This window comes from Enterococcus dongliensis (assembly GCF_031927985.1).
Lineage (GTDB): Bacteria > Bacillota > Bacilli > Lactobacillales > Enterococcaceae > Enterococcus_A > Enterococcus_A dongliensis.
In genome coordinates this window covers 57,672-115,342 of the sequence record NZ_JARPZC010000006.1, presented here as the reverse complement: position 1 = coordinate 115,342, position 57,671 = coordinate 57,672, and the positions used below count along the sequence as shown (strand labels likewise).

53 protein-coding genes, 1 pseudogene and 2 riboswitches (2 of these 56 cut by a window edge) are annotated in these 57,671 nt (G+C 38.1%); of the genes and pseudogenes, 3 read left to right on the top strand and 51 right to left on the bottom strand.

The features are described from left to right. From mgtA to purC, 14 genes are all read right to left on the bottom strand, one after another. Positions 1-1,213 carry the 5' portion of a magnesium-translocating P-type ATPase gene (mgtA, locus tag P7D84_RS06605; RefSeq protein WP_311805660.1) on the bottom strand. 1,394 nt of this gene lie to the left of the window's left edge, so 1,213 of the gene's 2,607 nt are visible here — the first part of the coding sequence; it begins with the start codon at positions 1,211-1,213; its stop codon lies off the left edge, out of view. Between the two features lie 210 nt (positions 1,214-1,423). Continuing rightward, a riboswitch (M-box (ykoK) riboswitch) is annotated at positions 1,424-1,588 on the bottom strand. Positions 1,589-1,614: 26 nt separating this feature from the next. After that, positions 1,615-2,355, bottom strand: a complete 741-nt coding sequence (locus P7D84_RS06600; RefSeq protein ID WP_311805656.1) for a nitroreductase family protein — start codon at positions 2,353-2,355, stop codon at positions 1,615-1,617. Continuing rightward, positions 2,356-3,777, bottom strand: a complete 1,422-nt coding sequence (locus P7D84_RS06595; protein ID WP_311805655.1) for an aminotransferase-like domain-containing protein — start codon at positions 3,775-3,777, stop codon at positions 2,356-2,358. A gap of 106 nt (positions 3,778-3,883) precedes the next feature. Then, a complete protein-coding gene (gene guaC / locus P7D84_RS06590; RefSeq protein WP_311801101.1) occupies positions 3,884-4,861 on the bottom strand; it encodes a GMP reductase in 978 nt (325 codons plus the stop codon). Between the two features lie 123 nt (positions 4,862-4,984). Next, a complete protein-coding gene (locus tag P7D84_RS06585; RefSeq protein WP_311805653.1) occupies positions 4,985-5,410 on the bottom strand; it encodes a DUF3788 family protein in 426 nt (141 codons plus the stop codon). A gap of 209 nt (positions 5,411-5,619) precedes the next feature. Further along, a complete protein-coding gene (gene purD / locus P7D84_RS06580) occupies positions 5,620-6,867 on the bottom strand; it encodes a phosphoribosylamine--glycine ligase (RefSeq protein WP_311805652.1) in 1,248 nt (415 codons plus the stop codon). A gap of 15 nt (positions 6,868-6,882) precedes the next feature. Then, positions 6,883-8,415: a bifunctional phosphoribosylaminoimidazolecarboxamide formyltransferase/IMP cyclohydrolase gene (gene purH, locus P7D84_RS06575; protein ID WP_311805650.1), complete on the bottom strand. Its 1,533-nt coding sequence runs from the start codon at positions 8,413-8,415 to the stop codon at positions 6,883-6,885. Positions 8,416-8,490: 75 nt separating this feature from the next. Beyond that, on the bottom strand, positions 8,491-9,057 hold the full coding sequence (gene purN / locus P7D84_RS06570; protein ID WP_311805648.1) for a phosphoribosylglycinamide formyltransferase: 567 nt from the start codon (positions 9,055-9,057) through the stop codon (positions 8,491-8,493). Beyond that, positions 9,054-10,097 carry a phosphoribosylformylglycinamidine cyclo-ligase gene (gene purM, locus P7D84_RS06565; protein WP_311805647.1) on the bottom strand — a complete coding sequence of 348 codons (1,044 nt, stop codon included), beginning with the start codon at positions 10,095-10,097 and terminating at the stop codon, positions 9,054-9,056. Before purM ends, purN begins: the two co-directional genes overlap by 4 nt. Before the next feature lie 25 nt (positions 10,098-10,122). Beyond that, the gene (gene purF / locus P7D84_RS06560) at positions 10,123-11,562 is read right to left on the bottom strand and encodes an amidophosphoribosyltransferase (RefSeq protein WP_137603334.1); all 1,440 of its coding nucleotides are present in this window, start codon (positions 11,560-11,562) and stop codon (positions 10,123-10,125) included. Next, a complete protein-coding gene (gene purL / locus P7D84_RS06555; RefSeq protein ID WP_311805646.1) occupies positions 11,547-13,766 on the bottom strand; it encodes a phosphoribosylformylglycinamidine synthase subunit PurL in 2,220 nt (739 codons plus the stop codon). The genes purF and purL overlap by 16 nt, the downstream gene beginning before the upstream one ends. After that, positions 13,766-14,446, bottom strand: coding sequence for a phosphoribosylformylglycinamidine synthase subunit PurQ (gene purQ, locus P7D84_RS06550; protein WP_311805644.1), 681 nt, complete (start codon positions 14,444-14,446; stop codon positions 13,766-13,768). The genes purL and purQ overlap by 1 nt, the downstream gene beginning before the upstream one ends. Position 14,447: 1 nt before the next feature. Further along, positions 14,448-14,702, bottom strand: coding sequence for a phosphoribosylformylglycinamidine synthase subunit PurS (gene purS / locus P7D84_RS06545; RefSeq protein WP_311805642.1), 255 nt, complete (start codon positions 14,700-14,702; stop codon positions 14,448-14,450). A gap of 2 nt (positions 14,703-14,704) precedes the next feature. Continuing rightward, positions 14,705-15,421, bottom strand: a complete 717-nt coding sequence (purC, locus tag P7D84_RS06540) for a phosphoribosylaminoimidazolesuccinocarboxamide synthase (protein WP_311805640.1) — start codon at positions 15,419-15,421, stop codon at positions 14,705-14,707. A gap of 255 nt (positions 15,422-15,676) precedes the next feature. Here purC and P7D84_RS06535 point away from each other — a divergent pair, with 255 nt between their 5' ends. After that, positions 15,677-16,048 carry a hypothetical protein gene (locus P7D84_RS06535; protein WP_137603339.1) on the top strand — a complete coding sequence of 124 codons (372 nt, stop codon included), beginning with the start codon at positions 15,677-15,679 and terminating at the stop codon, positions 16,046-16,048. 32 nt (positions 16,049-16,080) lie between these two features. On the opposite strand, the gene purB is transcribed toward P7D84_RS06535, so the two are convergent. The 5 genes from purB to P7D84_RS06510 form a co-directional block, all read right to left on the bottom strand. Beyond that, positions 16,081-17,376 (bottom strand): adenylosuccinate lyase, encoded by a 1,296-nt coding sequence (purB, locus tag P7D84_RS06530; protein ID WP_311805638.1) that lies wholly within the window; start codon positions 17,374-17,376, stop codon positions 16,081-16,083. 133 nt (positions 17,377-17,509) lie between these two features. Then, positions 17,510-18,631, bottom strand: a complete 1,122-nt coding sequence (purK, locus tag P7D84_RS06525) for a 5-(carboxyamino)imidazole ribonucleotide synthase (RefSeq protein ID WP_311805637.1) — start codon at positions 18,629-18,631, stop codon at positions 17,510-17,512. Beyond that, a complete protein-coding gene (gene purE, locus P7D84_RS06520; protein ID WP_137603342.1) occupies positions 18,624-19,112 on the bottom strand; it encodes a 5-(carboxyamino)imidazole ribonucleotide mutase in 489 nt (162 codons plus the stop codon). The genes purK and purE overlap by 8 nt, the downstream gene beginning before the upstream one ends. A gap of 214 nt (positions 19,113-19,326) precedes the next feature. After that, positions 19,327-20,610 (bottom strand): nucleobase:cation symporter-2 family protein, encoded by a 1,284-nt coding sequence (locus P7D84_RS06515; protein ID WP_137603343.1) that lies wholly within the window; start codon positions 20,608-20,610, stop codon positions 19,327-19,329. 1 nt (position 20,611) lies between these two features. Then, positions 20,612-21,193, bottom strand: coding sequence for a xanthine phosphoribosyltransferase (locus P7D84_RS06510; protein WP_311805635.1), 582 nt, complete (start codon positions 21,191-21,193; stop codon positions 20,612-20,614). 76 nt (positions 21,194-21,269) lie between these two features. After that, positions 21,270-21,367: riboswitch (purine riboswitch) on the bottom strand. Between the two features lie 244 nt (positions 21,368-21,611). Between P7D84_RS06510 and P7D84_RS06505 the strand changes: the two genes are divergently transcribed. Next, entirely contained in the window at positions 21,612-22,529 is a 918-nt protein-coding gene (locus P7D84_RS06505; protein ID WP_311805633.1) for a magnesium transporter CorA family protein, read from the top strand. Between the two features lie 62 nt (positions 22,530-22,591). Here the strand turns inward: P7D84_RS06505 and tdcB are convergent, their stop codons facing one another. The 6 genes from tdcB to clpB form a co-directional block, all read right to left on the bottom strand. After that, on the bottom strand, positions 22,592-23,599 hold the full coding sequence (gene tdcB, locus P7D84_RS06500) for a bifunctional threonine ammonia-lyase/L-serine ammonia-lyase TdcB (RefSeq protein WP_137603346.1): 1,008 nt from the start codon (positions 23,597-23,599) through the stop codon (positions 22,592-22,594). Further along, positions 23,599-24,708 carry an alanine dehydrogenase gene (gene ald, locus P7D84_RS06495; RefSeq protein ID WP_137603347.1) on the bottom strand — a complete coding sequence of 370 codons (1,110 nt, stop codon included), beginning with the start codon at positions 24,706-24,708 and terminating at the stop codon, positions 23,599-23,601. The genes tdcB and ald overlap by 1 nt, the downstream gene beginning before the upstream one ends. Positions 24,709-25,033: 325 nt before the next feature. Then, positions 25,034-25,471 (bottom strand): Fur family transcriptional regulator, encoded by a 438-nt coding sequence (locus P7D84_RS06490; protein WP_137603348.1) that lies wholly within the window; start codon positions 25,469-25,471, stop codon positions 25,034-25,036. A gap of 92 nt (positions 25,472-25,563) precedes the next feature. Beyond that, complete coding sequence (cysK, locus tag P7D84_RS06485) at positions 25,564-26,493, bottom strand: cysteine synthase A (RefSeq protein ID WP_311805632.1); 930 nt, start codon at positions 26,491-26,493, stop codon at positions 25,564-25,566. A 169-nt stretch (positions 26,494-26,662) separates the two neighbouring features. After that, positions 26,663-27,505, bottom strand: a complete 843-nt coding sequence (locus P7D84_RS06480) for a glucosaminidase domain-containing protein (protein ID WP_137603350.1) — start codon at positions 27,503-27,505, stop codon at positions 26,663-26,665. Positions 27,506-27,724: 219 nt separating this feature from the next. After that, positions 27,725-30,328, bottom strand: coding sequence for an ATP-dependent chaperone ClpB (gene clpB, locus P7D84_RS06475; protein WP_311805630.1), 2,604 nt, complete (start codon positions 30,326-30,328; stop codon positions 27,725-27,727). A gap of 157 nt (positions 30,329-30,485) precedes the next feature. Between clpB and P7D84_RS06470 the strand changes: the two genes are divergently transcribed. Continuing rightward, positions 30,486-31,496 (top strand): zinc-binding alcohol dehydrogenase family protein, encoded by a 1,011-nt coding sequence (locus P7D84_RS06470; RefSeq protein WP_311805629.1) that lies wholly within the window; start codon positions 30,486-30,488, stop codon positions 31,494-31,496. 26 nt (positions 31,497-31,522) lie between these two features. On the opposite strand, the gene P7D84_RS06465 is transcribed toward P7D84_RS06470, so the two are convergent. From P7D84_RS06465 to P7D84_RS06340, 26 genes and pseudogenes are all read right to left on the bottom strand, one after another. Further along, the gene (locus P7D84_RS06465; RefSeq protein WP_137603353.1) at positions 31,523-32,551 is read right to left on the bottom strand and encodes a lysylphosphatidylglycerol synthase transmembrane domain-containing protein; all 1,029 of its coding nucleotides are present in this window, start codon (positions 32,549-32,551) and stop codon (positions 31,523-31,525) included. 148 nt (positions 32,552-32,699) lie between these two features. Then, a complete protein-coding gene (gene pepT / locus P7D84_RS06460; RefSeq protein WP_311805628.1) occupies positions 32,700-33,929 on the bottom strand; it encodes a peptidase T in 1,230 nt (409 codons plus the stop codon). A gap of 23 nt (positions 33,930-33,952) precedes the next feature. Continuing rightward, positions 33,953-35,074: a Nif3-like dinuclear metal center hexameric protein gene (locus P7D84_RS06455; RefSeq protein WP_376715866.1), complete on the bottom strand. Its 1,122-nt coding sequence runs from the start codon at positions 35,072-35,074 to the stop codon at positions 33,953-33,955. Continuing rightward, entirely contained in the window at positions 35,055-35,768 is a 714-nt protein-coding gene (locus tag P7D84_RS06450) for a tRNA (adenine(22)-N(1))-methyltransferase (RefSeq protein WP_311805626.1), read from the bottom strand. Before P7D84_RS06450 ends, P7D84_RS06455 begins: the two co-directional genes overlap by 20 nt. Positions 35,769-35,885: 117 nt before the next feature. Further along, on the bottom strand, positions 35,886-36,812 hold the full coding sequence (dnaI, locus tag P7D84_RS06445) for a primosomal protein DnaI (RefSeq protein ID WP_311805624.1): 927 nt from the start codon (positions 36,810-36,812) through the stop codon (positions 35,886-35,888). Continuing rightward, the gene (locus P7D84_RS06440; RefSeq protein ID WP_311805622.1) at positions 36,812-38,122 is read right to left on the bottom strand and encodes a DnaD domain protein; all 1,311 of its coding nucleotides are present in this window, start codon (positions 38,120-38,122) and stop codon (positions 36,812-36,814) included. The genes dnaI and P7D84_RS06440 overlap by 1 nt, the downstream gene beginning before the upstream one ends. A gap of 12 nt (positions 38,123-38,134) precedes the next feature. Next, a complete protein-coding gene (gene nrdR, locus P7D84_RS06435) occupies positions 38,135-38,608 on the bottom strand; it encodes a transcriptional regulator NrdR (protein WP_137603359.1) in 474 nt (157 codons plus the stop codon). Between the two features lie 183 nt (positions 38,609-38,791). After that, positions 38,792-39,391 carry a dephospho-CoA kinase gene (gene coaE / locus P7D84_RS06430; protein ID WP_311805620.1) on the bottom strand — a complete coding sequence of 200 codons (600 nt, stop codon included), beginning with the start codon at positions 39,389-39,391 and terminating at the stop codon, positions 38,792-38,794. A gap of 2 nt (positions 39,392-39,393) precedes the next feature. Further along, the gene (gene mutM / locus P7D84_RS06425) at positions 39,394-40,227 is read right to left on the bottom strand and encodes a DNA-formamidopyrimidine glycosylase (protein ID WP_311805618.1); all 834 of its coding nucleotides are present in this window, start codon (positions 40,225-40,227) and stop codon (positions 39,394-39,396) included. A gap of 108 nt (positions 40,228-40,335) precedes the next feature. Then, positions 40,336-42,975: a DNA polymerase I gene (gene polA / locus P7D84_RS06420; protein WP_311805616.1), complete on the bottom strand. Its 2,640-nt coding sequence runs from the start codon at positions 42,973-42,975 to the stop codon at positions 40,336-40,338. A gap of 260 nt (positions 42,976-43,235) precedes the next feature. After that, positions 43,236-43,919 (bottom strand): Bax inhibitor-1/YccA family protein, encoded by a 684-nt coding sequence (locus tag P7D84_RS06415; protein WP_137603363.1) that lies wholly within the window; start codon positions 43,917-43,919, stop codon positions 43,236-43,238. Next, complete coding sequence (locus tag P7D84_RS06410; RefSeq protein WP_311805615.1) at positions 43,912-44,391, bottom strand: MaoC family dehydratase; 480 nt, start codon at positions 44,389-44,391, stop codon at positions 43,912-43,914. Before P7D84_RS06410 ends, P7D84_RS06415 begins: the two co-directional genes overlap by 8 nt. 179 nt (positions 44,392-44,570) lie before the next feature. Then, positions 44,571-45,905 (bottom strand): UDP-N-acetylmuramate--L-alanine ligase, encoded by a 1,335-nt coding sequence (murC, locus tag P7D84_RS06405; RefSeq protein ID WP_311805613.1) that lies wholly within the window; start codon positions 45,903-45,905, stop codon positions 44,571-44,573. A 102-nt stretch (positions 45,906-46,007) separates the two neighbouring features. Continuing rightward, the gene (locus tag P7D84_RS06400; RefSeq protein WP_311805611.1) at positions 46,008-46,457 is read right to left on the bottom strand and encodes a SprT family protein; all 450 of its coding nucleotides are present in this window, start codon (positions 46,455-46,457) and stop codon (positions 46,008-46,010) included. Next, the gene (locus tag P7D84_RS06395; RefSeq protein ID WP_311805609.1) at positions 46,450-48,627 is read right to left on the bottom strand and encodes a Tex family protein; all 2,178 of its coding nucleotides are present in this window, start codon (positions 48,625-48,627) and stop codon (positions 46,450-46,452) included. Before P7D84_RS06395 ends, P7D84_RS06400 begins: the two co-directional genes overlap by 8 nt. Before the next feature lie 91 nt (positions 48,628-48,718). Beyond that, positions 48,719-49,633: a DMT family transporter gene (locus P7D84_RS06390; protein ID WP_311805608.1), complete on the bottom strand. Its 915-nt coding sequence runs from the start codon at positions 49,631-49,633 to the stop codon at positions 48,719-48,721. Positions 49,634-49,762: 129 nt separating this feature from the next. Beyond that, positions 49,763-50,491: a metallophosphoesterase family protein gene (locus tag P7D84_RS06385; protein WP_311805606.1), complete on the bottom strand. Its 729-nt coding sequence runs from the start codon at positions 50,489-50,491 to the stop codon at positions 49,763-49,765. A gap of 31 nt (positions 50,492-50,522) precedes the next feature. Continuing rightward, the gene (locus P7D84_RS06380) at positions 50,523-50,894 is read right to left on the bottom strand and encodes a VOC family protein (RefSeq protein WP_311805604.1); all 372 of its coding nucleotides are present in this window, start codon (positions 50,892-50,894) and stop codon (positions 50,523-50,525) included. A gap of 83 nt (positions 50,895-50,977) precedes the next feature. Then, complete coding sequence (locus P7D84_RS06375) at positions 50,978-52,369, bottom strand: L-cystine transporter (RefSeq protein WP_311800294.1); 1,392 nt, start codon at positions 52,367-52,369, stop codon at positions 50,978-50,980. A gap of 265 nt (positions 52,370-52,634) precedes the next feature. After that, positions 52,635-53,018 carry a DUF1149 family protein gene (locus P7D84_RS06370; protein WP_137603372.1) on the bottom strand — a complete coding sequence of 128 codons (384 nt, stop codon included), beginning with the start codon at positions 53,016-53,018 and terminating at the stop codon, positions 52,635-52,637. Positions 53,019-53,169: 151 nt separating this feature from the next. After that, positions 53,170-53,793, bottom strand: a pseudogene (locus P7D84_RS06365) (HAD-IA family hydrolase). 30 nt (positions 53,794-53,823) lie between these two features. Further along, a complete protein-coding gene (locus P7D84_RS06360) occupies positions 53,824-54,492 on the bottom strand; it encodes a 2,3-bisphosphoglycerate-dependent phosphoglycerate mutase (RefSeq protein WP_311805602.1) in 669 nt (222 codons plus the stop codon). Between the two features lie 50 nt (positions 54,493-54,542). After that, entirely contained in the window at positions 54,543-54,956 is a 414-nt protein-coding gene (locus tag P7D84_RS06355) for a hypothetical protein (RefSeq protein WP_311805600.1), read from the bottom strand. A 31-nt stretch (positions 54,957-54,987) separates the two neighbouring features. Continuing rightward, positions 54,988-55,116, bottom strand: a complete 129-nt coding sequence (locus tag P7D84_RS06350) for a hypothetical protein (protein ID WP_311805599.1) — start codon at positions 55,114-55,116, stop codon at positions 54,988-54,990. Between the two features lie 2 nt (positions 55,117-55,118). Beyond that, positions 55,119-56,483 (bottom strand): 23S rRNA (uracil(1939)-C(5))-methyltransferase RlmD, encoded by a 1,365-nt coding sequence (gene rlmD / locus P7D84_RS06345; protein ID WP_137603375.1) that lies wholly within the window; start codon positions 56,481-56,483, stop codon positions 55,119-55,121. A gap of 219 nt (positions 56,484-56,702) precedes the next feature. Further along, a protein-coding gene (locus P7D84_RS06340) for a diacylglycerol kinase (RefSeq protein WP_137603376.1) crosses the window boundary here: on the bottom strand, positions 56,703-57,671 show its 3' portion. Its footprint extends 39 nt past the window's final position; only the last 969 of its 1,008 coding nucleotides appear in the window; its start codon lies off the right edge, out of view; the stop codon is at positions 56,703-56,705.

The window sequence follows — 57,671 nt, the reverse complement described above, 5'->3', positions numbered from 1 at the left end:
GATAAGGCAGATGCCGTTCTTGTGCTTCAAAATAATTGATTACTGCTATGTCCATCAAGTTTTTCCAACCAGTTTGATACGTAGAATTCATAAAAGCCAGATCAAGTACTTGATCATTTTCATTTCCTAATGGGTCGAGATGTTGAACCAAAACGACCCGGTCTTCCGTAATTGTTCCCGTTTTATCGGTACAAAGCACATCCATACTGCCTAAATTCTGAATAGATGCCAGCTCTTTTACGATTACTTTATGCTTCGAAAGAGTCAATGCTCCTTTTGCTAAATTAGAACTCACAATCATCGGCAACATTTCTGGCGTCAAGCCAACTGCTACTGCAATCGCAAAGAAGAACGCGCTGCTCCAATCCCCTTTTGTCAGCCCATTGATTAGAAAGACTAACGGAAATAGCACCATAACCATTTGAAGCAACAATTTACTGACTTTTGCCAACCCTAAATCAAATGTTGTTTTCCCGCGTTTTGTCGTTGCATTTTTCGCAATGTCTCCAAAAAAAGTTTGTTGGCCGGTTTTTAAAATGATTGCTTTTCCTTGCCCACTCAATACATCCGTTCCCATGAAAACTAAATTTGTCAAATCTAACGCAGTCAAATCATCGGCTACTTCTTTTTCATTTGCTAAAAATTTTTCAACAGGCATAGATTCTCCCGTCAGTGAAGACTGATTCACAAATAGATCCTTGGTCCAGATCAAAACAGCATCAGCAGGAATCATATCGCCAGTTGCTAATGTCAAGATATCACCAGGCACCACTTCATCCATCGGAATTTCTTTTGTTTCGCCATTGCGAGTAATGGCTGCAGTATTTTCAATCATTTCTTTTAATTCGATACTTGCTTTTTGCGAGCGATATTCTTGAATAAAAGTAATCAGTACACTTGCCAAGATCATAATCGTCATGACAGCTGCCGCTTCTAGATCATTTGTAACTAATGAAACGACTGCTAACAACGCTAAAACATAAACAAATGGATCATTAAATGCCTGTAAAAGCAGCAAGAGTGCTGGTGTCGGTTTTTGTGCAGTCACTTCGTTTGGACCGTATTCTTCTAAACGACTTTGTGCATCTTCTTCAGATAATCCTTGCAACGAAGTTCGTAAATTTAAAAAAAGATCACGATCAGATAGGATCGCTAATTTTTTAAGTTCTTGGTCTTTATTTATCTTGCGAGCAAGAAGGTTCTTTCTGTTCATCATAATGGTTCCTCCTATTGTTCAAGGCCACCAGAGTCGCCCTGTTGTTTTTACTTTTGGGTCGACTATCGTCATGATCCATCTTCCTCACATCCTTTCGCTTATTAAAAGTTATTAGGTTTTTCTAAAGTCCTTTTTATCCCACTATTGTCCCTTAATAATTTCCACAAAAAAAGCACGTACTCGATAATGAGCACGTGCGAAAAGGTTCAATCATGTCCATCGTCGAGCTTTAGCACTATAGGGCGTAGACAGAATTGTCAGCTACGTTATGAATCACCTTCACGATGATTCCTGTTCTACCCATTGGCGTCTCTCGACATTTTTGGGCAGTAGCCTGTGTCCATATAGGAGCCTCACCTAACAACTATTTAATTTACCTTCTAACTATAAATTACTTATCATTGACTGTCAAACTTAAAATTGAAAAAATTTGTTTTTTTCAGAAACTCATCGACTTGTTTATTTGGCGTACTTCCAAAATAATCTGCGAACTTTTTGCTCCAACGTTTTGTCTCACGTGCCTCAGCAAATTTTTCCATCGTTGCATCATATTCTTCAATCAATGAATAATCATAGTCTTGATACGTATCATAGTGAACCACGGCTTGTTCTGGCAAACGTGGTTTAACTCGCATCTCTACTGTTGGTTTGCCGATACTCAACCCAGCGATTGGGAAAACATAATCAGGCAGATTTAACAGTTCTCCGATTTCTGAAAGATTTTTCCGAATACTTCCAACGACAACCGAGCCCAAACCTAAAGCTTCTGTGGCGATTACAGCATTTTCTAAAGCCAAAGCAGTATCCGTAACAGCAGTAATCAACGGATCAAGCCCTTCAGCGATTGGATACTCTGCTTCATAATGTTCGGCAACTTTTTGTGTTCGCTTTAGATCAGCTACAAATATTAAGAAAACTGAGCTATGTAGCATATGAGGATTTCTGGGATTCAGAGCAACCAGCTGCTCACGGATAGTCCGATCTTTTATCACAATAATGCTATACATTTGACCATTCATCCAACTCGGCGCCTGACGGCTAGCCTGTAAAATCGTCTGTAGTTCTTCCTCAGTCAATTGATAAGTCTCATCAAACTCCCGATAAGTTCGATGCTGTTTCATCACTTCTAATGCTTCCATTTACTTCCTCCTTAATTCCTTTGAGATCTTTTGTAACTTTAAAAAAAATTGCTGCCGCATGTGCGCAGTCATTCGAGTGTAATTTACCCGCATGGCCATCGTATCATTGCTGAAAAGAAAAGAAGGCGCGATCACTACTTTTTCTCGGGAAAAAATTTCCCAATCCTTACGAGTTAAGTGCTGATGACGCCAGGTCAAATAGACATAAATCCCCCCATCAATCTTTGAAATATCCCAGTCTTTTGCAATCACAGATGATTCTTCTAAAAAAGCTTGTGCGCGCTCATTCAAAGCTGTAACTAAGTCTGCTTGATTTTTTTCAAATTGCGGATCAGTTAATGCGGTATGTGCGATTACTTGCGGAAAAATACTGATTGAAAAATCCATCATTTGTTTGGCTTCAGATAAACGTTGAATCAAATCTTGATCAGCGACGATCCAGCCAATTTTGATGGACGAACCGAAAATCTTTGAAAGTGAACCTAGATGAATCACCTGATGCGGGGCAAGTTCTTTTAACGAAGGAGGCACCTTGTTAAAGGTCAATTCACTAAAAACTTCATCTTCTACGATTGGTAATTGATATTTCCGACTCAATTCAATCAATTCATTTCGACGTCGTTTAGACATAGTCGTTCCGGTCGGATTTTGAAAAGTCGGATTCAGAATAATCAATCTGATTTTTTTAGTCAAAATCAGCTGTTCTAATTTATCAATTCGCATACCTTCTTGATCCATTTCGACGCCATAAAGTTTCACTCCCGCACTGGCAAAAATCGGCAACGAATATAAAAATGAAGGATCTTCGATTGCAACACTGTCTCCACTTTGCAGCATCACTTGCAATAATAAAAACATCGCTTGTTGCGCCCCAGACGTGATTAACACTTGATTCGATGAAATATCAATCTTTTGTTCTGACTTGACTCGCTGACAAATCACTTGCTGCAGCGGCCGATACCCCAAAGGACTCTGTTTTTTTTCTTCTAGTAATAATTCCTCCCATGTATATGAAGGAAAACGAAAATCCGGAATCAATCCTAACGGCAACTCTCCAGAAAATAGATCGATCGCAGCGGGATCATTTAATAACTCTTGGACTTTTTCTAAAAACGGCTCATTAGGATGTAATTCTTGCGTAAATAGACGGCGCCAGTCAACTCGCGGCGCTGTACTTCTCCCCCAATTGCCTTCGTTGACAATCGTTCCGCTGCCTTGTCGCCGCAAGATCCAGCCGAGACTGACTAGTTCATCTAAGGCATGGACAACAGTGGAACGATTAACTTGATAATAAGTCGCTAATTTCCGCTCAGCTGGCAATCTATCACCTGGTTTTAACGTACCATCTTGAATATAGCCGATGATTTGCTCAATAATTTGCTGATAAATCGGTGTTTTTTTTTCTTCAGATAGGTGCCACATAAACTTCCCTCATTCAACATTGGATGATTCAACGCTACTCCAATTATAGTTTTCTGTCAATAAGCGACTGATTGTTAGATATAAAAAAAGAGCGATAATAATCGCTCTAAATCGTATCACCATTAAAAATCGAGTTTTTAACGATTACGTAATCTACTTTTTGCAAGGCTTCTAGATCTTTTCCGCCAGCGTAAGAAATCGACGACTGCAAATCTTGCTGCATCTCAACTAATGTATCTTTTAAAGAACCTTTATAAGGAATCCAGATTTTCTTTCCTTCAACGTTTTTCTTTTCACCTTTTTGAAATTCAGAGGCGCTGCCAAAATACTCTTTGAAAACCACGCCATCTTCTACTTTTGTTTCACCTGGTGATTCTTCATGTCCGGCAAATAATGAACCAATCATGACCATTGTTGCACCAAAACGAATAGACTTTGCGATATCACCATGAGTACGAATACCGCCATCGGCGATAATAGGTTTACGAGCTGCTTTTGCACACCAGCTCAAGGCTGCTAACTGCCAGCCTCCTGTTCCAAAACCTGTTTTGATCTTTGTAATACAAACTTTCCCCGGTCCAATTCCGACCTTAGTTGCGTCTGCTCCAGCGTTTTCTAATTCACGTACAGCCTCCGGAGTGCCAACATTTCCAGCAATGACGAACGTTTCTGGTAAATATTCTTTGATATGTTCGATCATTTGGATAACTGCTTCTGAATGACCATGGGCGATATCAATCGTGATAAAATCAGGATTTAATTTCTCCTCAGCCAATTGTTTCACAAAGTCGTATTCATACCCTTTTACCCCTACACTGATTGAGGTAACTAAACCACGAGCCTGCATTTTCTTTATGAAAGGAATCCGTTCTTCCTCATAAAAACGATGCATAATATAAAAGTAACCATTCTCTGCCAAAAATTCTGCAATCTTCTCATCAATAATCGTCTGCATATTAGCTGGCACTACTGGCATCTTAAAACTAAACTTTCCTAATTGGACGGTCGTATCACATTCTGATCGACTATTTACAATACATTTATTGGGAATCAACTGAATATCTTCATAATCAAATACTTTCATAATGGCCTCCAGTGAATAAGATAAAAAAACATAGAGCGTTATCGCCCTATGTAATTTACAATATATTCAACTAAAAAGCAAGCATGTTTTAATTTTTTTAGCAAAAAACACGAACATTAATTTTTAAACAACTAATTTCCTTAACTTTTTCGCTTGCAGACTAACTAAAAAGATAACATCTTCCATTTCTTCTTCACTTGTCACTTTCATTTCAATCTGTCGTGTATTTTTTGACACATCTTCAAATTTTTCTTTGAATTCATTTGACATCACCTGCACCATTGGCGTGAGATATTGAATACCAAAATCCGGAAATGGTATCACAACAGAAAAATACTCTTTATGGATCTTGATACGACAAAGCAAACCATTATATTGTTCAATCGCTAACTGCCACCCTGTTTGTTTTTGAAAAATATACTTGATTTTGGGATCATAATGTCGCATGATTTGAGCCAATAAAATTTTTAAATATTGGGAATTGGGCAGTTCTGATAAAATCATCTGCAATTCATGCTCTTCATCAACTTTGGACCCTTTCTTTTCCATAGTTCTCTCCTCTTTCACTATACTTTAAACAATTTTGACAAATACACTTCGCGCTTGACTATAGTAATCAAATTATTTTTTCTTTACAAGCACATCTACCTCTAATGTTTCCTTCACATTTAGTCTAACACTTTTAATTAAGCCTGTCATTTTTTAAATCTTCTTTTAAAATGACCACAAAAAAACGGCTCAACAGCCGTTTTTTAATATTATTGAGCTTTCTCACCAATATCCTGACGATAAAAATAATCTGTTGTATCAATGTTCTCTAATATTTGGTACACTTTTTTTTGAGCTGATTCAATAGTCGCTGCTTGAGCCCCTACTAATAGAACGCGACCGCCAGAAGATTGCAACGTTCCGTTTTTCTCAGTCACTCCTGCATAATAAATTTCCGCTTGATCAGCAAAATCAGGCACTTCCATTCCTGTTTGATAGTCATCAGGATACCCGTTTGCTGCCAATACTACACCGACTGATGCTTGATCGTTCCAAGTCAGTTCAGGCTCATGATCGGTTAATAGATCCTCTATTATTTGAGCCAGATCACTTGTCAATCGCGGTAAAACGACTTGCGTTTCAGGATCTCCAAAACGTGCATTAAATTCAATTACTTTCGGACCATCCTCAGTTGCAATCAGGCCTGCATATAAAACTCCGTTAAATGGCGTCCCGTTTTTCACCATTCCAGTTGCAGCCGGTTTTAGAATCTTTTCTACCGCTCGGTCAATCATTTCTGCCGGGATTTGCGGCACTGGTGAGTAGGCGCCCATTCCACCAGTATTTGGACCTTGATCATTGTCATAGGCACGTTTATGGTCTTGAGCAATCACCATCGGATAAACTTTTTCGTTTTTTACAAAAGCCAGCAATGAAAATTCTTCACCGCTTAAAAATTCTTCTATTACAACTTTCTCACCACTTTTACCAAACCGATGATCAGTCATCATTTCAGTCAGCGCTTGGACTGCATCTGCTAAAGTTAAAGCAACGGTCACACCTTTACCAGCAGCTAACCCGTCTGCTTTAATCACAATCGGCACACCTTTTTCTTCTACGTACGCACATGCGGCTTGATAATCAGTAAATACTGCATAATCAGCTGTAGGGATTGCGTTATCTTTCATAAGTTTTTTCGCAAATTCTTTTGACCCTTCAATGATTGCAGCTGCTTTAGTCGGCCCAAAAATTTTTAATCCTGCTGCTTGAAAAGCATCAACAATCCCATCAAGTAATGGTATTTCTGGTCCCACAAATGTCCAATCAATATCCTTTTCTTGAGCAAAAGAAATCAGCGCTTGATGATTATTCTCAGGGATATCTACCAAAGAAATCCCATCTTTTTTCATCCCCACATTTCCCCGAGCACAAAAAACAGTGGAAACTTTAGGGCTCTCCAATAGTTTTTTCGCAATAGCATGTTCGCGACCGCCGCTTCCAATAATTAATAGCTTCATGAAGTCCTCCTTGAATTAATGTCTGAAATGACGAACACCAGTGAATACCATTGCTATACCATATTGATCTGCCATAGCAATCGAATCTTTGTCCCGAATACTGCCTCCTGGCTGAACGATGGCTTTAATCCCATGTTGTGCCGCATATTCAACGCTGTCATCCATCGGAAAATATGCATCACTAGCTAAAACAGCTCCAGCCATTCGGCCTTTCGCTGCTTCTAAAGCAAGTTTGACCGAACCCACTCGATTCATTTGTCCAGCACCGATACCGACTGTTTGCTGTTCATTAGCAACAACGATCGCATTTGACTTCACATGCTTAACGGCTTTCCATGCAAATGCTAAAGCTTTCAATTCACTCGCAGTTGGTTGGCGCTTAGTCGCCACTTCCCACTCTTCAGGTACCTCTTCAACGATGTCTTGATCTTGGACTAATAATCCCCCTAAAACGGCGACTACTTCTGATTGTTCACTTTCTTGTTTGCTAAAGTCTAACGTCATTAACCGTAAGTTTTTCTTACTGGAGAGCATATCAAAAGCTTCCTTACTAAAACTTGGCGCGATAATGATTTCTAAAAATAGTTTATGCAGTTCTTCTGCTGTAGCAAGATCAATTTCACGATTCGCTACTATGATTCCGCCAAAAATCGAGGTGGGATCAGCTTCATAAGCAAACTGATAGGCTTCCAGAATCGTTGTACCACTGCCGATACCACACGGATTCATATGTTTTAAAGCAACTACTGTTGGCGCAGTAAATTCTCTAATGATTCGAATCGCCGCATCGGCATCTTTGATATTATTATAAGATAACTCTTTTCCATGTAATTGTTGCGCACTTGCAATTGAATAAGAAACCGGTAAAGCATTTTGGTAAAAGGCTGCGGTCTGGTGGCTGTTTTCTCCATAACGCAAAGTTTGTTTCAAATCATACGTTAAATTCAGCTTTTCCGGATTGGTTTCTGCCACACTTCGAGTGAAATACTCTGCGATCAAGGCATCATAAGCAGCTGTGTGACGGAAAACTTTTGCCGCTAAACGTTTACGAGTCGCTAAAGAGGTCGCATGGTTATTTTTTATTTCTGCTAACACAAGTGCATAGTCTTTTGGATCAACGACAACTGTTACTGAAGAAAAATTTTTAGCAGCAGAGCGCAGCATACTTGGTCCGCCGATGTCAATATTTTCAATCGCTTCTTCTTCGGTCACTTCAGGTTTTGTGATCGTTTCTTTAAATGGATATAAATTCACACATACAAAATCGATTGGTTGGATATCATGTTCCGCCATGGCATCCAGATGACTTCTTAAATCGCGGCGCGCCAGTAATCCTCCGTGTATTTTAGGATGCAATGTCTTTACTCGCCCATCCATCATTTCTGGAAAATCTGTCACTTCGTCAATACTTAAAGTCGGGATGCCTGCTTTATCTAAAATATTTTTAGTCCCGCCAGTCGAGATAATTTCAATCCCTGCTTGAACCAATCCTTTTGTAAATTCAACAATCCCAGTTTTATCTGAGACACTGATCAATGCTCTTGTCATTATGGCTCTCCTTATGTCTGTCAGTATAATTTCGTTTGCTATTCTTCAACAAAATTCAACTTAGATTTCTGCTACTTACTGCTCATTGACAATCTTTGCAAGAATTTCTGGATAAAGCTGATGTTCCAGTTGGTGAATCTTTGTCTCTAAATCAGCTAAATGATCGCTTTTTTCTATTGAGATTTTTTTTTGTGCAATGATTGGACCAGTATCCACTCCGCTATCGACGTAATGGATCGTAATTCCTGTTTCACTTACACCTGCTTCATAGGCGTCTTTAATTCCATGTAAACCGGGAAAATCAGGTAATAATGCGGGATGGATATTGATTATTCGTTTTGGATAAGCCGCAAGCAGCTCCTTACCGATAATCCGCATGTAACCGGCCAATACTACTAGATCTACTCGGTACTGATTTAGCAACTCTAGTAATGCTGTTTCATACTTTTTTTTGTTGGGAAACTCTTTTAACTCGAAACTTTCACAAGAAATTGCAAATTTTTCTCCTCGTTTCAACACATAGGCATCGCGATGGTCGGAAAATAATAACACGATCTCAGCGGCAATCTTTTTTTCTTTAACTGCTTGAGCGATTGCTTCAAAATTCGAACCATTTCCTGAGGCTAGAATCGCTATTCTCATGCTTTTTCCTCTTTGAAAATAATTGATGAGCCCTCTTTTTCAATCACTTGGCCAATAACAAAAGAAGCGATAGCTCTTTTGTTTAAGTCAGCTTGTAAATCAGCGAGTCTTTCAGGAGAGATTGCTAATACCATGCCGATTCCCATATTAAATATTTCATACATTTCTTTTTCAGGTATCTCGCCATAGGTTGCTAACGCTTTAAAGATTGGTAAGATTGGCCATGAGCCAACCTCAATCTCGCAAGCTAACTCATCTGACAACATCCGAGGAATATTTTCAACAAACCCACCGCCAGTCACATGGGCGATTCCATTGAGCCAGCCTTTTTTTACTAACGGCAACACTGCATCCACATAGATTTTTGTTGGTTTCAACAGCTCGTCGCTTAATTTTTCTGCTAGTTCAGGTAATTGTTCATCCATTGTAAAATCATGCATTTCAAAAAAAATCTTTCGCACAAGCGAATACCCATTGGAATGGATTCCCGATGAAGGTAACCCGATTAACAGATCCCCAGGCTTGATTTTCTCCCCTGTGATCATCTGACTTTTTTCAGCAATCCCAACTGCAAATCCGGCTAGATCGTAGTCATCTGTCCCATACATCCCTGGCATTTCTGCAGTCTCACCGCCAATTAATGCAGCACCTGCTTGAACACACCCTTCTGCAACGCCTGCTACTACTTGTTCTAATCGTTCGGGAATATTTTTACCAGTCGCGATATAATCTAAAAAATACAAAGGCTCTGCCCCTTGAGCGACGATATCATTCACACACATCGCAACACAATCGATTCCGATTGTATCATGTTTATCTGCTTGGATCGCAACCATCAATTTAGTTCCAACACCATCTGTTCCAGATACTAACACAGGTTCATTTAATTTAAATTGACTCAAATCAAAACAGCCGCCGAAGCCGCCAATTCCGCCCATTACGCCTAAACGTTCAGTTTTTTTCACGTGTTTTTTGATACGTTCCACAACTTCGTAACCTGCTTTTACATCAACGCCTGCTTTGGAGTATGCATTTCCCACTTGATTCTCTCCCTTTTCGATAAGTTTAAAAAAATGAAATTTTTTCTTTTAAAGTTGCTTGATAATAGGCTTCGTAATCATATAACGGTGTTGGATAGTCGCCATTGAAATACGCCATGCATAGACCTGAATAAGGAGCATCAAAATCCAATCCAATCGCATCGATCAACCCATTTTCACTTAAAAATGCTAATGAATCTGCGCCGATAACTTCACGGATCTCTTCGATAGAGTGATTTGCTGCAATCAATTCTTTACGCGTTTGGATATCGATACCATAAAAACACGGGTAACGAAGTGGCGGCGAAGCGATTCGAACATGGACCTCTTTTGCACCAGCTTCTTTCAAAAGATTGACGATCCGACGACTCGTCGTACCACGAACGATTGAATCATCCACCATAATGACACGTTTGCCTTCTACAACACCTCGGACTGCCGAAAGTTTCATTCGAACACCTTGTTCTCGTAATTCTTGTGTTGGTTGGATAAATGTTCTAGCTACATATTGATTTTTTACTAAACCCATCTCATAGGGAATGCAGGATTCTTCAGCATATCCACTAGCTGCCGATAGTGAAGAGTTAGGTACACCAACAACCATATCTGCTTCAATGCCCGCTTCTTGCGCTAAGATCCGTCCCATATTTTTTCGTGCACTATGGACATTTACTCCTGCAATATTCGAATCGGGTCGTGCAAAATAGATATATTCCATCGAACAGATCGCAGGCTGTGTGTTTTCTGTAAATTGTTCAACAGCTAGCCCGTCGTCAGTAATAGTTATTATCTCTCCTGGATTAACATCTTGGATAAATGTCGCCCCGACAACTTCTAGTGCACATGTTTCAGAAGCAACGACATAGGCACCATTGACCATTTGACCAATCGACAATGGTCGAAAACCATTGGGATCAAGTGCTGCGACCATTGAATTTTCTGTCAGCATCAGGTAAGCGAAGCCGCCTTTTACGGTATTCAATGCTTCTTTCATCCGTTCACATAGTTGTTCTTTTTGACTACGTCGAATCAAGTGCATCAAGATTTCTGTATCAGAATTCGAGTGAAAGATTGCTCCATTTTTTTCTAATTCCTTGCGTAAACTTTTTGCGTTGGTTAGATTGCCATTATGAGCCAATGCAAAATCGCCATCGTAAAAATTAAAGAGAAAAGGTTGGATGTTATCCACGCTACCTGTGCCTGCAGTCGCATAACGGACGTGACCGATCGCTGCTTGTCCAGTTAATTGTTCTAAATGGCGTTCATCTTTGAAAACTTCAGACAACAATCCTAAACCGCGCGTATTCATCAATTTACCATGATCGTTACTGACGATCCCTGCCCCTTCTTGTCCACGATGTTGTAAACTGTGTAAACCAAAATAAGTGACGCGCGCAGCATCTGGATGTCCCCAGATGCCAAAAACGCCACATTCTTCATTTAAACTTTTTACTTCATTAGACACGGAATGGCTTCCTCCCATAATTCTTTTGCCTGTTTCACAACTACTTCAATCATTCCATCAGCAGCTGTCAGTCTAAGTTTGCCACTATCTGTAACTTTGCCGATTTTTAGTGCTTTTTCTTGTGCTAAAGTTTCAAATGCTGCTTGATTTTCTGGTTTTATCGATAGAACAAAGCGAGATTGCGTCTCTGCAAATAGATTCTCAACGGGCATCTCAACAGCTACTTCGACCCCTAAAAGATTAACAAAGGCAGATTCCGCAATAGCTACCGCTAGTCCACCTTCTGCGCAATCATGAGCACTTTCAATCAGGCCCGCTTTAATGGCTGAAAGAACGAGATCTTGATGGTCTTTTTCAATCGTTAAATCAAAATCCATCAACGTTCCTTCAATCAGTCCTTTTTGCATTTTTTGAATCTCAGTGCCATTGAAATCCGCGTTTGTTTTTCCGACAACATAAATCAAATCGCCAGCCTGTTTAAATTCTTGTGTAGTTATATGTGTTAAATCTTCAATGAGACCAACCATTCCAATTACCGGCGTTGGATAAATCGCTTTGCCATTTGTTTCGTTGTACATCGAGACATTTCCGGAAATAACCGGTGTGTTCAATGTGCGACAGGCTTTTGAAATACCATCGGCAGATGTCCATAACTCCCAGAAGCATTCAGGTTTTTCTGGCGAGCCATAGTTCAAACAATCTGTGATTGCTAAAGGTTGGCCGCCAGAAGCAACAATATTGCGAGCTGCTTCAGCAACAGCAATTTGCCCACCAATTTCAGGATTTAAATACAGATAACGCGCATTACAATCTGTAGTCATCGCTAACGCTTTAGTCGTTCCACGCACCCGTAAAACCGCCGCATCGCTTCCTGGATGAACAACAGTATTGGTACGAACTTGCGAATCATATGTTTCATAGATCATTTTTTTAGAAGCAATTGTTGGTTGTTGCAGCAAGGACAATAATGTTTCAGAAGCATCCTTTATTTCAGGTTTGAAATCAGCCATTTTAGCAAACGCTTGGATCCGAGCAGGTTCTTGTTTTTCATTTTGATAAACAGGAGCATCTTCTGCCAATGCATCTACTGGCAAGTTCGCAACTTCTTTTTCTTGATGATACAGACGATACATGCCATCATCTGTTACTTCACCAATCGTCACAGCATCTAATTCATACCGTTTGAATAATTCAACAACTTCATCTTCATGTCCTTGTTTTACACAGATCAGCATACGTTCTTGAGATTCCGATAACATCATTTCGTAAGGTGTCATATTGGTTTCACGTTGCGGAACATCATCTAAATACAATTTCAAACCAGAACCTGCTTTTGAGGCCATTTCAGCACTTGATGAGACCAACCCTGCAGCTCCCATATCTTGGATTCCAACTAAAATATCCGAATGTTCCAAGATCAATTCCAAACAAGCTTCTAACAATAATTTTTCCATAAATGGATCGCCGACTTGAACGGCTGAACGCTGTTGCTCTTCTCCTTCAACAAATTCTTCAGAGGCAAAAGTCGCACCGTGGATGCCATCGCGTCCTGTTTTCGCTCCCACATACATAATGGAATTTCCAACACCTTTGGCTTGACCTTTTTGGATATCTTTATGTTCTATCAAACCGACACACATCGCATTGACTAAAGGATTGCCTTCATAACAAGAATCAAAAGCAACTTCGCCGCCAACTGTAGGGATTCCGATACAATTACCATAACCACTGATTCCGGCAACAATCTCTTCTAGTAAGTATTTGGTACGAGCTGTATCCAATTCACCAAAACGCAATGAATCTAAAATAGCAATCGGTCGCGCACCCATACTAAAGATATCTCGGATAATACCGCCGACTCCAGTTGCTGCTCCTTCATAAGGTTCCACCGCTGATGGATGATTATGACTCTCTGCTTTAAAAACAACTGCTTGACCATCACCGATATCAACGATTCCCGCACCTTCACCGGGGCCTTGTAAAACCTGTGGACCAGTTGTTGGAAATTTTTGTAAAACAGGTTTAGAATTTTTATACGAACAATGTTCACTCCACATGACTGAAAAAAGTCCCGTTTCAGTATAGTTTGGCAGACGACCTAAAATATCGTCTGAAATCAAACGGTACTCTTCATCCGTCAATCCCCATTCAGCATAAATGCGCTGGTCTTTGATCTCTTGAGCGGTTGGTTCTATTTTCATCATTAGTTTGCCGTCACCTTTCCAAAATTCTTTAAAATAGCAGCAAAGAATTTCTTGCCATCATCTGAACCCAACAGTTTTTCCATTGCTCGTTCAGGATGCGGCATCATTCCTAACACATTTCCTGCTTTGTTCGTGATCCCCGCAATATTTTCTACGCTTCCGTTGATATTTTCCCCTTCATAAGTGAAGACGATTTGATTATTTGCTTTTAATTCTGCTAATGTCTCTTCATCGCAATAATAATTCCCTTCACCATGAGCCACTGGAATTTGAATGATCTCCTCGTTTTCATATTCAGAAGTAAATTTTGTTTGATTATTGCTAACTTTTAACGGTGTAATCTTGCTGATGAATTTTAATGAATCATTGCGTCGCAAAGCTCCCGGCAATAGACCGGCCTCAGTCAAAATCTGAAATCCATTACACGTTCCAAAGACTGGTTTTCCTTCTTCGGCAAAACGAACGACTTCAGACATGATATTTGCAAAACGAGCGATAGCACCACACCGCAGATAATCTCCATAAGAAAAGCCGCCAGGAAGCAGCACACCATCAAAGCCTTCCAGATTGTTTGCATCATAGCGAACATATTCACATTCAGCACCCATTATCTCTTTGATCGCCCAATACATATCCAGATCACAATTGGATCCTGGAAATACAATGACTGCAAATTTCATGTTAGATTTCCTCCGCTGTTAAAATCTCGTAACGATAGGTTTCCATATTTACATTGGCTAATAATTTGTCACAAACTTCTTCAATCATTTCTTCTACTGGTCGTTCACTTTTAGCAACTTTGATTTCAAAATATTTTCCAATCCGAATATCTTCAATCTCAGCATAACCTAAACGATGAACAGCACCTTTTACTGCTTCTCCTTGTGGATCCAACACAGAATCTTTATAGGTCACATAAACTTTTACAAAATACATTGTTATTCTCCTCGCTTTTCTAATCGATTTAATACTTCTTGATATACTGGGACAATATCTCCTAAATCACGCCGATAGATGTCTTTATCTAGGTGTTCTTTCGTTTTTTTATCCCACAAACGGCAAGTATCTGGAGAAATTTCGTCTGCTAATAATAGTGAACCGTCTTTTCGCCGTCCAAATTCCAATTTAAAATCGATCAATTGGATATCGATTGAATCAAATAATCCAGCCAAGGCTTGATCAACCGCTAGAGCCATTTGTCGTAATTGGATCAGTTCATCCGTCGTTGCAAGTTTCAAAAACTGGATATGATCCTCATTGGCCATTGGATCATCTAATTCATCATTTTTATAATAAAATTCAACGATTGGTGCTTTCAAAGGTGTCCCTTCCGAAACGGCCAGACGTTTAGAAAAACTTCCGGCTGCAACATTTCGAACAACTACCTCCAAAGGGATGATTTCAACACTTTGAATCAGTTGTTCCTTAGCTGACAGGTGTTTGATAAAATGATTCTTAATTCCTTTCTTTCTTAGAAAATCAAAGATTATCCCAGTAATTCGATTATTAAGTTCGCCTTTTCCATTAATTTGATCTTTTTTAGCTCCATTTAAAGCTGTTGCTTGATTTAAGTATTCGACCCAAATAATTTCAGGATCATCCGTTTCAAACAATTGTTTTGCTTTTCCCTCATAGAGTAACTTCCCTTTTTCCACGATGTTCCGCCCCTTTTTACTGAACATTATAAAACACTTTACAACAAATCATTCGTTTATTTTTCATCTTCAGTGTACCAATCAAAAAGAGGTATTTCAATATTTTATCGTATATTTTAATGATATAACTATAATATAGTTCGTGTTTTAGCGTTTGAGCTCACTACTAATTAGACTCATTTCAATAGATAGCGTTTACATCTGATAAAAATAATGCTATATTTAGTTTGAATAAATGATATGGAGGACTCACTTATGTTAGATGCATCTGCAGCAGCCCATAATTTTCTCGCTTCAATGAATGAACTAGATAAACAGCATTTATTAAATGCATTATTAGGGCTAGATACTACTCATAACCTTAATCAAAATACTAGCTTCTATTCTTGTCGTAATTTAAAGAAATTATTCCACCCAAAACGCTCTCAAGCGATGCAGTCTCTACATTTTTCCAATCAAACACAAGATCGTTTGGTTATTAGGCAATTAAAAGATTATCTGTTTTTAAAAAATACTTACCGAATTGAAATTTTATTAAATTCTCAACTATATGATTATCATTTGATCAATTGTTTACTAGAACAACTTCACGAAAGTTGCTTTATGGATGTCTATTCTTACGCGTAAATAAAAAATCTTGCCCTCAGGCAAGATTTTTTTTATTTGATACCAACACGTTCAAAGATTTTATCTACGTTTTTCAAATGGTAATTATAGTCAAAAGCATCGTCAAGATCTTCAGAAGATAAAACTTTGGTAATTTTTTCGTCTGCTTCTAATAATGGACGAAATTGTGTTTGATTATCCCAAGCATATGCTGTTTTTGGCTGTACCAAGTCATAGGCTTCTTCACGAGTCATTCCTTTATCAATTAATTTCAACATGACACGTTGGCTATAAATCAAACCAAATGTCGCTTGCATATTACGTTTCATATTTTCTGGAAAAACTGTCAGATTCTTAACAAGGTTTCCGAAACGATGCAGCATGTAATCAACTAGGATTGTTGTATCTGGTGTAATGATTCGTTCGGCAGATGAATGAGAAATATCGCGTTCATGCCATAAAGCAACATCTTCAAAGGCGGTGATCAAATGCCCTCGCACAACACGTGCTAACCCGGTCATGTTTTCAGAACCGATTGGATTACGTTTATGAGGCATCGCGGACGAACCCTTTTGACCCTTGGCAAAAAACTCTTCTACTTCACGCGTTTCAGATTTTTGCAGTCCGCGAATCTCTGTTGCAAAGCGTTCGATCGATGTTGCAATCAAAGCGAGACTTGAAAAATATTCAGCATGCAAATCTCTAGGTAAAACTTGGGTCGAAACTTCTTGTGGTCGAATCCCTAGTTTTTCGCAGACGAATTCTTCAACAAATGGTGGAATGTTCGCAAATGTACCAACTGCTCCAGAGATTTTTCCTGCTTCTACGCCTTTAGCTGCGTGTTCAAATCGTTCGATATTGCGCTTCATTTCTGAATACCAAGTTGCTAATTTCAAACCAAAAGTCGTCGGTTCGGCATGAACGCCATGCGTCCGCCCCATCATCACTGTATTTTTATGTTCTTTGGCTTTTTCACCAATGATTGCTAAAAATTCCTGCAAATCTTGACGTAAAATATCATTGGCTTGTTTATATAGATAACCATAGGCAGTGTCTACCACATCCGTACTTGTCAATCCATAATGTACCCACTTGCGCTCTTCACCTAACGTTTCAGATACCGCACGTGTAAAAGCGACCACGTCGTGTTTGGTTGACTGCTCGATTTCTAAAATGCGTGCAATATCAAAACCAGCCCTCGCTCGAATTTTTTCTGCATCTGCTTTAGGAATCTCTCCTAATTCTGCCCAAGCTTCATCGGCTAAGATTTCCACTTCTAACCAGGCTTTATAACGATTTTCATCGCTCCAAATATTTCCCATTTCAGCTCTTGTATATCGAGGTATCATTATATTCTCCTTTTTTACTAGTAGGTAATCTTTTAATGATGAGATCATTAAAAAAATGCCTAGACTAGTCGCTAAATATTTACTCATAGTTTCGCTGAATTTGCCGCAACAAATTACAAACGCAGACTACTTGCTAATCCCATGTTTCTGTTTTCTTAATGTCATCTAATGTGCGCTGGATACTTTCTGTCAAAATCGTGATATGTCCCATTTTGCGGCCCTTTTTCGGCTGTGCTTTTCCATAATAATGAAAATGCCAATCTGGCCACAAATCAATCAGTTCATAGGTCTTTAGTAAATTTTCACCTAAAACATTGACCATCACTGCTTGCGATAATAATTTAGGTTCACTCAAAGGCCAACCGCAAATCCCGCGGATATGCGCGTCAAACTGACTCATTGTACAAGCTTCGATTGTATAATGACCCGAATTATGCGGTCGAGGAGCAATCTCATTTACATATAACGCACCTGTTTTGGTCAAGAAAAATTCCACACAAAGTGTACCCACTAGGTCTACACCTTGAGCGATTACTTTTGCGATTCGACTAGCTTCTTTGGCAACTGCTTGGTCGATTCCTGCCGGTACAATTGTCTCATGCAAAATATTGTTGCGATGAATATTTTCTACAACTGGGAAAGTCACATAATCCCCGACACTATTGCCTGCTACTTGCACAGACAATTCTTTTTCAAATGGAATCCATGCTTCTAACACACATGTTCCTTGGCGTAAAAGATTCATCGATGGCGCTAAATCAGCCGTGCTTTTCAACACATATTGACCATGTCCATCATAGCCGCCCCGTGTAGTTTTCAAAACACAAGGATAACCGATACCTTCAATCGCATCTTGAATATCTGTTGGACTAATGATTGTTGCATAAGGTGCAATAACAATATTGTTACTTTCTAAAAAAGATTTTTCCATCAAACGATCCTGACTAATCGCTAATAAATCCGTCCCTTGTGGAATGTTTGCAAAATGTTGAATATGATTGATTGTATCGACATCGACATTTTCAAACTCATAAGTAATTACCTGTGATCTGCGGGCCATCTCTTCTAATGCCGTTTGATCATCGTAATCAGCAACAATATGCCAATCTGAAACTTGCGCAGCCGGACAATCTTCCGTTGGATCAATCACTCCTGTGCGAAATCCCATTTCCTTTGCGCTGATAGCCATCATGCGGCCTAATTGTCCTCCGCCTACGATACCAATCGTAGAGCCTGGTTGTAACGATTTAACCAAGTCGCTCACTACTTTCCAATACAGTTTCTGTCATGTGCTGCCGTTTTTTCTCTAAACGCTCAGCTACTTTTTTATCATACATGGAAAGCATCTGCGCCGCAAGTAGTCCTGCATTCGTTGCACCTGCTTTTCCGATAGCCGTGGTAGCAACAGGAATCCCACCAGGCATCTGAACAATAGACAATAAAGAATCCAAACCATTTAAAGCTTTTGATTGAACTGGCACACCAATGACTGGTAATGTTGTTTTTGCTGCCACCATTCCAGGTAAATGAGCAGCTCCGCCAGCTCCAGCAATAATCACTTTAATGCCTCGCTCACGTGCTTTTTCAGCAAATTCAAACATTAAATCTGGCGTCCGATGAGCAGAAATAACTCGTTTTTCATATTTAATTTCCAACTCTTCAAGGCTATCACAGGCATACTTCATTGTCTCCCAATCTGAGGTACTGCCCATAATAACTGCAACTTCTGAATTCATGCGCTACTCCTTCTCCATAAATCAATTTTCTAAAAATTTCTCTTTAAGGTCAATACCAAAAATTGACAAAAACCAATAGCTATTCATACACTTATTCTAGCAATTCCTACAAAACAAGTCAAAACGAAATTCGAATATTAAAAACATTTTAGTTTCAAACGTTCGTGTTTTGTTTATTCAAAAGAAAAGACGCAGCTGATGCTACGTCTCATTTTTATTTTGTTTCTCTTTTATAGCCATGAAAGATGAGGTTTAAAATAATCGCTGATAAACTACTCATGACAATCCCATTTCCAGTAAACATTTGTAGTGTTTCTGGTAATTTTGCAAACAACGTCGGCATCGCATTAAATCCTAGACCAAATCCGATAGAGATCGCAATAATCAATAAATTCTTTTCGTCGTTGTAATCGACTTTTGAGAGCATCTTCATACCTTGGACGGCTACCATTCCGAACATTACTAACATACCACCGCCTAAAACTGGTTCAGGAATAATTTGTGCTAAGGCTCCTACTTTAGGAAAAAGTCCTAAGATGATTAAAAAAATTGCTGAAAAATAAATTGGACGGCGAGTTTTTATTCCGGATAATTGAACCAAGCCAACATTTTGCGAGAAACCAGTATAAGGAAAGGTATTGAACAATCCACCTAGAACAACCGCTAAACCTTCTGCACGATAGCCGCGCTTTAAATCATCTTCTTTGATTTTTTTTCCGACGATATCCCCTAAAGCAAAGTACACGCCTGTTGACTCAACCATACTAACAATAGAGATAATAATCATCAATAAGATCGAAAACGGCTCAAACTTTGGTGTTCCAAAATAAAAAGGTTGTGGCACATGAAACATCGGTGCATGACCAATCGCTGCAAGATCTACTTGGCCTAAAATTGCTGCTAAGATTGTACCACCAACTAACCCAACTAATACGGCGATTGAACGGATAAATCCACGCCCAAATACTTGTACAGCTAAAATCAAAAGGATCGTTACAAAGGCTAAGATCAAATTAGTAGGATCTCCAAAACTTTGAGCAGCAGAATCACCACCACCCATTTTCGTGATTGCTACTGGGATCAACGTCAAACCGATTGTCGTAATGACGGTCCCGGTTACGATTGGCGGAAATAGTTTTTCAACTTTAGAAAAGAAGCCGGCAATCAAAACAACAAAAACACCCGCTGCGATAATTGAGCCGTACACTGTTCCTACCCCATGTGTTTGACCGATCAAAATCAACGGAGCCACAGCTTGGATTGCACACCCTAAAACAACTGGCAATCCGATTCCAAAAAATTTATTGACTGTCAGCTGCAATAACGTGGCGATACCACACATGAAAATATCGATAGAAATCAAGTAAGTCATTTGCGCTTCATTAAAACCTAAACCTGTCCCAATCAAAAGTGGTACAGCCACTGCCCCAGCGTACATCGCTAATAAATGTTGCAATCCTAAAACTGCTGATTTCCCATTTCCTGTTTCACTTGTCACTTTATGCATCCTCCTCGATAAATGTTATTTTACCGTCATGTAAAGAAGCAATCCTTGCTAAAGAAACAACTGGAATATTCATGTCTTCAATTAGCTGGCGCCCATCTTGGAAAGATTTCTCAATCAAAATCCCGATTCCAGTGACACTTGCACCAGCTTGTTGACACAATTCAATCAATCCTTTAGCGGCTTGACCATTTGCCAAAAAGTCATCGACCAACAAGACATTGTCCTCTGCAGAAAGGAATTTACGAGAAATAGAGATTGTACTTGTCACTTGTTTAGTGAAAGAATAGACAGATGCTGTTAAAAGTTCTTCATCCATTGTTAAACTCTTTGATTTTCGAGCAAAAATCATTGGCACGTTCAAAGCTTGAGCAGCATAAACAGCTGGCGCGATACCGGACGCTTCGATTGTCACCACTTTAGTAATTTTTTTATCGGTAAACACTTCCGCCAAACGTTTACCCATGGCATCCATTAATTCAGGATCTACTTGGTGTGTAATAAATTCATCAACTTTTAAAACACCTTCACCTAAAACTCGACCATTATTTTTGATACGATCTGTCAATTCTTTCATTTTCTTTTCTCCTTTTCTTCTCGTTTTTTGATTAACACAAAAAACGCACCTCATCTGCAAAGCAAAAAAGGTACGCAACCGTACGATTTTTACTTATAGTCTTGTGTTTACGGCACAAGGTAGAGACTGTCAACCATATTATGACGATATATAAGTTCACTACAATGAAAATTTTCATTGTAGTTTATGAAATATGAAGACTATTATATCAAATCCTGTTGCTCTGTAAACTACATTTGTTTCAAATGAGAAGATTTATAGTTGAATTACATGATTGTCTCACTTTTTTGGCTAAAAAAATCTCGACCTATTATAATAAACGGCCAATCTATTTATCTAATTCAAATTAATTGGCAATTACTCAGTAATTTGAGATGATTATAGATAGAATTCAAGCGAAGATAAGGAGGTTCTTCTGGTGATTGATTATTTCTCTATCTCAAGTGAAGGATTACAAAAAAATACTCAAGCCCCAAATTGGTTGTCCGTTTCTAATCCAACCGATGCAGAAAAAGAGCAACTGGAAAAAGAACATCATTTGCCTAAAAATTTCTTTGCATTTGGCCAACACTATTCAAATGTTTCTTTTTTTAAAAAATACCAAGCTGAGGATAAAAAACCACTTTGTCTGATGCTTTTTATCGATATCCAGTCCATTAATGAACCAGAGTCGCTATCTTCAACAGTCACCGTTTTTTTAACACCTGATATTCTAATCACAATGAGTGAAAAATCGTTGATTGACCAAGTGTTAGATACTTTTAAATCAGAGATTTTTACTAAAGCTGGTTTGATTTTGCACACATTACAAGTCATCAATGAGCACTATCTGGTATTTTTAAAGGAACAACGCAAAACGATCGAAGAAATCAGCCACGGGACAACGAGAGGCTCAAATAGAAATATTTTAGAAAAAGCTACTTATACCGAAAAAAATCTTGTCTACATCGATAACTTATTAAAAGAGCAGCGCAAAACAGTCAATCAGCTATTGAAATCTAAGTTGGTTTATACCGATCGAGATTTGGCGATCGAGCTTGAGCTCCAAACTAAGCAAGCAACAACTTCTGTTCAGATTTATCGTGAGATGTTAAGTTCTATCAGCGGATTGATTGATAGTATGATGGATAATCGATTGAACCAATTGATGAAATTTCTAAATACGGCATCCCTTTTGCTAGCGTTGCCGACTTTAATTTTCAGCCTATGGGGGATCAATACCGGTGGTTTGCTTTGGCGTGATTCTGAGATTGGTTCAGCCATGGTCGTTTTAGTGGCACTAATCGTTTCTATTATTAGCGGTATTTACCTCTTTAGGAAAGACTATAATGCATAAAGAAACCTACCCAAGAAAGTGGTTCTTACTTCTCTGGGTAGGTTTACTATTTTAGTTCTATACTATTTTAATTCATTAGCTACTGAGAAGTGTCCGATAACATCTGTGATCCGATTCAAGTCAACGTTTCCGCCAGATACGACAGCCACGACTTTTTTACCATTCACATATTTATCTACTTTACCTGAAAGAATAGCTGCTGTTGCTAATCCACCAGCACCTTCAACAACGATTTTTGTCCGTTGAATCAAATCTTTCATGGCAAGTTCAATCTCTTCTTCAGATACTGTGACCATATCATCTACTAAATCTTCCACAACTTCAAAAGTAAGATTCCCTGGAAATTCTACTGCACAACCATCAGCGATCGTTGCAGCTTCCTTATGTCCTATTTTATGTCCTGCACGGAAAGAAGCAGTCATTCCATGAATATTGTCCGCTTGCACACCAATGATATTGATATTAGGGTTGAATGTCTTCATCGCTACAGCGATACCTGCGATTAAACCGCCACCGCCAACAGGAACGATGACAGTATCTACATCCCAAATCGAATCAAGAATCTCAAGACCAATCGTTCCTTGACCTGCCATTACAAATTCATCATCGTAAGGAGGGATGTAAGTCACGCCTGTTTCTTCTACGATTTTTTCACAATATGCTTTGGCTTCGTCAAAACCAGATCCATGAAGGATAACTTTTGAACCATAGCCTTCTGTTGCTTCAACTTTAGCTTTAGGTGCAGTTTCTGGCATAACGATTGTACTTTGAATTCCTAGTAATTTAGAAGTCAACGCCACACCTTGGGCATGGTTACCAGCTGAAACAGCAATAACACCTTTGTCTTTTTCTGCTTGAGTCAAATGGGCAATTTTATTGAAAGCACCGCGGAATTTGAACGAGCCTGTCAATTGCATATTTTCTAATTTCAAAAATACTTGGCCACCAGTTTGAGCAGTCAAGAACATTGACTGAATCAACGGTGTTACACGACCATATTGTTTTACAACGTTTTTTGCTTCGTGGATATCTTCAATAGATACAGGTAACTCAGTCATCGTTTCAGTCATTACAAAACATCTCCTACTCCAGTATAAGGAACATCAATTGAATCTGCTAATGCTTTAGAAACTACTTTACCATTATAAATACTTAAACCTGATAATAATGATTCATCAGATTTCAATGCGTCATCTAATCCTTTCACACTAACATCTTTAAGGAATGAGATATTTCCTTTTGCTAGCGCGATTGTTGCTGTCCGTGGTGTAGCACCTGGCATATTAGGAACAGCATAGTGAATTACACCATGTTTAGTAAATACTGGATCAGCATGGTTCGTTGGTGTGTCAATTGTTTCAACAGTCCCACCTTGGTCAATTGCGATATCAACGATAACAGAACCTGGTTTCATTGACTCAACCATATATTCTTTTACTAATTTTGGTGGCTTAGCCCCTGGGATTAAGATTGTTGAAATAAATACATCTGCTTCTTTGATTTTTGCTTCTAAGTTTTCAGTATTTGAAACAATCACATCAACATTATGATCTTTATAGCGATCTTCTAATTGTTTGATACGTTTTTCATTTACTTCAAGAATGATAACGTGACAACCAATACCAACAGCCATGTCAGCTGCATTTTCAGCTGCGTTACCACCACCTAAAATAACAACAGTTCCAGCTTCAACACCATCGATTCCTGGAAGTAAGATTCCTTCGCCGCCATGTTGTTTTTCTAAATAATATTGACCTAAATTAACTGCACGACGACCAGCAATCGCACTCATTGGTTTCAACAATTCTAACACACCATTGATTGAAATATTTTCACCAGATAAAGCTGTTACGCCAACTTCCATCATTTTTTCAACACAAGCTTTGTTAGCTGCTAAATGTAAGAAGCCCCAGATAATTTGACCTTTTTTGAAATAGTGGTATTCACTTTCCATTGGTTCTTTAACTTTTACGATCAAGTCTGCAGTCCACGCTGTATCTGTGTCTACGATTTTACCGCCAGCTTCAATATATTGTTCATTGGTGAAGCCTGAACCTGCACCAGCATTATTATCAACTAGCACTTCGTTTCCTGCTTCGACTAAAATTTTTACGTTCTCAGGTGTCATGCCTACGCGTGCTTCACCTTGTTTTGGATCTTTGATTACACCAATTTTCACAGTAAATCACTCCTATAGAATTATTATGAAGTTCTTCAACTTCCGAACATGTTTACTATATCACAATGTATTCTTGAAACAACGATTCCTTCTTAAGTGTTATTGATATCTCATTATTATTAAACACACGTTCATTTAATAAAAAATAAAAGCTTTAAAAATCTTTTATATCAACATTTCTAAATAAGATTCTTATCATTTTTCTATTTTTGATTCTCTTTAAATAGTTTTTTTATTTTCAAAGTCCGTAAACGCTATCTGTTTTTTATGTGATTATTATAATTTGTCTAATATTTACTCAATTCAATAAAAAAAGGTTGAGGAATTATTCCTCAACCTTTTTTTGACAATCTGGACATAAGCCATAAACTTCTAACCGATGTTTGTTAATCTGATATCCAGTTAATTTACTAGAAGCCATCTCCACATCTTCTAATCCAGGATAGAAAAAGTCAACAATTTTTCCACATTCAGTACAGATGGCATGGTAATGCTGTTTGTTGGTAAAATCAAAACGACTTGCTGCATCCCCATAGTTCATCTCTTGAACAATTCCTATCTCAACAAACTTCCGCAGATTATTATACACTGTAGCTACACTCATATTTTGGAAACGACTTTCCAATGAGCGAAAGATCTCATCAGCTGTTGGATGATTACGATATAGGATCAAGTACTCTAAAATGGCGTAACGTTGTGGCGTGATTCGGACACCGCGGGCTTTCAATTCTTTGACCGCTTGATCAACTGCCTCATTTACCATATAAGCCCTCCTAATTGTATTCTCTTTTAAAATAATACTATTATCTGAAGGGAAATACTAGTTTAGTTTCAAAAATTAATCATTCTCATGAATTATTGATCAAATTGAAATAATTCAGTAGACAAATAACGTTCGCCGTTATCTGGTAATAAAACTAAGACTTTTTGATCAGGTAACATTTTCTTTGCTACTTCTAACGCAGCAAATAGCGCAGCTCCAGAGGAAACGCCAACTAAGATTCCTTCTTTTTTCGCAATTTCACGGGCTGTTTGGATCGCATCACTACTTTTTACTGGTAAGACTTCATCATAAACTTCTGTATTTAAGATGCTCGGAACAAATCCAGCACCTATTCCTTGGATTTTATGAGGCCCCGGCTGTCCACCTTCTAAGACTGGTGATTCTTCAGGTTCTACTGCATATACTTTGATATTCTCATACATACGTTTTAGTTCATTTCCCACCCCAGTGATCGTACCACCTGTACCAACACCAGCAATAAACGCATCTAACCCATTAGTTTCAAACACATCTACAATCTCTTTTGCTGTTGTTTCTTCATGGACTTTAGGATTTGCTGGATTATCAAACTGAGCTGGAATAAATCCATTGTTTTTTGCTGCTAATTCTTCAGCTTTTGCAATTGCACCTTTCATTCCATCGGCTCCAGGAGTTAAAACTAAATTTGCTCCATACGCTTGCATCAATTTGCGTCGTTCAACACTCATAGTATCTGGCATCACCAATGTTACAGGATAGCCTTTTGCTGCACCGACCATCGCTAGACCGATACCAGTATTACCAGAAGTCGGCTCGATAATCATCATATCTGGTTTTAATTTGCCGTTTTCTTCTGCATCTTCGATCATTTTCAAGGCAATTCGATCTTTTACACTACCACCAGGATTAAATGATTCTAACTTAACAAAAATCTGAGCCATATCATTTGTTGTCATGTTTTCAAGTTTAACAATTGGTGTCTCACCGATCGTATCCAAAATTGAGTCATAAATTTTTGTCATTTTTCCTCACTCCGTTCCTTATCTTATGTAAGTTATATTAACGAATAATGAGAAAAGATGCGAGGATTTCGACTTTTAACTTCCTGTTTTGATTGATTCTTAGCTACCAATTTTTTAGAAATCACATGCTCAAAAAAGATGATACAAAAAGTATCATCTTTTAGAAAAATTAAATTGTAATTGTGTCTCCTGGCATAATCGTCGAATCCGCATTCCAACCATTATCTGATAATAATTGCTCTACACTAATACCAAATTTTTCTGCAATCCCCCAAATCGAATCGCCAGATTGAACTGTATAAGATTGGCCACTTGCTGATGAAGCAGTCAATTGTGTTGCTTGCTCTGTATTTGTCGTCGTTTGAACCGCAGTTCCAGCTCCTGGTGTGTCAAAACGAGTTAGGTTATACGTTTGGATCAAAGAAATTAATTTGCCTGCATATCCTGGATCTGTCGCATAACGACCAGTTAGATAAGCAGCTGCATCTTGATAACTAGTAGTGTGGCTCTTTCGCGCTCCAGCATAATATGAGCTAGCTAAGAGGCTCGCATGAGCTTGAAACGACTCATCATAACTACTGTACACAGCAAACGGTTCGTCCATCGTTACCCATTGTCCGTTTAAATATTCCTGTGTTCCCATCGTCACTGATGCTCCACCGCTGTATTCTTTCACCCCAAATAAATTATAATAAGGTGCTGCTGATAGTTGAGAAGTCCCAAAACCAGTTTCAACTAGCGCTTGAGCTACCATGATTGAGGCATAAAGATCGTTTGATGATGATACTTGCATCGCTGAAGTACCTAATTGTTCAATAAAGGCAGATTGATTTTGTGTTTGACCAGCTTCAGCTGCACTTACTTCCACCGTGTTCATAGTTACAATAGCTGGTGAAAGAATCATCGCCGTACCTAATAAAGGTACTGTTTTTTTCGCAATTTTTAGTTTTCTTGCTTTTTGCTGCATTCTTATGTAATTATATTTTTCGGTCCGGGTTTTAAATTGATTCATCATATACCTCCAAGAAACCTTTACAGAGCTCTTCATTTTAATATCTTTTAAAAGTATAATCTAAGAATCACTAACAAACAATTCAAATCCGATAAAGTCACCAATTTGTCATTGCTTCGTAACATGCGTAATAAAAAAGTGACAGTTATTTTTAAAAGTACAGAATAAAAGTGAAACAACTATGCCTTAGCATTTGCTGTTTCACTTTTATTCTCTTTTCTACTTGTTAGTCAGTGATTGATTTTGGAACACTAACTGATCATCTAATAACTCAATGGATACTTTTGTGTTTGGCATTACCCGACCGGCGATGATTTCTTTGGCTAAAGGTGTCTCAACTTCACGTGTGATAAATCGTTTCAGCGGCCGCGCACCATATTGCGGTTCATAAGCTTTTTCTGCAATCCAACTTTTTGCATCTTCGGTAATGTCTAATTGAATGTCTTGCTCTTCCAAACGATGTGACAGATGGTGGATAATTTTCTCAACAATCCCCTTTACATCAGACAAACTTAACGGTGTAAACAAGATTGTATCATCGATTCGATTCAAAAATTCTGGTTTAAAATGCCCCCGTAACATACTTAGGACTTGTTCCTTTGTCGTCTCGGGGATTACTCCTTCTGCAGTTACACCCTCTAGCAAAATTTGCGAGCCGATATTGCTTGTCATAATCAGAACCGTATTTTTAAAATCTACTAACCGTCCTTTGGAATCCGTTAACCGTCCATCATCTAAGACTTGCAGCAAAATATTAAAAACATCCGGATGTGCCTTTTCAATTTCATCAAGTAAAACAATCGTGTATGGATTTCTCCGAACTGCTTCGGTCAATTGGCCACCTTCTTCATAGCCAACATAACCTGGAGGTGCTCCAACAAGTCGGGCTACAGAATGTTTTTCCATATACTCACTCATGTCAATCCGCACCATGTGTTCTTCTGAATCAAACAGATTTTCAGCCAATGCTTTTGCAAGTTCCGTTTTGCCGACTCCTGTCGGTCCTAAAAATAAAAAGGAACCTAACGGACGATTAGGATCTTGCAGCCCAGCTCGTGAGCGCAGTACTGCATCACTTACTGCATCTACCGCTTCATCCTGACCAATCACTCGTTTATGCAATGTATCATTCAAGTTTAATAATTTTTCTCGTTCTCCTGCTACAAGCTTCGTTACAGGTATCCCGGTTAACCGACCAACCACTTGAGCAATCTCATTTTCAGTAACCGATTCTTGGACCATTTTGAGATCATTCTCTTTATTTTTCGCTTCTAGTTCAGCCAATTCTTTTTCCAATTTGGGGATGGTTCCATGACGAAGCACTGCTGCACGTTCTAAATCATAATTATTTTCAGCATCTTCTAACTCATGTTTGGCTTGATCAATCTCTGCTCGTTTGTTAGAAACTACGTTCACTTCTTCTTTTTCGGTTTCCCATTGTAGTTTCATCGCATTAGTTTCTTCGCGAAGATTAGCCAATTCTTCTTGTAAGTTTTCTAAACGTTTTTTACTAGCATCATCGCTTTCTTTTTTCAACGCAGCTTCTTCGATTTCTAATTGCATCAAGCGGCGAGTTACCTGATCAAGCTCGGTTGGCATCGAGTTCATTTCGACTCGGATGCTTGCACTTGCTTCATCGATAAGATCGATTGCTTTATCGGGTAAAAATCGATCCGTAATATAACGATCAGATAATGTTGCTGCTGCTACCAGTGCATTATCATGGATATTTACACCATGGTGGATTTCAAAACGCTCTTTCAATCCTCGTAAGATGCTGATCGTATCTTCTACGGTCGGCTCTTTTACTAAGACTTTTTGGAAACGCCGTTCTAGAGCTTTATCTTTTTCCATGTATTGACGGTATTCATCTAACGTCGTCGCGCCAATCAAGTGTAATTCACCGCGTGCTAACATCGGTTTTAATAAATTCCCGGCATCCATGCTTCCTTCAGTTTTGCCAGCTCCAACGATATTATGAATCTCGTCAATAAATAATAAGATGCGGCCATCTGCTTTTTTGACTTCTTTTAAAACAGCTTTTAATCGTTCTTCAAATTCTCCACGGAATTTTGCCCCAGCGATTAATGAACCCATATCTAAAGAAAAGACTGTCTTGTCTTTTAAATTCTCAGGTACATCTTTGCGAACAATCCGCTGAGCTAGACCTTCCACAATAGCCGTTTTACCAACTCCGGGTTCGCCGATCAAGACCGGGTTATTCTTTGTTTTCCGCGAAAGGATTCGGATTACATCCCGGATTTCTTCGTCACGCCCGATAATGGGGTCTTGTTTTCCATTTTTAACTTGTTGGACTAAGTCAACGCCATATTTTTCTAATGCTTTATAGGTTTCTTCTTGATTTTGCGAAGTCACTCTATCTCCTCCTCGCATGTCTTCAATATTTTTTTGTAATTCTTTTTCATTCAATCCTTGCTGAACCAAATAGTTCGTCAAAGAATAGTTTTTCAATTTCATCAATGCTAAAATAACAATCTCTGTTGATAAGAAATCATCGTTAAAATTCTCACGTAATTTATCTGCTTCGTTTAATAGCGTAAATAGATTTTGACTTAGATTTTGGCCATATTGAACATTGCCGCTTACCGTCGGATATCCATCGAGCACTTTATCGACCTTATGTTCAAACTGATCAACATCAATCCCTGCATCTGTATAAAAATTCCGAGCAAAATGATTTGGCTGTAAAAAAATTTTCCATACATGAGCGATATCAATTTCTTGATGCTGTCTCGTCATTGCAATCTGCTGTGCTTCTGCAATGGTCTCTTGCAAAGTCGTCGTCATTTTTTCGATATTCATAGACATACCTCCGACATGATTATTTATTTCCAAATAAAAGTATATATCATTGGTCAGTAAAGGTCAAATAATACGTTTACTAAAGGCAACAGTTTTTATTATGAAGAAAATAAAAATAATGCTACAATTTTCTCAATACTAGAAAGTGAGTGATTCCATGATTTCACGTGTCATCGGATTTGAAAAAGGGTTTCCACTTTCAAATGGAAATCAGTTTGAAGCCTACGAAGTAATGCTTCCTAAAGTAAATAAATTCGATCTTATCGTAAAAAATTTAGCGGTATCTATCAACCCCATTGATACAAAATTAAGACAAAGTGGTAAAGGAATCCCTCAACCTCATATTCTCGGCTTTGATAGTGTGGGTATCGTGACTCAGATGGGCAGTAAAGTTGAAAATATCCAAATTGGTGATCGAATCCTTTTTGCCGGTACGACTAAACGCTTTGGCAGTTATAGCGAATGTCAAGTTGTTGATTCGCGGATTGTTGCTAAACTACCAAATGAGATTACGACCGATGAAGCAGCGGCTTTACCATTGACCTTTATCACTGCTTTTGAAATGTTATTTGAAAAAATGGGACTGATTGCTGAAGAAAATCAAAATGACGGCGAGATTTTGATTATCAACGGAGCTGGCGGAGTCGGCTCGATTGCCACACAGCTAGCTAAATGGGCTGGTCTGACAGTGATTGCTACTGCTTCTCGGGAGGAAAGCAAAGATTGGGCCAAAAAAATGGGCGCAGATTACATCATCGATCATCACAAAAATTTAACAAAACAAGTAAATAAACTCGGCTATCGATTATTGCCGAATATCTTGATTCTTCATTCTACCGATCACTACTTTGATGAGATGTGTGATCTACTTGAACCATTTGGTCATCTTGGCTCCATTGTCGGTTCTAATAAAGATCTAAATTGGGCAAAATTAAAAAATAAATCTGGCAGTTTCGATTGGGAATACATGTTTGCTAAGACAGATTATGATTTTGCTATTGCTTCTCAAGGAACGATTTTAGAACTACTCGTTCGATTATTGCAAGAAAAAAAGATTCAAAGTACGTTGACGAAGATTCTTCCAGGATTTTCGCCCGATGTTTTCTATCAAGCGCATCAATTCATCGAAGAAGATAAAATGATTGGAAAACTTGTCATCCATTACTAAACAAAAAGAAGTTAACGTATTGCTCGTTAGCTTCTTTTTTTGGCTTTTTTAAATTCATGATTGATCTGGCGCTGTTTGTTGAACAAAACATAGATCATGCCGATCAAAAAGGGCAATAGATACGTAGCATAACGGTATAAAAGCAATGAGGATACTGCATCCACCTTGCCTACCACATTTCGAAATAATAATACATAAACAAATTCAAACCCGCCGATTCCTCCTGGAGCTGGTAAAACTCCTCCAAGAATTACAGTGAAGCTGATTAGTGCTACCGTTAACCAAATATCAATTGTAGGATGTTCTTGTACTAAAATAAAAAATGGCAAAAAATACCAGACTACTAACTTTGCCATATTTGAGCAAAATACACGGATAACAGCATTTCGATCATGAATAAAGGCTTTGATTGCTGCACGTAACGAATAAACTTGATTGTTTATTCGATCGACTATATCACGTAATTTTTGATGTTTGAACCATCGATTGCAAAAAATGATCAATAAAACTTGCGCATTGATATTCAAACTTAAGATCAATAAAACTGAGACGATCAGTAAGGTCACAAAGATTCCAGCGATGACCAAAAACGTCCCATTGGTGATATATCGTTGGATTGCATCATTTTTTACAACCAAAAAAAATAATGCCCAAATCATCAAGGCAATCTTATAAGTGATCATTCTTAACGCACTCGTACCGGTCCCTTCAGAATACCTCAGCTTTTTTTTATGATAATAAATAACTTCGGATACAATCGATCCCGTCCCAAAGGTTACGACTCGATAAAAGGTTGCATAGGCTGATGCAAAAAAGCCATCACGTATAGAAAATTCGCGATTAAATTCATTTGCGATATTTTTAATGGTATAACCTTCGATCACTTGACTGATTACTCCAAACATTGTGACGCCTAAAAGAACGGGCCAGGAGGTCTTCCCAAGTTCAGTAAAGATTTCACTTAGAGAATCTCGAATAACAAAAATAATCACACCGATCATTACGACAAACAACAAAATATTTAAAATCAATTTCCGATTGATTGCTACATTCATTTTTTATCCCCATTTTTTCTTTATTGCTCTAGCCTACCACATGCTAAAGGGCAAAAAAAGAAAAAGCTTCAAGTTTTGCGGTCCCCTCAAGAGTTGGAGAAAAATCAACTCTCAAGAAGACCGACGTTCCCAAAGCTTTTACTTCATTTTATTTAGCATTGTTTTCAATAATCTTGACGATTACGTCCACTGCTTTTTCCATCGTTTGCAATGAAACAAATTCAAATCGTCCATGCATATTTTCAGCACCAGCAAAAATATTTGGTGTTGGGATTCCCATGAATGAAATCTTCGAGCCGTCAGTTCCACCACGAATCGGTTCAATGATTGGTGTCACACCGACTTCTTCCATAGCACCTTTAGCAAGCTCAATCACACTCATATCTTTTTCAATGATCTCACCCATATTGTAATATTGATCGTGCATCTCGATTTCAACACGTTCTTGATCAAATTGACTATTCATTTTTTCTTGGATATCAGTGATTATTTGTTTCCGAGCTTCAAACTTATCACGATCATGATCCCGAATGATATATGTCATCTTCGCTTCTTCAACATTTCCGTTTAAAGCTAATAAATGATAAAAACCTTGACGTCCATCTGTTTTTTCCGGACGTTCATCTTCAGGTAATTGATCATGGAAATCAATCGCCATTTGCAATGCATTAATCATCGTATTTTTAGCAGTTCCCGGATGAACATTTTTCCCATACATCGTGATCTCAGCTTGTGCGGCACTAAATGTTTCATATTGCAATTCACCGATGGGACCACCATCCATAGTATAAGCAAAATCTGTATTGAATTCCTTAACATCAAATTTGTCCGCGCCAATCCCAATTTCTTCATCTGGACCAAACCCAACCCGTACTTCACCATGTTTGATTTCTGGATGCTTGATCAAATATTCCATCGCCGTCATGATTTCAGCGATTCCAGATTTATCATCAGAACCTAATAAAGTTGAACCATCAGTCGTAATCAACGTTTGACCAGCATAGTTCTTCAAATTAGGAAAATCTTTTACATTCAAAGTATATTTTCCGGCGGCATCCAACTTGATTGTAGATTCACCATCATAATTTTCAACAATCTGTGGATTGACATTTTCTGCATTGAAGTCAGCGGTATCCATGTGAGAGATAAAACCGATTGTTCGTGTTTCTTTGTCCAAATTGCTTGGTAAAGTAGCAATCACATAGCCGTTTCCTTCGTTGTAAGCAATATCTTTCATGCCGATTTTTTCTAGTTCTTTCATCAGGGTATGGGCAAATGCCACCTGTGTTTGCGTTGAAGGGGTTGTGGTGCTTGTCGCATCAGAACGAGTTTCTGTCTTCACATAGTCTAAAAAACGTGGTAATAAATTTTCGTACATCTTACTCTCTCCTTTAATGCTATTTATTTAAATGAAAAAGGATTTGTAGAAACATCCGATGAAATGATCTCAACGTCCCAGCCTTCTTCATTTTTCCATTGGTTAAATAAAGCCACCATTTTTTCTTTACATAGCGACTCAATATAGTGTCCCGGATCAATCACTACCATCCCTGTTTCTTGCATGTCATGAGCAGTATGATAATAAACATCACCAGTGATATATACATCTGCTTGGGCAGCTACAGCATGGGGATAAAACTTTTCACCGCTGCCTCCGCAGATTGCTACTCGTTTAATTGTTTCTTTAGCTGCATGGGGATAAACTACTCGCAGACCTTCTAATGAAAAAACTTTTTTGACTTTCGCAATAAAATCTTCCGTAGACAATCCTTCTTTTAAATTCCCTACTCGACCGATCCCAAATTTTTCTGACAAATTGTCTAGTCGATAAATATCATATGCTGGTTCCTCATATGGATGGGCAGCTAATAATGCAGCGATTACTTCTGATTGTCTTGTTTCCGGGAAGATCACTTCAACTTTACTTTCTTGGACTTGTTCTGGTACATTTGGCGAACCAATCGTCGGCATCGCCTGTTCATTTGGGGTAAAACGCCCGGTCCCGTTAACAGTAAATGACGTTGCCTGATAATTTCCTTGTTCACCAGCTCCAGCTTTCGCTAATGCAAGACGCATTTTTTTTGCATCAGTTTGCGGAACATAAACAGCCAGTTTTTTCATTTGAACTGTATGGGTCTGAATCAGATATTCGGTGTCAAAAACATCCAATGCCTCACAAAACCAGTCATTTAAACCATTAGGGATAATATCCATATTGGTATGAGCCGCATAAACTGCAATATCATGCTTAATGAGTTCTGCATACATTTTAGTTTGGACCTCATCTGTCGTCAAACGTGAAATTGGACGAAAAATCGGTGGATGTTTTACAATCAATAGATCGATTTTTTTAGCAATCGCTTCTTCAACAACTACTGGGCGAACATCTAAACTCATCATGATTCGTTTAACTTCTTTATTCAACGTACCAATATGCAGTCCAACTGGATCGCCTTCTTCTGCTAACCACTCAGGACAATATCGTTTAAAACGTTGGATAAATTCATTCCCCTGCATCGGCAAGTACCTCCTTGATCCATTTGATCTCTTGTGTGACGTTTTCGATTTTTTTTGCGACATCTTGATCACTTTGGCGTAAGCTAGCGAGTATCTTTTCACTTTTTATCAATTTATGGCGCCATTTTTCAAGAAAGATAGAATTTTTTTCCTTCAGTAAAACCGGACCAAAAAAAAGTTCTTTAGCAGAATACTCTGGAGTCGTTTCTACTTTTTCAGCTACGATTATTTCGTAGATTTTTTGATTTTCGGCCACGATTGCTTCATCCGTAAGTTGATAATTTTCATTAACTAACCATGTACGTAATTGGCGTTCACCAACATTCGGCTGTAAAATCAAACGCTCTTTGCCTGACAGACGCTGATTTTCTTTGCCTCGTTGCAAAATGTCCCGAATCAGCACACCGCCCATACCGCAGATTGTAATGGTAGAAACATGATCATTTAACACAACTGCATCTAGTCCATCTGCTAAACGAACATCGATTTTTTCTGTTAGACCATTTTTAGCGACTTGCTTTTTGGCAGATTCATAGGGACCAACGACCACTTCACCAGCGATACCATGAGCTATCTTTCCTTGCAGCATCAAAGCCACTGGCAAATAAGCATGATCGGAGCCGATGTCTGCTAAAATAGCTCCTTGCGGCACAAATTCCGCAGCTTTTTGTAAACGATTCGATAAATCTTTGGCGTTCATTTCTTCACATCCTAAAATAGATTATAACACTCCTTAAAAAAAGCGCCCCTAAAAAAGAGCTAAATGACAGCGCTTTTTAATAGGGCGTTTGCTTTTTTCTAAGAGAATTTTCGCTTTTTAACCGTTTCGACGATTTTCACCGACCATAAAGATTTCTTTACTTAAATAACGTATACGTTCCATGATTCGCTGTGCCTTCAGCGGTTCTTCATCTCCACGTTGAGTAACAGACAGATGTTGTTCCAGTTGTTCCATATTAAAATTGGAAGAAAAGAACGTCGGTAGTTGTTCTTGCATACGATATTGTAAGATTACACCTAAAACTTCATCTCGGATCCACGCACTCATAGAATCCGCCCCGATATCGTCAATCATTAAAATCGGTGCGTGCTTGACTTCGTTCAACTTAGGACCCACTTGATCTTTTGAAATTGCTTGCTTCATTTCACCAGCAAAAGTGGGAAAATGTAACAGGGTCGTCTCAAAGCCTTTAACAGCTAATTCATGGGCCACCGCTCCTAATAAATAGGTTTTCCCCACTCCAAATCCACCGACTAAATACAAAGCTTTATGAAATTGTTTAGGGGCTTCTTCATAGTGATCAATAAAATCCAATGAGGCAGCTAATGCTTCCAGCCGACCAGATGTGTTATCAAATGTCCGAATAGAAGCATTTCGAATATCTTTAGGCATATCTAAAGAATTCACGCGATTACGGATTTCTTCTTCTCGTTTCAAGCGAAGTAATTCATCTGTTGGAACGTACGTGACATCAATGAAATGAAAGTTTAAGCTCAACTGCGGTTCATAACCTGGCGCAATCATAGTAGGATCGGAAGCTAGATATTTCTTCTTTTCTTGCACAAATTCGTACAGTTTTGCAAAAGATTTCTCGATGTCTGCTTGCGTCAATTTTTCTTTATGCTCTTCAATAAATTGGCGCACATCCTCATCTGCTAAGATCTCTTCCATCATTTGTCGGTAGCGGCCATCGATTCCGCGACTTTTTATGATGCGATTCAATTCTTTTCCGACATCTTCCATTAATCGTCACCTTCTTTGCTTAAATATTGTGCTAATTTGCGGTTTAATTCGGCTTCTTTTTCAGGAGCCAACCTCGTTTCTTTTGGCGGCTGTTTGATATGTTCTGGTAACGTCTCTTTACGGACAGTCCCTCGTTTTTGATAAGTTGGCCGATTTGTCTGTGTTTTAACTAGCTGCTGACTATTCTCACGCACATGTGCGATCGCGCCTTCTGGTGTAGTAATTTTTTTCTGTGCCCAATCATTAGCAATTGCATGTAAATAATTGGCATTGATTACAGCCTGATCTTTGATTACTAAAATATAATTAATGATAATATTGATCACACTTTTAGGCAGTAAATTACGACCAATCAAATCTTCCAATAATCGGACTTCTGTATTGGTTTCAAAGCCGCCCTTTTCCCGTTTAATTGCTCGTAAAAAAGTTACCGGTGCGATTTTTTTACTTTGAGTGATGATTTCTAATTCTTGTGCTGAAAATGTTGCGGTACTTTCGGCAGTTTCTTTTGAAGCTGTTTCTTTTTTTACTGAAACATTGGGTCGTTTTTCTTTATTGATCAATTGCCGTAAATACTTAAAGTTCAGACCGTTTTTTTCACCAGCTGCAGCTTTTGCAACATATTCTGCTAAATCTAATTCATTCAATCCGTAGAGTGTTTGGAATGTTTGTAATTTTTCTCGTTCTTCAACGCTTAGTACCAAATTGAAGCGTTTCACTTGTTGAGCAAACAATGACCAATCGAAGTCTGTTTTAGTGGTAAAAGTTTCTTGAGTATCTTCTAACGTCTCACTTTGACTACTAAACGCTTGTTCATCTAAGCGATAAACATCTCGAAAACGTTTGGTGATATTTTTGATAGTGTCTTTAGCAAATGTCTTTGGTTTAAATCGCTCAACCAGTCGTTCATAGCGGCCCTTTCCAATCTTATCTAATAATAGATAGGACATTAAAGGATCTTGGAAAAATTTGCTTGGAACTAATGGTGACCGTAGTTGATAAATCAAACTCAGCCCAATCTCATGATCAGTCTGTTGATAACTTTCTAATAAACCAATACCTTCAAGACGCTCACGTGCTTTAACTAGATTCATCAAACCGATATCAATAGCTGCTAATAAATCTGTATGCATCAGACTAGGACTTTTGCCTTCCAATGTAATATCACTTACTAAAGTTAAATACAAACTTGAAGCAGTACTACCAATGACTGGTTGATATAAATATAGCAATGCATCCTGTTGACTTTGATCAAGTTGCGGCTCACCGTAAACCGTGTAAAAAGTGCTGGGTTTCAGTTCTACTGCCACTAAAAATGCCTCCTACTCTTCATCCGTCGTCTTTGCTTTATCAACGATTTCTTGTAGTTCCTTTAAAAAGACAGACATGTCTTTAAACTGACGATAAACACTCGCAAAGCGAATATAGGCAATCTCATCAACATCCATTAAGTCTTCCATTACAAATTCACCAATTTTGCTTGTTGCGACTTCATTTTCTCCGGTGCTTCGAACACGATTTTCTACATGATCGACAATTTGTTCCATTTGTTCCATCGCTACTGGACGTTTCTCAGCTGAACGGATCAAGCCACGCAAAATCTTATCGCGGCTGAATTCTTCACGATCACCGTTTCGTTTAACCACTAATAATGGTGTCGCTTCGATTCGTTCAAACGTTGTAAAACGAAACCCGCAGCTTTCACATTCTCTACGCCGGCGAATCGCTCGTCCGTCATCTGTCTGGCGACTGTCGATTACCCGAGAATTATTATGATTACATTTTGGACAACGCATAATTTCACCCGCTCTTTCTTAAGCTTGATTCTATTCACGTAATTCGTAAATATCTTTTGTTATATAGAATTATTTTTTAAAAACAAAAATTTTTGAAAGAAAAAACTTCCTTATTTATATAACATGAGTTTACCATAACCAGCTCGCTAAAAAAAGCGTCGTAAGGCTACGACGCTGAATTCATTAAGAAACAAATTTATTTTCTTTCAACCAATCCAAAACTTGCTTATGTGTTGTTTCTATTGAATCACAATTGTCAAAGAGGATATCTGCTCTTTTTTTCTTTTCTTCTAAAGAAAGTTGACTATTTATCCGCATCAACGCCTCTTTTTCCGACAATTCATTTCTTGCCATCAAGCGTTTTAATTGAATTGCTGGGCTCACATAGACCACCGCTACTTTATCCATCAGCATTTCATAGTGCCGCTCGTATAATAATGGGATATCTACGATCACTAGGTCATTACTTTTTTTCGCTTCTTGGATCTGTCTATTTATCTCTCCTCGAATAAATGGATCAAGGGTTTCGTCTACTAATTGGCGCTTCTTTTCATCGAAAAAAATAATCGAGCCTAATTTTTTTCGGTCTAATTTTCCATTGCTTTGTAAGATAGTTGGACCAAAATTTTTTTCTAAAGCTTTCAATCCGTCAGTTTCAGGTTCTACCACTTTACGGGCGATGATATCTCCATCGACTACGGGAAAGCCTTCTTTTTTAAAAAAACGAACGACTGTCGTTTTCCCGCTGGCGATTCCACCAGTTATTCCTAAGACAAAAGTCATCTTTACACCTTCTTTAGTTTTTGACAGTGGGGACAAAGATGGGTTCCCCTTTGTGCGACTTTGATTTTAATGATTGGCGTTTTACAACGAGCACAAGGTTCTCCAGTTTGTCCATAGACATGTAATTCTTGTTGAAAATGCCCCGCTTCACCTAAAGCATTCAAGTACGTTCTGATCGTCGTCCCGCCTGCTTTTTTTGCTTTGGTGATAACTTCAATAATCGCTTCGCGCAACCGAGCAATCGTTTGTGCATCCAACGTATTGGCTGGCTGTTCGGGATGGATCTTAGCTAACCACAATACTTCATCGGCATAAATATTTCCTAATCCCGCGACGACTTTTTGATTCAATAACAACGGCTTAATCATGGTTGAAGATTTTTGAAGCTGTGTTTTAAAATCAGCTAGATCAAAATCAGCAGGCGTTGGTTCTGGACCTAATTGCAACAATCCTTTATACTCTTTAGCCATTCCTTTTTTCAGCAAAGCCATTCGGCCAAATTTTCGCACATCACGATAGATCAATTCTGTCCCATCTGAAAAAATAAATTGGACATGACTATGTTTATCTAACGCTGTCGGTTCAGCAAAATATTCATATTTTCCTTCCATTCGCAAATGTGAAATCATTTCATAATGAGTAAACTGAAATATCAGGTATTTTCCCCGGCGATCAACAGTTTCCAATGTTTCTCCCAACAATTGCTGCTGAAAAATTTCAACTTCTGGAAATTCAATGATCCTAGGCCAATAAACATTTACTTTGGCGATGGTTTTTCCTTTAACTAATGAGACCAATCCCTTTCTGACTGTCTCGACTTCTGGTAATTCCGGCATCTCTATCATCCTAACTTGATCAACATTCTTAACAGTTGCTAACTAATTTATGAAGATTTTTTCTCTATCAAAACTTGCAGAAAAAGCTGGATTTCCTCCAGCTTCAGTTTACTTTGCTTCATACCAAGTATTTCCCCAGCTGCTATCTGTCACTAGCGGTACGTCTAATTGAACAGTATTTTCCATCACTTCTTTGACTAATTTGTCTAGTTGTTCTAATTCACTTTCTGGTACTTCAAAGACCAGTTCATCGTGAACTTGCAGCAACATAGTCGCTTGAAGTTTTTCTTCTTTTAATCGTTTGGCTAATTCGATCATTGCCAATTTCAAAATATCGGCAGCACTTCCTTGGATCGGTGTATTGATCGCAGTACGTTCTGCAAACGAACGAAGATTGTAATTGCGTGCATTGATGTCTGGTAAATAGCGACGGCGATTGTACAATGTTGCAGTGTAGCCTTTATCTTTTGCTTCACGTACGCTTTCTTCCATGTAGCGTTTAACATCTGGATAATTCTCAAAATAAGTATCGATATACTCTTGTGCTGCTTTTCGCGTGATTCCAAGATTTTGTGACAGACCATAATCAGAAATTCCATAAACGATTCCAAAATTTACTGCCTTGGCGTTTCGACGCATATTAGGGGTCACTTCGTCTTGAGAAACATTGAAGACACGCATCGCGGTACTTGTATGGATATCCATTCCGTCATGGAAAGCCTGTTTCAAATGTTCATCGCCAGAAATATGGGCTAGAACCCGTAATTCGATTTGCGAATAATCTGAAGAATAAATCAACCAGTTTTCCGCTCGTGGAATAAAGGCTTGACGGATTTTTCGACCTTCTTCTAAACGAATCGGGATATTTTGTAAATTAGGATCAACTGAACTCAAGCGGCCTGTTTGAGTCAACGTTTGGATGTAGCGTGTATGAATCTTATTATCACCTTGAATTACCTTTAATAAGCCTTCTACATAAGTCGATTGAATCTTAGCAATCTGACGATAGTTCAAAATATATTCAGCAATTGGGGCCTGTTCTCGTAATTGCTCCAACACATCAACAGCAGTCGAGTAGCCTGTTTTTGTCTTTTTGATAACAGGCAGCTGCATTTTTTCAAATAAGATCACGCCAAGTTGTTTAGGCGAATTGATATTAAACTCTTCACCAGCTTCTCGATAAATTTTTTCTTCGATTTCTTGTAATCGTTTTGAAAATTCTCCCCGCATTGCTTGAAGACGTTGAGCATTCACTGTGATTCCAGCAATTTCCATCTCAGCTAAAATACGAGAAAGCGGCAATTCCATTTGATAAAATAGTTTATCTTGTTTTTTTTCTTCTAGCTCATTTTCTAATTTATCATTTAGAAAATGAATGGCTTTGATTTTACGTGCCAAATGGCCAAACAACAACTCATCCTCTTCTGGCAGTCCTTTTTTGGCTCCTTTTCCATAAATCTGTTCATCTGTTTGGATTTCTGTATACCCATAATACTGCGCCACACCTGCGATATCATTGCTGTTATCAGTCGTATCCAACAGATAGGCTGCTAATAATACATCAAAATTGATGCCTTCTGTTTTCGTACTGTATCGATTCAAGGCAACATAAGTACGTTTAGCGTCATATACTTTCTTGCCATTAGCTGTCTCTAGCCATTTTTTGAAAAAATTATTGTCAAATAACGCCACATCGTTTGTTACATAAATCTTCTCTTTTGTTCCCCAAGCTACTCCTACGATATCGGCTAAATGATAATTTTCTTCTAACATTTCAACATATAACGCTGAATCTGCTTCAAACATCGTTTCATCAAATTCTGTGACAACTTCAAATTTGATATCTTCTAACTCGACTTCCTCTTCAACAACATTCAATTTGTTCAGAAAGCCTTTGAAATCCATTTCTTTGAAAAAAGGGATCAATTTATCTAAATCTTTTCCTTGATAAATTAATTCATCGATGGAAATCTCCACCGGTGCATCTAATTTAATCGTTGCCAATTCTTTTGAAAGAAAGGCTTGCTCTTTATCATTGATCAAATTTTCTTTCATCTTACTTTTTTTCAATTCATCGATATTTTCATAGATGCCTTCAACACTGCCGAATTGCTTCAACAATTTGATTGCTGTTTTTTCACCCACTTTAGTCACACCTGGATAATTATCAGAAGTGTCTCCAGCAAGTCCTTTCATATCGATAATCTGCGCTGGTGTCAATCCATCATATTTTTCAGCTACATGTTCAGGGGTATAGGTTTCGATTTCACTAACGCCTTTAACTGTGATATCTACTTTGATCTTATCCGTTGTTAATTGCGTCAAATCACGATCCCCAGATAAAACAACTACTTCAAAACCTTCATTTGCTGCACGATGTGCTAATGTACCAATGATATCGTCTGCTTCATAATTATCTAACTCATAATGTTTGACACCTAGTCCCACCAATAATTCACGCAAATACGGCATCTGTTCGCGAAATTCACCTGGAGTTTTCGAGCGGCCGCCTTTGTATTCTGTATACATCGCTGTTCGAAAAGTGGTATTTCCTGCATCAAAAGCTACCAATACGTGTGTAGGCTTTTCACGTTTCATGACATTTTCAAACATATTATTGAAAGCATAAATTGCATTGGTATGGAGCCCATTTTTATTTTTAAACCGTTCCAAAGAATTATGCAGGGCAAAAAAAGCACGGAAAGCTACACTGTTTCCGTCTACTAATAATAATTTATTTTCACTCATGTCCACGACTCCTAATTCATAATAATTATTTTTGCGTCTACGACTATTCCATAAATCAGATTATTGAATACTGATGCTTGCCTTCGCTGATTGTCGATATTCCTATTTTCAAGACCATTTTTAATTACAGATTGCGGGTTTGTACCGCTGATGCTTCACGCTTCATTTTAACAAAGTATTTAATGAAATGAAAAGAATGACACTGCTTTTTTCAAAATTATTGTACCTGTTGAAAATAAAAAAGAGACGAATCTTCGTCTCTATTTGCTATTTCCAAAAATCCGTAAGAATGAGATAAACAAATTGATGAAATCTAAGTACAATTGCAATGCCATGAAGACTGCGACACCATTTCCTGCTTCACCATTTGTTCCTAGATAAATCTTACGGATCATTTGATTGTCATATGCTGTGATACCTGACATGATCACTACCATCAAGATCGAAATAAAGAAATCTACCGCACTACTGTGCAACAAGAAAACATTCAACAGCATCGCAATAATGATTCCTAACAAACAGCTCAAAGCAGCTCGGCCGATCCCTGAAAGATCACGTTTTGTAAATGATCCGACCAATGACATCACTAGAAATGTTGCTGAAGCTGTAATAAATGCTTGAGTGACGGTTCCTAGATCGTACATCGCTAAAGTAACGGCTAATGTCAAACCATTCAACGCAGAATAAACGATAAAACCGCCAATTGCTAATGTCGGATTTTTCTGAGCTTTGAGTCCGAGAAAAACGACCAGCGCAATCTCAGCAATCCAGATTCCCCAAAAGCCGAGAGGAAAATTATTAATAAAATTTTGGACTTGAACTATCCAAGGTCCTAATGCCATATAAGAAATCACAGCACTGATTCCGATTCCTAGAGCTAGAAACGCATAAATTTTTCCATAGAAACGGTTCAAACCATAAACACGTGTTTCTTGATTATTCATTTAAATCATCTCCTATTTGTCCTTGTGGTGGTTTCACCATGACCACAGCATCCAAGATGCGTTTTTCTTCATTGTCAGTGGCTTCCACTGCTTCAACAGAAATCGTCACAACATCTTTCATTTTATCTACTTTGATTACTTCAAATTCAAACGTTAACGTTTCATAATGAAAAACTGGATCAATAAAATTGATAGAGAAATTCACTACGTGAGAACCCGGTCCTGGTAAATGTTTTGAAATCGCACTTGTAATAATTCCCATCACCATAATAGATGGTACAAGCGGCTGTTCATACTCAGTCTCTTTTGCATAATCATGTTGGATATACAAAGGATTTGCATCATTTGTCAATCCTAGATACAAAAGAATCTGATTATCTTCGATTGATTCCGTTAATGATAACGAGTCGCCTTCCTCAATTTCATCAATCGTCTTGCCTATTTTCCGAGCCTTCATATTATACAAACTCATTCCCTCCGTATTGTGTTCTACTTCATTATTTTATCAGAAAGCAATGAAAACACAAGTTTGTGTGTGATTCAGTTTAAAGATTGTTAACGTAAAAAATAGTGGGTTTTAAAATAGTCTAACTCCAGCAGATTTGTTAAAAGAAGGGCTCTGACAACGATTGCCGGAACCCTTCTTCTAAATTATAATACGCTGCGTGTCGTATTACTTAATAAATTTTCATAAGCACGTTCAAATTTTTGCACATCTCCAGCGCCCATAAAAATGACTACCGCATTTTCATGATCCAATAATGGAGACATATTTTCTTCTTTGATAACTTGTCCGCCTTTTTGAATCTTTGCACCAAGATCTTCAATTTTTACATCACCAGCGATTTCACGGGCAGAAGAGAAAATATCACAAAGATATACTTTATCGGCACGATCCAATGCTTCAGCAAATTCGTCCATCAAAGCGATCGTTCGCGTGAACGTATGCGGTTGGAAAACCGCCACTAATTCTTTTTCTGGATATTTTTGGCGTGCCGCATCGATTGTTGCTTTGATTTCAGCAGGATGATGTGCATAATCATCCACGATGATCATATCCGCAACTTTTTTCTCAGTAAATCGACGTTTTACCCCTGAAAAAGTCAACATTTCTTCTTTGACTTTGGCCATGTCTAACTCTTCAAAGTAGGCAACTGCAATTACCGATAAGGCATTTAAAATATTGTGTTTTCCAAATGACGGAACAGCAAAACGGCCAATAAATTTTTCTTTATGATACACATCAAAGGCAGAACCATTCGTTGTTCGCACAATGTTACGAGCTTGGATGTCGTCATTTTCTGATAAACCATAATAATAAATCGGTACATCAGCTTTTAATTTCCGCAAGTATTCATCATCGCCATACGCAAAGATTCCTTTTTTAACTTGAGAAGCTAACGTTTGGAAAGCATCAAACACGTCATCGATACTCTTGAAATAATCAGGATGATCAAAATCGATATTGGTCATGATTGAATAATCTGGCGCATATGCCAAGAAATGACGTTGATATTCACAAGCTTCAAAAGCAAAAAATGTTGCGTCGGGCACGCCATGACCAGTCCCATCTCCAATTAAATAACTAGTTGGTGCTAGTCCGTTCAACACATGGGCCAATAGACCTGTAGTACTAGTTTTACCATGGGAGCCAGTTACTGCGATACTTGTATATGGTTGGATAAATTGACCGATAAAATCATGATAACGAACAATCTCTAGTCCTAATTCTTTTGCTTGAGCAATTTCTTCATGTGTATCAGGAAAGGCATTTCCTTGAATGATCTTCATGCCCTCTTTGATATTGTCTTTATTAAATGGCAAAATCGTAATGCCGGCTTTTTCTAGATCACGTTGTGTGAAAAAATATTTTTCAACGTCAGAACCTTGTACATCGTAGCCTTTTTCATGTAAGACTAATGCTAATGAGCTCATACCTGAGCCTTTGATTCCAACAAAATGATAAAGTGTATCTTTATTATTCATTTAATCCTCTTCCTTATATGTACAAAATAGTTTGCGGTTCACATTATCATATAAAACCGTAAAAATAGCAATCTTTTCTTCTCCAAATCTAGCTGATCTGTTTCATGTATCAATCGTCTTCAAAAATTTTAGCGTTCCTTGACAACTTCCACATACATAGCGTTTCGTGTCAATTTTGCGCCGGCGCTTGATCTCTTTATGACATTGCTGGCATTGATAGATCTGAAAGACCGCTGGTGTAAGTGTCGGTGCAAAGCGAGAACCGCCTGATTTTTTCAATAATTGTTTAAATTCTAGATCTCTATGCTGGTATCCTCGGCCTGCCAAGTGCAAATGATAGTGGCACAGTTCGTGTTTAATCACTTTGATCAACTCAGTTTCTCCATATTTCTCAAAGAGCAATTGATTAAAATCTAAGTTATGACTTTGTAAATGGTACCGGCCACCAGTTGTTTTCAGCCGACGATTAAAACGAGCTTGGTGACAAAACGGTTGCCGAAAAGATTCTTGTGAAATCTTTTCGACCAGCGTCTGTAATTCTTGATCAGTCATTTTTATCACTTTGGATCATAGTCAAGCTGATACGACCTTTTTTAACATCAATGGCTTCAACCCAAACAGTGACCACATCTCCCACTGATACGATGTCAGTAGGATGTTTGACATAGTTTTTACTTAACTTAGAGATATGGACCAAACCGTCTTGTTTAACACCGATATCAACGAATGCCCCAAAATCAATGACATTGCGCACTGTTCCTTGTAATTCCATACCTGGTTGTAGATCTTCCATCGTCAAGACATCTTGGCGAAGAAGTGGTGCAGGCATTTCATCCCGCATATCTCGTCCAGGTTGGACCAAAGCTTGTAAGATATCTTTGATGGTTTCTTTGCCGATTCCAAGTTCTTGTAACTGTGTTTGCTGCAATGCTTGAATCTTTTCAGTCGTTTCAGAAGAGCCCAATGTATTTAGTTCCACTTCGGCTAGCTTCAAAATCTCTTTTGCACTAGCATAACTTTCCGGATGAATCGCAGTTGTGTCTAAGATATTTTTCGCACCAGGAATCCGTAAAAATCCAATCGCTTGTTCATACGCTTTAGGTCCTAAGCGGGGAACTTTTTTTAATTGCGGACGTGAACTAAATGCGCCGTTTTCTTCCCGATAATTGACGATATTTTGTGCCGTTGTTTTGTTCAGTCCTGATACATATTGCAACAACTGCGGACTAGCCGTATTGACATTGACGCCGACTTGGTTCACCGCGGTTTCCACTACAAAATCCAATCGTTCAGATAAACGTTTTTGAGCGACATCATGTTGATATTGTCCAACACCGACTGCTTTTGGATCAATTTTTACCAGTTCAGATAAAGGATCTTGCAAACGTCGTGCAATGCTGACAGCACTGCGCTCTTCTACTTGCAGATTAGGAAATTCTGTTCGGGCAATATCACTAGCTGAATACACCGAAGCCCCAGCTTCATTGACAATCACATAAAAGACTTCTTGCGGAACTTGTTTCAATTGTTCTGCGACGAATAATTCAGATTCTCGGCTGGCGGTTCCATTTCCGATTGCTACCATCTCAACTCCATATTTTTGAATCAATGTTTGAAAAGCTGATCCAGCTGCTTGACGTTTAGCTTGTGAAGCTGGTTTATGCGGGTAGATTACTTCGATTGCCAAAACTTTCCCTGTTGCATCTACTACAGCCAATTTGCAGCCTGTCCGATAAGCGGGGTCAAATCCTAAAACGACTTTGCCTTTTAGCGGTGGTTGTAATAACAGATTACGTAAATTTTCACCAAAAATATTGATGGCTTGTTCATCGGCTTCTTCTGTTAATTCATTACGGATTTCTCGTTCGATTGCTGGTCCTATAAATCGCTTATAACTGTCCTTATAGGCTTCACGAACAAATTCAACAGTAATCGACCGGTTATTTTCTACTAACTGATTTTCTAAAAAAGCGAAGATTTTTTCTTCTTCCACAACAATCGCAACTTTTAATATCTCTTCTTTCTCACCGCGATTTGACGCCAACACTCGATGGGAGACCATTTTATTGATCGGTTCAGCAAATTCATAGTACATTTCATAAACGCCTTTTTCATCTTTATCAGCGTCTTTGACTTTGCTTTGATAAATCCCATTTTTTTGAGTAAACTTACGAATCCACGTACGAAAATCAGGATTGTCACTGATTTGTTCAGCTACAATCTCATGAGCTCCTTGCAATGCAGCTTCAGCACTTGCTACAGCCTCATTAACAAACTCTCCCGCTTTAGCATACACGTCGCCTGTTTGCGGAAAACTCATGAAATATTTCGCTAATGGTTCTAAACCATTTTCTTTTGCAATAGTAGCTTTTGTTCGACGTTTTTGTTTATAAGGACGATACAAATCTTCAACTTTTTGCATCTTCACAGCTTGTTGGATTTTTTGTGCCAACTCTTCTGTTAATTTTCCTTGTTCATCAATCAGACGCAAGACTTCTTGTTTGCGTTTTTCTAAGTTTTCTAAATAATTGTAGCGTTCTTCAATTTCACGAAGCTGGACTTCATCCAAGCTGCCAGTCATTTCTTTACGATAACGTGCAATAAAAGGGACTGTATTCCCTTCAGCTAATAAATTCAATGCAACTTTGATTTGTTGCCCACGGTAATCCGTCAATTCTTTATTCAGTAGTTGAATGATTTCTTGGTTTAAATTTTCTGCCATTTTACTTCCTCATTTCATTCAAAATCTTATTTATTCTACCATACTTCAAGTAAGATTGCTTCTTCTCTTAAGGAAACACACCTCCGCGTTCTCAGCCGTGAAGGTGTGTTTGTTTTTTGTTTTTTCTTTGCTGTAACAAACTAGGCAGTTCCGATAAAACTAACCCAGTCAACGTTAATAAGATTCCGATAACTGTTCGACTAGTTAAGCTCTCACCTAAAATCAGCACAGAAGCTAGCGTCGTTAACATCGGTATCGTATAAATATACAAGGTTGCACGAACAGCCCCTAGATTTTTTACAGAAAAATTCCACGTAACAAAACAAAGTGCTGATGCACCGACTCCTAAGAAAAGTAAATTGCCCACAGTTTCTATTTGTGTAAAACGAGAAAACGCAAAAGAATCTATTGAGAGAAACAAGACAGGAGTCATAACAATCAATCCATAGAAAAAAATTCGTTGCGTCACAGCAAAAATACTATAACCAAAGTCACTGATTTTATTGACAATCAGTGAATAGGCCGCCCAACAAACAGTCGCAATCAGTGCTAAAATATCTCCCAACGGATGAGTATTGATTGCTCCTGAGAGACTGATTAAGACGATTCCGATCATCGAACAAATAAATCCTAAAACAAAAACCCGGGGAATCTTTCCTTGTTTTAACACAAAACGACTAAGTAATGCAGTCATAAAGGGACTGACTGACCCGATGATTCCAACATTCATCGCCAAAGTAAACGTTAGTGCGACATTTTCCAAATAGTAATACAAGAAAACACCAAATAATCCTGCAAATATATAATATCCTTCTTCACGCCAGCTTTTGAATGGCAAGATTTTTCGTGAAGCAATCGTCAACACAAAAAAACCGATCAAAAAACGAATGAATAAAATCTCGATCGGTAAAAAATCCTTTAGTAAGATTTTAGTGGAGATAAACGTCAATGCCCAAATGATGACGGTTAAACTCGCAGATAAATGACCTTTTATCGTATTTGACATCTCTAACTCCATTCCCAAGATAGAGATATTTCTGATAAAAAATATCTCCATATCTTTATTTATAAAAAATAATTAGCTTCACAATGTCCTTGTTTTTTCTACAAAGCGGGATGAACTTCCCGCTACTTGTTAAAAATCAGGCTGCCACGGTCCTGTTTTATTAGGCAATTCATAGTCACGGACCACTCCCTTTTCATCAAAAACAACACCATGCAGACTGCCGCCAAAGACTGCACCTCCATCAATGCCGATTTTCTCGTCAGATTGCCAAATCGCTGTTGTCTGCATGTCTCCGTAAAGCATTGGCGTAATCGTATGACCAAATACAATCGTTTTCCCAGTATTATTCTTTCCTTTATGAAAGGGTTCACGGATCCATAAAAAATCCTGTGGGGAAGTCTCATGCCAATCTTTCGTTAAATCTACACCCGCATGAACAAAAAGATACTTTCCCCATTCACAATAGAATGGACGATCTGCTAAAAAAGTTACTATTTCTTTATAACGGCTTCTAATCATCATCGCGATTTCAGTCGGTGAATATTCTTCTGTCGCCCCTTTGTGGAGTAAACTTTCAATAGTCTCTTTCCCTCCATTATGTAAATAACTTGGGAACCAGTCTTCCGGATTTTCCATAAATTCTAAAAAATACTGTTCATGATTGCCGCGTAAATAAACTGCTTGATAGGTTTCAACTAGTTCCATTCCAAGTAACCAACACTCTTTACTTTTTGGACCGCGATCATTTAGGTCGCCGATCAAGATCAATTGCTGCTTGTCCGGCTGGAACTTTTTCAACATTTCTTGAAACAACTCATATTCACCATGAATATCCCCAATTGCGAAAATTTGCTCCATTCCTATCCGCTCCTTCTAGTTAGAAAGTTTATTATTTCCCTGAAACTACAAAGTAATTGCCATCTGCATCAACAAAATTAAAGACATATTCTTCACCAATTTGAGTTAAATCCCCTAATTGAACACGAGCTTCTTGCATTTTTTTATACAAAGTAATAGTATCATCACTGCCAAAAATGAGAGCCGGTGCAGGTTCTGTCGCTTCATCATCGTTTTTTTCAATAAATGCTCGATCATAAATAACCAGATGTGTTGTACTATTTTCACTCATCGCTACTTCTGCAACTTGCGAACCATCCAATTCTTCAAAACTAATTTCCACAAATCCTATTTTTTGCCAAAATGAACTGGCTTTTTTCACATCATCTGCATATAAAATCACTTTTACTTGTTCATTGAACAAAGCTCCCACTACCTTTCAATTTACTGTATCTCAAAAAAGTGTATCAAAAAAGGCTTGGTTGCGCTAGCCAAGCCTTTTAATAATTATGAATTTACTTCGATTGAAGCATTCTCATCGCGCAAAATATCACGATCTAATTCATGGATTCGTTCACTAGTTACAACACCGGCAACCATACTGCCGCTGACATTAACCGCTGTACGAGCCATATCAATCATCGGTTCCACTGAAATAACCAAACCGACAATTGCAACTGGCAAGTTCATCGCACCTAATACGATTAATGAAGCAAAAGTCGCCCCGCCACCGACACCGGCAACACCAAATGAACTGATTGTCACAATTGCAATCAACATCACGATGAATTTCAAATCAAAAACATCGATACCAACTGTAGGTGCAACAATTGTCGCAAGCATAGCTGGGTAAACACCTGCACAACCATTTTGACCAATCGAAATTCCAAAACTTCCTGCAAAGTTTGCAGTAGCTTCATCAACACCTAGTGCTTTTGTTTGTGTTTCGATATTCATTGGTAAAGTACCCGCACTTGAACGTGAGGTAAAGGCAAAACTCAATGCCGGAAAAGCTTTTTTAAAGAACGTTACTGGATTGACTTTGACTCCTAAAAGAATCACTGAATGAATCAATAATACAACAATCAACGCACTATATGATGCTAAAATAAATTTCCCTAAGTTTACGATTGCTTCAAAATCACTTGTTGCTAAGACGTTGGTCATCAATGCAAAGACACCATACGGCGTTAGACGCAATACTAATGTCACGATTCGCATCACGATTTTATATAAACTATCAATCAAATTTGCAAAAAATTCTGCTTCTTTTGGTGCTTTACGACGTACTCCTAAAAAGGCGATACCGACAAAAGCCGCAAAGATTACTACGCCAATCGTACTGGTTGGACGTGTTCCAGCAAAATCAGCAAAGACATTGCTTGGAATGAAAGATAGAATTTGTTGCGGAATTGAAAAGTTTTGGACCATTGATTGACGCTCTGCCAATTCTTTGATTCTAGCAGTTTCAGCTGCCCCTTTTGTAAAGGTCGCTCCATCAAGGCCAAAGACCATCACAGCTACAATCCCGATCAACGCAGCAATAGCTGTTGTCGCCAATAAAGTAACTAAAACATTGGCACTGATCTTTCCAAGTTTTTTACTAGATTTCATCTTGGTGAACGCACCGACGATTGAAATAAATACTAAAGGCATAACTAACATTTGTAATAATGAAATATAACCATTACCAACGATCCCGATCCATTCCATCGCTTGAGTAATAATTTTGCTACCATTACCTAAAAGAAGTTGTAAAATACCGCCAAAAATAATTCCGGCACCTAATCCCGCAAAAACACGGTTAGAAAATTTTACATGTCTTTTTTGCATTTGATAGAAAACTACTAATAATGCGACGAATACGAAGATCACTAATACAGTGAACAGAGTTGTCATTGTATTCCTCCTTAAAAACTTTCTATAATGACAAGTCTGTCAAAGGAAGTAAAGGTTCCCGGTATCCGTTCTTCAACGAACTACCCTAAAATATAGTCGCGCAACTGCTATACTTTAGTGACTTGTGTATTATACCCTAGATAAAATAATCTGTCTTATATTTTGCATTATTACATGAAAATTTCAGAGCATTTTTGATAAAAAAATCCACCTTAAAAAGAATCAACAATCTGTGCGTTGGCTTCTTTTTAAAGTGGCTGTGTGTTTACTTAGTATTAGAAGAAAAATTAATTTTTATTCCAGGTTTGTCTAAAGCAATTTCTGTAACTTCATACACCATTCGTTCGATCAGTTTTAGAAGCGGCTGGATCAACTCTTTGGCTTCTGCTTCAGTCAGATCACTTTGATGTTTGACTTGACGACCAATCACATGGACAACTTGAGAGAATACCCCACCGACGATAAATTCTTTAAAAGGAATAACAAAATCGATTCGTACACCCATGATACTATTTTCAGCTGGATATTCTGGATCCACTGCTTCTAAAGGACTAAAATTAATCAATAATTTCTGTTTTACTACTTGATCTTTGGGTGGAAGACCATAATTAAAAGATTCGACAACTTCTTGATCACGCTGTAATTCCATTTTGCATCTCCTTGTTCTTGATGATATAGCATTATTTTGACAAAATATTGGATTGTTTCCCACATTATGATAAGAAATAAAAAAACAGGATCTTGTCTTGCTGAAGTTTTAGTCTATTTTTTATGAAAACTTCAACGATGTGGTACTGTATCTAATTATAGCTTTCTGCTGTAAAAATTTGTACTATTTCTTTTAAATTATTTATATAATATGTTGCCGCTATTTCTTGTTCAAAATAATCTATATCATAAAACACCGTTGATATGCCCGCACGATTGCCAGCTTCAATATCCAATTTACGATCACCAATCATTACAGTCTGTCTAGGATCTAATTGATATTTGTCAATAAAATAATTGATCGCTGCAGGATCAGGTTTGCGTGGAAAATTCGAATCACTGCCAATAATCGCTTCGATCAGTGAATCCAACCCGTCTCGTTTTAATAGTTTCCAAGTCGAATCAACTGTTCGATGTGTCAAAATAAAATGACGTCCTGCATTTTCTTTTAGTTTTTCTAAGGTCTCTTCAGCTTCTGGAAATGGAAACGATGCTTTATTTTTTTACGCTTCATAAGCATGATATTTTTGATCAAAAGCTGGTGTCGGTAATTGCCAATCAAGAATCATTTGTCGAATGGATTCTTCTTTAATTTTTCTATAGACCGTCTTTTCATTCTTTTCTAGTTTAAATTCATTAAATGTTGTCATCAGTGCTTCCAACATGATTGGATACGTATCATAAATCGTACCATCAAAATCCCAAATATAATTCATAACAAGCCTTCCTAAGTTTACATAATAATTTTATAAAATTTCTTTTTGACTAATCTCTAAGTGTGAATCAAACGTGTAGACCATAGGTGTTGCATTTGGAATATCGATTTGATCCACTTGATTTGTAGGAATTTTTTCCAGATATTGAACCAAGACTCGTAAACTATTGCCATGTCCACAAACCAAGACAGTTCTTTCTGCCATAAGATCAGGCACGATTTGATCTTGCCATAACGGAATCACTCGCTGTGAAGTCATTCGTAGACTTTCGCCTTTAGGTATCAGGCGTGGATCTAAATTAGCATACCGCCGATCAAATTGATTATCTTTTACTAATGGCGGTACTTCATCAAATCCTCTCCGCCATTTTTTAACTTGTTCAGCACCAAAGTCTTTTCTAATAAGATCTTTGTTTTTTCCAACCAAAGCACCATAATGACGTTCATTTAGCCGCCACGTTTTGTATTCAGAAACAAAACGTGCATCAGCTTCTTGCAAAATCATTTGTGCTGTTTTGATGGAGCGTTTTAGGACAGACTCATATGCGACATCTATGGATAAGCCCGCTGTTTTTATCTTTTTTCCTGCATTCTTTGCTTGTTCGATTCCCTTAGCTGTTAGATCAACATCTAACCAGCCCGTCCAATAATTTTCAAAATTTGCTTCACTTTCACCGTGACGAACTAAAATTAGTTTCATTTTCTCACCCTCTCTTTTTAAGAATAGCAGAAAAAGCCTAGTTTTAAAAACTAGACCTTTTTTATAAATTGCGCATGACAATTTTTACAAGTTATTTTGATTTTTCCTCGACCTTTTGGCGCACGCATTTTTTGTTTGCATTCGGGACATTTAAAATAGCTATACGTCCCTTTTTTGCCTTTGAAAAAATCTTTTACCCGAGCAATCCATTGAACGAAGGCCTGATTCTCATTGCTTCGCGGATAAATCTTCTTTGAGCAAAAGCGATAAAGAACCAATGCCAAAGCTATAAAAGATAAGATATTCCCGCTGTAAAAAGGAATCCAACGGTCAAAAATCAGCATGACTGCCCAAACGATCAGCAGTGCTTTATTGATCTGATCTAATCTACCATAACGTCCACGCATCAAATATGCATATTTTTGGTAGAATTTCATCAGTCGTTGCATCCAACCATTTCCCAATGAAACTCCCCCTTTTCTAAAAGATTATCTATTACTTATTAAAAATTTTTGGGCCTTTACGCATGTTTTTGCGATCGTTTTTTGGCGTCTCCATTTTCTGCGAACGTCCGCCACCTCGTTTCTTTTTGATTAATTCTAACATTTTCTCTTTTTGATTCATTTTTACACCGCCTTTACCAGTAAAGTAACTGATTCGACATGATACGTTTGTGGGAATAGATCCACTGGTTGAACTTTCACCGCATGGTACCCTAGATCTTCATACCGTCTCAAATCCCGTGCTAATGTAGCTGGATTACACGAAATATAAATGATTTTTTCTGGATTGACTGCTGCTGAAGCTTCGATAAATTTTTCATCTAGGCCTTTTCTTGGCGGATCAACAAAAATTACGGTTGGTTCGATTCCTTCTCGTGCCCAACGCGACATAATCTTCTCCGCTTTACCGATTTCATAATTCGCATTTTTTATTCCATTTGCTTGTGCATTTGCCTTAGCATCTTCAATCGCTTGTGGAACGATTTCGACTCCATACACATGCTTCACTTTTTCAGCAAAAGATAAACCAATCGTTCCGATCCCACAATATGCATCTACGACGACATCCTCACTGTCTAATTCAGCAAAGTCAATTGCTGTTTGATACAAGACTTCCGTCTGTTTTGTATTTACTTGATAAAAAGACTGTGGTGAAATACGGTATGTTTTCCCTAACAAAGTATCATTGATCGTTGCTTTTCCGAAAAGTACTTTTTCTTCGCGTCCCATAATTACATTAGTTTTTTCAGGATTAATATTTTGAATGACAGAAACTACTTCTGGCAATTCGGCTTTGATCATTTCTGCGATTTCGTTTCCCTTAAAAAACCGTTCTGCTCTAGTTACTAGGATTACCATCATCTCATGACTATAATGACCACGACGAATTACGATATGGCGAATAAATCCTGTATTCTCACGTTCATTATACGCTTTAACATTGAAACGTTGTAAAATATTCCGCACAGCGACGATTGCTTGATCAATTTTAGGATCTTGAATGAAATAATCTTCAATTGGTAAAAGGACATGGGAATTTTTACGATAAAAACCAGTCGTCAATTGATTATCGACTTTTTGAACTGGAATCTGTGCCTTATTTCGATAAGCAAACGGTTTTTCCATTCCAATCGTTGGTGCGACAGGTAATTTTGGCAGTTTGGCAATATTTTTTAAAACTTTTTCAATTTGTTGTTGTTTAAAGCGCAATTGATAGTCGTAGGTCATATGACTTAATGGCGCAATACCACTTCTCAATAATGCTGAATCTTTTACTTCTTGACGTTCAGGATTTGCGCTAGTACGTTCAAGCACTTTACCATAGCCAAATTTCTTGCCAACTTTGACTGCTTTAATCGTCATTTCTTCTTCTGGCAAAGCATTTTCAATAAATAACGGGTAGCCGTTGATGTGAGCGACGCCTAATCCTTCATGGGATAAGTCATCAATCGTAACACTATATGTTTGATTTTTTTCTACTGAGGTCATTTCATTCTCCTTCAAGGCTGATTTACCTATTCTAATGAATTCTAATCGAAAAAGCAAGATGTGCCAAGTGTTAGTCCCTTAAGAGTTTTGTAAGAATGGCTATTTGCTTGGTACTTAGATTACTTGTTATTGAATCATGCTTTCATTTATAAAAGAAGTTCCTTGTATTTTTTACAAATTTAAAAAAACGTTTCTGCCCTACGACAGAAACGTTTAGACTTACTCCTCTGAATCTTCTTGGATTTTTTCGTATTCTTTGACGAGTTCAATCCCGGCTTCACGGGTTTGATCATCATCTCCTAAAATGGCATCATCGCTGATTTCGTCGGTATTTGCATAAAATTCGATATGCTGATGCAAGTTTTCAAAACGCATCGGAGCATCCCCGCCGTATTCACCATCTAGATTGATCATCATTTTCTTATCCGTATCAATCAAACTAGCATCTAAGAAACTTGTTTTGACATACAAAACTTTGGCGTCATTGACATGTTTTCCGCCATTTAATACTAATGTGATCAAACGGACGATCTCGAAAAGATTTGCTGTTTTAACGACAATCAATGAAAATTTCCCATCATCTAATTTAGCATCCGGAGCGATAGTTTCAAAACCGCCGATAGAATTGGTCAATCCTAAGAAAAACATTGACGCATTGCCTTCATATTCGCCGCCTTCATAGACTAACCGCATTTTTGTCGGTTTAATCCGCGGAAGCATTTCAGCTCCTTTTGCTAAATATGCTAAATACCCAAAAATACTTTTTAGTTCAGATGGAACTTCATAAGTCAATTCCGTCAAAGAACCTCCGGCTGCGATATTGATGAAATACGTTCCTGCTGCTTTTCCGATATCCATTTTAACTGTTTGTTGTTTTTGAATAACTTCAGCTGCCGCTTTAACATCCCCGCGTGGTACTTTTAATGCACGGGCGTAGTCATTTGTAGTGCCCGCTGGAATGATAGCCATTTTGGGCCGGTTTTTCAATCCAGCGATTCCATTGACCACTTCATTGATCGTTCCATCACCACCGGCGGCAACGACCAGCTCAAAGCCAGCCTTTGCAGCTCGGGTCGCTTCATTTTTGGCTGAATCAGGATCGGGAGTCGTAGCAAAGGCACTCGCTTCATAACCTGCTTTTTCAATGGCATCTAAGATATCTGCCAAATTATTGCGCATGATCTCTTT

Excerpts from the sequence above, each read along its gene's own strand:
- P7D84_RS06360 (WP_311805602.1), bottom strand. The coding sequence starts at position 54,492 with ATGAAACTAATTTTAGTTCGTCACGGTGAAAGTGAAGCAAATTTTGAA.
- purQ (WP_311805644.1), bottom strand. The coding sequence starts at position 14,446 with ATGAAATTTGCAGTCATTGTATTTCCAGGATCCAATTGTGATCTGGAT.
- P7D84_RS06595 (WP_311805655.1), bottom strand. The coding sequence starts at position 3,777 with ATGTGGCACCTATCTGAAGAAAAAAAAACACCGATTTATCAGCAAATT.
- P7D84_RS06390 (WP_311805608.1), bottom strand. The coding sequence starts at position 49,633 with ATGTCAAATACGATAAAAGGTCATTTATCTGCGAGTTTAACCGTCATC.
- P7D84_RS06450 (WP_311805626.1), bottom strand. The coding sequence starts at position 35,768 with ATGAACGCCAAAGATTTATCGAATCGTTTACAAAAAGCTGCGGAATTT.
- P7D84_RS06395 (WP_311805609.1), bottom strand. The coding sequence starts at position 48,627 with ATGGCAGAAAATTTAAACCAAGAAATCATTCAACTACTGAATAAAGAA.
- P7D84_RS06465 (WP_137603353.1), bottom strand. The coding sequence starts at position 32,551 with ATGAATGTAGCAATCAATCGGAAATTGATTTTAAATATTTTGTTGTTT.
- purD (WP_311805652.1), bottom strand. The coding sequence starts at position 6,867 with ATGAAGCTATTAATTATTGGAAGCGGCGGTCGCGAACATGCTATTGCG.
- P7D84_RS06410 (WP_311805615.1), bottom strand. The coding sequence starts at position 44,391 with ATGAGTTTGTATAATATGAAGGCTCGGAAAATAGGCAAGACGATTGAT.
- polA (WP_311805616.1), bottom strand. The coding sequence starts at position 42,975 with ATGAGTGAAAATAAATTATTATTAGTAGACGGAAACAGTGTAGCTTTC.
- guaC (WP_311801101.1), bottom strand. The coding sequence starts at position 4,861 with ATGAAAGTATTTGATTATGAAGATATTCAGTTGATTCCCAATAAATGT.
- P7D84_RS06490 (WP_137603348.1), bottom strand. The coding sequence starts at position 25,471 with ATGGTAAATGAGGCAGTTGATCAAGCGGTCAAAGAATTGAAAGCCCGC.
- purE (WP_137603342.1), bottom strand. The coding sequence starts at position 19,112 with ATGAATTCAGAAGTTGCAGTTATTATGGGCAGTACCTCAGATTGGGAG.
- purH (WP_311805650.1), bottom strand. The coding sequence starts at position 8,415 with ATGACAAGAGCATTGATCAGTGTCTCAGATAAAACTGGGATTGTTGAA.
- rlmD (WP_137603375.1), bottom strand. The coding sequence starts at position 56,483 with ATGACCTCAGTAGAAAAAAATCAAACATATAGTGTTACGATTGATGAC.
- P7D84_RS06375 (WP_311800294.1), bottom strand. The coding sequence starts at position 52,369 with ATGACAACTCTGTTCACTGTATTAGTGATCTTCGTATTCGTCGCATTA.
- dnaI (WP_311805624.1), bottom strand. The coding sequence starts at position 36,812 with ATGGAAGATGTCGGAAAAGAATTGAATCGCATCATAAAAAGTCGCGGA.
- P7D84_RS06370 (WP_137603372.1), bottom strand. The coding sequence starts at position 53,018 with ATGGAATTACAGCGTGATCAAGAAGTTGTCGAATCTTTTAATTATGGT.
- tdcB (WP_137603346.1), bottom strand. The coding sequence starts at position 23,599 with ATGACTGAAACGATGACTGAGTTACCTGTATCTATTGAAGATATCCAC.
- mutM (WP_311805618.1), bottom strand. The coding sequence starts at position 40,227 with ATGCCGGAATTACCAGAAGTCGAGACAGTCAGAAAGGGATTGGTCTCA.
- nrdR (WP_137603359.1), bottom strand. The coding sequence starts at position 38,608 with ATGCGTTGTCCAAAATGTAATCATAATAATTCTCGGGTAATCGACAGT.
- P7D84_RS06600 (WP_311805656.1), bottom strand. The coding sequence starts at position 2,355 with ATGGAAGCATTAGAAGTGATGAAACAGCATCGAACTTATCGGGAGTTT.
- coaE (WP_311805620.1), bottom strand. The coding sequence starts at position 39,391 with ATGACTTTTGTCTTAGGAATAACTGGTGGAATCGCCAGCGGGAAAACG.
- purB (WP_311805638.1), bottom strand. The coding sequence starts at position 17,376 with ATGATACCTCGATATACAAGAGCTGAAATGGGAAATATTTGGAGCGAT.
- P7D84_RS06350 (WP_311805599.1), bottom strand. The coding sequence starts at position 55,116 with ATGAATCAAAAAGAGAAAATGTTAGAATTAATCAAAAAGAAACGAGGT.
- murC (WP_311805613.1), bottom strand. The coding sequence starts at position 45,905 with ATGAATAATAAAGATACACTTTATCATTTTGTTGGAATCAAAGGCTCA.
- P7D84_RS06400 (WP_311805611.1), bottom strand. The coding sequence starts at position 46,457 with ATGACTGATCAAGAATTACAGACGCTGGTCGAAAAGATTTCACAAGAA.
- purL (WP_311805646.1), bottom strand. The coding sequence starts at position 13,766 with ATGATGAAAATAGAACCAACCGCTCAAGAGATCAAAGACCAGCGCATT.
- cysK (WP_311805632.1), bottom strand. The coding sequence starts at position 26,493 with ATGACAAAAATTTATGACTCAATTTTGGATACGATCGGTGAGACACCA.
- P7D84_RS06510 (WP_311805635.1), bottom strand. The coding sequence starts at position 21,193 with ATGAAAGAATTGACAGATCGTATCAAAAATAATGGTCGAGTTTTAGGT.
- P7D84_RS06585 (WP_311805653.1), bottom strand. The coding sequence starts at position 5,410 with ATGGAAAAGAAAGGGTCCAAAGTTGATGAAGAGCATGAATTGCAGATG.
- P7D84_RS06535 (WP_137603339.1), top strand. The coding sequence starts at position 15,677 with ATGTTAGATGCATCTGCAGCAGCCCATAATTTTCTCGCTTCAATGAAT.
- P7D84_RS06470 (WP_311805629.1), top strand. The coding sequence starts at position 30,486 with ATGATTTCACGTGTCATCGGATTTGAAAAAGGGTTTCCACTTTCAAAT.
- pepT (WP_311805628.1), bottom strand. The coding sequence starts at position 33,929 with ATGTACGAAAATTTATTACCACGTTTTTTAGACTATGTGAAGACAGAA.
- purN (WP_311805648.1), bottom strand. The coding sequence starts at position 9,057 with ATGAGAATAGCGATTCTAGCCTCAGGAAATGGTTCGAATTTTGAAGCA.
- P7D84_RS06385 (WP_311805606.1), bottom strand. The coding sequence starts at position 50,491 with ATGGAGCAAATTTTCGCAATTGGGGATATTCATGGTGAATATGAGTTG.
- P7D84_RS06480 (WP_137603350.1), bottom strand. The coding sequence starts at position 27,505 with ATGAATCAATTTAAAACCCGGACCGAAAAATATAATTACATAAGAATG.
- P7D84_RS06415 (WP_137603363.1), bottom strand. The coding sequence starts at position 43,919 with ATGAATAATCAAGAAACACGTGTTTATGGTTTGAACCGTTTCTATGGA.
- purS (WP_311805642.1), bottom strand. The coding sequence starts at position 14,702 with ATGTATTTTGTAAAAGTTTATGTGACCTATAAAGATTCTGTGTTGGAT.
- clpB (WP_311805630.1), bottom strand. The coding sequence starts at position 30,328 with ATGAATATCGAAAAAATGACGACGACTTTGCAAGAGACCATTGCAGAA.